The sequence below is a fragment of the Alphaproteobacteria bacterium genome (assembly GCA_016124955.1).
In the GTDB taxonomy this organism is placed as follows: Bacteria; Pseudomonadota; Alphaproteobacteria; order UBA9219; family RFNS01; genus RI-461.
In genome coordinates this window covers 56,011-109,539 of record WGMR01000009.1, presented here as the reverse complement: position 1 = coordinate 109,539, position 53,529 = coordinate 56,011, and the positions used below count along the sequence as shown (strand labels likewise).

General features: G+C 61.6%; 67 protein-coding genes (2 of these 67 cut by a window edge). 18 read left to right on the top strand and 49 right to left on the bottom strand.

What is annotated here, in order from left to right; all coding sequences use genetic code 11:
* The 4 genes in view from hemC to GC131_09245 are tightly spaced (at most 21 nt apart) and all read left to right on the top strand, a layout consistent with a single transcriptional unit that may run on beyond the window.
* Nucleotides 1–305, top strand: the 3' portion of a protein-coding gene (hemC, locus tag GC131_09260) for a hydroxymethylbilane synthase (GenBank protein ID MBI1274253.1). 649 nt of this gene lie to the left of the window's left edge; only the last 305 of its 954 coding nucleotides appear in the window; its start codon lies off the left edge, out of view; it ends in the stop codon at nucleotides 303–305.
* A complete protein-coding gene (locus tag GC131_09255; GenBank protein MBI1274252.1) occupies nucleotides 208–2,088 on the top strand; it encodes a hypothetical protein in 1,881 nt (626 codons plus the stop codon). Before hemC ends, GC131_09255 begins: the two co-directional genes overlap by 98 nt.
* A complete protein-coding gene (locus GC131_09250) occupies nucleotides 1,998–3,425 on the top strand; it encodes a heme biosynthesis protein HemY (GenBank protein MBI1274251.1) in 1,428 nt (475 codons plus the stop codon). The genes GC131_09255 and GC131_09250 overlap by 91 nt, the downstream gene beginning before the upstream one ends.
* Before the next feature lie 21 nt (nucleotides 3,426–3,446).
* Entirely contained in the window at nucleotides 3,447–4,037 is a 591-nt protein-coding gene (locus tag GC131_09245) for an HAD-IB family hydrolase (protein MBI1274250.1), read from the top strand.
* Nucleotides 4,038–4,088: 51 nt separating this feature from the next.
* On the opposite strand, the gene GC131_09240 is transcribed toward GC131_09245, so the two are convergent.
* The 3 genes from GC131_09240 to GC131_09230 form a co-directional block, all read right to left on the bottom strand.
* Nucleotides 4,089–4,811, bottom strand: coding sequence for a BAX inhibitor (BI)-1/YccA family protein (locus GC131_09240; GenBank protein ID MBI1274249.1), 723 nt, complete (start codon nucleotides 4,809–4,811; stop codon nucleotides 4,089–4,091).
* A 130-nt stretch (nucleotides 4,812–4,941) separates the two neighbouring features.
* Nucleotides 4,942–6,957: an EAL domain-containing protein gene (locus GC131_09235; GenBank protein ID MBI1274248.1), complete on the bottom strand. Its 2,016-nt coding sequence runs from the start codon at nucleotides 6,955–6,957 to the stop codon at nucleotides 4,942–4,944.
* An 82-nt stretch (nucleotides 6,958–7,039) separates the two neighbouring features.
* Nucleotides 7,040–7,729, bottom strand: a complete 690-nt coding sequence (locus GC131_09230; GenBank protein ID MBI1274247.1) for a helix-turn-helix domain-containing protein — start codon at nucleotides 7,727–7,729, stop codon at nucleotides 7,040–7,042.
* Between the two features lie 216 nt (nucleotides 7,730–7,945).
* Between GC131_09230 and GC131_09225 the strand changes: the two genes are divergently transcribed.
* A complete protein-coding gene (locus GC131_09225) occupies nucleotides 7,946–8,146 on the top strand; it encodes a hypothetical protein (protein MBI1274246.1) in 201 nt (66 codons plus the stop codon).
* 22 nt (nucleotides 8,147–8,168) lie between these two features.
* On the opposite strand, the gene GC131_09220 is transcribed toward GC131_09225, so the two are convergent.
* The 3 genes from GC131_09220 to GC131_09210 are packed head-to-tail and all read right to left on the bottom strand — an operon-like array spanning nucleotide 8,169 to nucleotide 10,032.
* Nucleotides 8,169–8,702: an aspartate 1-decarboxylase gene (locus tag GC131_09220; GenBank protein ID MBI1274245.1), complete on the bottom strand. Its 534-nt coding sequence runs from the start codon at nucleotides 8,700–8,702 to the stop codon at nucleotides 8,169–8,171.
* Nucleotides 8,702–9,376 carry a GNAT family N-acetyltransferase gene (locus GC131_09215; protein ID MBI1274244.1) on the bottom strand — a complete coding sequence of 225 codons (675 nt, stop codon included), beginning with the start codon at nucleotides 9,374–9,376 and terminating at the stop codon, nucleotides 8,702–8,704. The genes GC131_09220 and GC131_09215 overlap by 1 nt, the downstream gene beginning before the upstream one ends.
* On the bottom strand, nucleotides 9,373–10,032 hold the full coding sequence (locus tag GC131_09210; GenBank protein MBI1274243.1) for a helix-turn-helix domain-containing protein: 660 nt from the start codon (nucleotides 10,030–10,032) through the stop codon (nucleotides 9,373–9,375). The genes GC131_09215 and GC131_09210 overlap by 4 nt, the downstream gene beginning before the upstream one ends.
* Nucleotides 10,033–10,346: 314 nt before the next feature.
* Between GC131_09210 and GC131_09205 the strand changes: the two genes are divergently transcribed.
* Genes GC131_09205 through GC131_09195 form a run of 3 tightly spaced genes read left to right on the top strand, consistent with a single transcriptional unit; the run spans nucleotide 10,347 to nucleotide 11,160 of the window.
* Entirely contained in the window at nucleotides 10,347–10,535 is a 189-nt protein-coding gene (locus GC131_09205) for a hypothetical protein (protein MBI1274242.1), read from the top strand.
* A gap of 45 nt (nucleotides 10,536–10,580) precedes the next feature.
* The gene (locus GC131_09200) at nucleotides 10,581–10,772 is read left to right on the top strand and encodes a hypothetical protein (protein ID MBI1274241.1); all 192 of its coding nucleotides are present in this window, start codon (nucleotides 10,581–10,583) and stop codon (nucleotides 10,770–10,772) included.
* A 19-nt stretch (nucleotides 10,773–10,791) separates the two neighbouring features.
* The gene (locus GC131_09195; GenBank protein ID MBI1274240.1) at nucleotides 10,792–11,160 is read left to right on the top strand and encodes a hypothetical protein; all 369 of its coding nucleotides are present in this window, start codon (nucleotides 10,792–10,794) and stop codon (nucleotides 11,158–11,160) included.
* A gap of 66 nt (nucleotides 11,161–11,226) precedes the next feature.
* Here the strand turns inward: GC131_09195 and GC131_09190 are convergent, their stop codons facing one another.
* From GC131_09190 to motA, 4 genes are all read right to left on the bottom strand, one after another.
* Complete coding sequence (locus tag GC131_09190) at nucleotides 11,227–12,606, bottom strand: 2-octaprenyl-6-methoxyphenyl hydroxylase (protein ID MBI1274239.1); 1,380 nt, start codon at nucleotides 12,604–12,606, stop codon at nucleotides 11,227–11,229.
* On the bottom strand, nucleotides 12,485–13,231 hold the full coding sequence (locus GC131_09185; GenBank protein MBI1274238.1) for an arginyltransferase: 747 nt from the start codon (nucleotides 13,229–13,231) through the stop codon (nucleotides 12,485–12,487). Before GC131_09185 ends, GC131_09190 begins: the two co-directional genes overlap by 122 nt.
* Before the next feature lie 126 nt (nucleotides 13,232–13,357).
* Nucleotides 13,358–14,407 (bottom strand): OmpA family protein, encoded by a 1,050-nt coding sequence (locus GC131_09180; GenBank protein MBI1274237.1) that lies wholly within the window; start codon nucleotides 14,405–14,407, stop codon nucleotides 13,358–13,360.
* Between the two features lie 20 nt (nucleotides 14,408–14,427).
* Nucleotides 14,428–15,297: a flagellar motor stator protein MotA gene (gene motA / locus GC131_09175; protein MBI1274236.1), complete on the bottom strand. Its 870-nt coding sequence runs from the start codon at nucleotides 15,295–15,297 to the stop codon at nucleotides 14,428–14,430.
* Nucleotides 15,298–15,541: 244 nt separating this feature from the next.
* Between motA and GC131_09170 the strand changes: the two genes are divergently transcribed.
* Nucleotides 15,542–16,027 (top strand): flavin reductase, encoded by a 486-nt coding sequence (locus GC131_09170; protein ID MBI1274235.1) that lies wholly within the window; start codon nucleotides 15,542–15,544, stop codon nucleotides 16,025–16,027.
* Here GC131_09170 and GC131_09165 read toward each other — a convergent pair.
* On the bottom strand, nucleotides 16,024–16,911 hold the full coding sequence (locus tag GC131_09165) for an EamA family transporter (GenBank protein ID MBI1274234.1): 888 nt from the start codon (nucleotides 16,909–16,911) through the stop codon (nucleotides 16,024–16,026). The two genes, GC131_09170 and GC131_09165, sit on opposite strands and share 4 nt — an antisense overlap.
* 7 nt (nucleotides 16,912–16,918) lie before the next feature.
* Nucleotides 16,919–19,474, bottom strand: a complete 2,556-nt coding sequence (locus GC131_09160) for a penicillin acylase family protein (protein ID MBI1274233.1) — start codon at nucleotides 19,472–19,474, stop codon at nucleotides 16,919–16,921.
* Nucleotides 19,475–19,598: 124 nt separating this feature from the next.
* On the opposite strand from GC131_09160, the gene GC131_09155 reads away from it, so the two are divergent.
* A complete protein-coding gene (locus GC131_09155) occupies nucleotides 19,599–20,444 on the top strand; it encodes an alpha/beta fold hydrolase (protein MBI1274232.1) in 846 nt (281 codons plus the stop codon).
* Here the strand turns inward: GC131_09155 and GC131_09150 are convergent.
* Nucleotides 20,419–21,702: a hypothetical protein gene (locus tag GC131_09150; protein ID MBI1274231.1), complete on the bottom strand. Its 1,284-nt coding sequence runs from the start codon at nucleotides 21,700–21,702 to the stop codon at nucleotides 20,419–20,421. The two genes, GC131_09155 and GC131_09150, sit on opposite strands and share 26 nt — an antisense overlap.
* Before the next feature lie 30 nt (nucleotides 21,703–21,732).
* Between GC131_09150 and GC131_09145 the strand changes: the two genes are divergently transcribed.
* The gene (locus GC131_09145) at nucleotides 21,733–22,998 is read left to right on the top strand and encodes a glycosyltransferase (protein MBI1274230.1); all 1,266 of its coding nucleotides are present in this window, start codon (nucleotides 21,733–21,735) and stop codon (nucleotides 22,996–22,998) included.
* Entirely contained in the window at nucleotides 22,998–23,765 is a 768-nt protein-coding gene (locus GC131_09140; protein MBI1274229.1) for a hypothetical protein, read from the top strand. Before GC131_09145 ends, GC131_09140 begins: the two co-directional genes overlap by 1 nt.
* Before the next feature lie 3 nt (nucleotides 23,766–23,768).
* Here GC131_09140 and GC131_09135 read toward each other — a convergent pair whose 3' ends face one another.
* The 3 genes from GC131_09135 to GC131_09125 form a co-directional block, all read right to left on the bottom strand.
* Nucleotides 23,769–24,743, bottom strand: coding sequence for a flippase-like domain-containing protein (locus GC131_09135; protein ID MBI1274228.1), 975 nt, complete (start codon nucleotides 24,741–24,743; stop codon nucleotides 23,769–23,771).
* Nucleotides 24,743–25,561, bottom strand: coding sequence for a histidinol phosphate phosphatase (locus GC131_09130; protein MBI1274227.1), 819 nt, complete (start codon nucleotides 25,559–25,561; stop codon nucleotides 24,743–24,745). Before GC131_09130 ends, GC131_09135 begins: the two co-directional genes overlap by 1 nt.
* A gap of 102 nt (nucleotides 25,562–25,663) precedes the next feature.
* On the bottom strand, nucleotides 25,664–26,203 hold the full coding sequence (locus GC131_09125) for a c-type cytochrome (GenBank protein MBI1274226.1): 540 nt from the start codon (nucleotides 26,201–26,203) through the stop codon (nucleotides 25,664–25,666).
* Nucleotides 26,204–26,407: 204 nt separating this feature from the next.
* Here GC131_09125 and GC131_09120 point away from each other — a divergent pair, with 204 nt between their 5' ends.
* On the top strand, nucleotides 26,408–27,262 hold the full coding sequence (locus GC131_09120) for a prephenate dehydratase (protein ID MBI1274225.1): 855 nt from the start codon (nucleotides 26,408–26,410) through the stop codon (nucleotides 27,260–27,262).
* A gap of 4 nt (nucleotides 27,263–27,266) precedes the next feature.
* On the opposite strand, the gene GC131_09115 is transcribed toward GC131_09120, so the two are convergent.
* The 13 genes from GC131_09115 to GC131_09055 form a co-directional block, all read right to left on the bottom strand.
* Entirely contained in the window at nucleotides 27,267–27,689 is a 423-nt protein-coding gene (locus GC131_09115) for a hypothetical protein (protein ID MBI1274224.1), read from the bottom strand.
* Nucleotides 27,686–28,174, bottom strand: a complete 489-nt coding sequence (locus GC131_09110; GenBank protein MBI1274223.1) for a glycoside hydrolase family protein — start codon at nucleotides 28,172–28,174, stop codon at nucleotides 27,686–27,688. The genes GC131_09115 and GC131_09110 overlap by 4 nt, the downstream gene beginning before the upstream one ends.
* Nucleotides 28,174–28,488, bottom strand: a complete 315-nt coding sequence (locus GC131_09105; GenBank protein MBI1274222.1) for a hypothetical protein — start codon at nucleotides 28,486–28,488, stop codon at nucleotides 28,174–28,176. Before GC131_09105 ends, GC131_09110 begins: the two co-directional genes overlap by 1 nt.
* Entirely contained in the window at nucleotides 28,485–29,078 is a 594-nt protein-coding gene (locus GC131_09100; GenBank protein ID MBI1274221.1) for a DUF2793 domain-containing protein, read from the bottom strand. Before GC131_09100 ends, GC131_09105 begins: the two co-directional genes overlap by 4 nt.
* 106 nt (nucleotides 29,079–29,184) lie before the next feature.
* Nucleotides 29,185–29,436, bottom strand: a complete 252-nt coding sequence (locus tag GC131_09095; GenBank protein MBI1274220.1) for a hypothetical protein — start codon at nucleotides 29,434–29,436, stop codon at nucleotides 29,185–29,187.
* A 311-nt stretch (nucleotides 29,437–29,747) separates the two neighbouring features.
* Nucleotides 29,748–29,975 carry a hypothetical protein gene (locus GC131_09090; GenBank protein ID MBI1274219.1) on the bottom strand — a complete coding sequence of 76 codons (228 nt, stop codon included), beginning with the start codon at nucleotides 29,973–29,975 and terminating at the stop codon, nucleotides 29,748–29,750.
* Nucleotides 29,972–33,397 (bottom strand): hypothetical protein, encoded by a 3,426-nt coding sequence (locus tag GC131_09085; protein MBI1274218.1) that lies wholly within the window; start codon nucleotides 33,395–33,397, stop codon nucleotides 29,972–29,974. Before GC131_09085 ends, GC131_09090 begins: the two co-directional genes overlap by 4 nt.
* A gap of 79 nt (nucleotides 33,398–33,476) precedes the next feature.
* Complete coding sequence (locus GC131_09080) at nucleotides 33,477–33,716, bottom strand: hypothetical protein (protein ID MBI1274217.1); 240 nt, start codon at nucleotides 33,714–33,716, stop codon at nucleotides 33,477–33,479.
* Nucleotides 33,713–34,117, bottom strand: a complete 405-nt coding sequence (locus GC131_09075; protein ID MBI1274216.1) for a hypothetical protein — start codon at nucleotides 34,115–34,117, stop codon at nucleotides 33,713–33,715. The genes GC131_09080 and GC131_09075 overlap by 4 nt, the downstream gene beginning before the upstream one ends.
* Nucleotides 34,114–34,359 (bottom strand): hypothetical protein, encoded by a 246-nt coding sequence (locus tag GC131_09070; GenBank protein ID MBI1274215.1) that lies wholly within the window; start codon nucleotides 34,357–34,359, stop codon nucleotides 34,114–34,116. Before GC131_09070 ends, GC131_09075 begins: the two co-directional genes overlap by 4 nt.
* Nucleotides 34,337–34,768 (bottom strand): peptidase P60, encoded by a 432-nt coding sequence (locus GC131_09065; GenBank protein MBI1274214.1) that lies wholly within the window; start codon nucleotides 34,766–34,768, stop codon nucleotides 34,337–34,339. The genes GC131_09070 and GC131_09065 overlap by 23 nt, the downstream gene beginning before the upstream one ends.
* Nucleotides 34,769–34,771: 3 nt before the next feature.
* On the bottom strand, nucleotides 34,772–35,620 hold the full coding sequence (locus GC131_09060; GenBank protein ID MBI1274213.1) for a DUF2163 domain-containing protein: 849 nt from the start codon (nucleotides 35,618–35,620) through the stop codon (nucleotides 34,772–34,774).
* Between the two features lie 77 nt (nucleotides 35,621–35,697).
* Nucleotides 35,698–35,901: a hypothetical protein gene (locus tag GC131_09055; GenBank protein MBI1274212.1), complete on the bottom strand. Its 204-nt coding sequence runs from the start codon at nucleotides 35,899–35,901 to the stop codon at nucleotides 35,698–35,700.
* 57 nt (nucleotides 35,902–35,958) lie between these two features.
* On the opposite strand from GC131_09055, the gene GC131_09050 reads away from it, so the two are divergent.
* Nucleotides 35,959–36,576, top strand: a complete 618-nt coding sequence (locus tag GC131_09050; protein ID MBI1274211.1) for a hypothetical protein — start codon at nucleotides 35,959–35,961, stop codon at nucleotides 36,574–36,576.
* Here the strand turns inward: GC131_09050 and GC131_09045 are convergent.
* From GC131_09045 to GC131_08970, 16 genes are all read right to left on the bottom strand, one after another.
* On the bottom strand, nucleotides 36,537–37,163 hold the full coding sequence (locus tag GC131_09045) for a TIGR02217 family protein (protein MBI1274210.1): 627 nt from the start codon (nucleotides 37,161–37,163) through the stop codon (nucleotides 36,537–36,539). The genes GC131_09050 and GC131_09045 overlap by 40 nt on opposite strands.
* 322 nt (nucleotides 37,164–37,485) lie before the next feature.
* A complete protein-coding gene (locus GC131_09040; protein ID MBI1274209.1) occupies nucleotides 37,486–37,719 on the bottom strand; it encodes a hypothetical protein in 234 nt (77 codons plus the stop codon).
* Nucleotides 37,720–37,724: 5 nt separating this feature from the next.
* Nucleotides 37,725–37,937, bottom strand: coding sequence for a hypothetical protein (locus tag GC131_09035; GenBank protein ID MBI1274208.1), 213 nt, complete (start codon nucleotides 37,935–37,937; stop codon nucleotides 37,725–37,727).
* Between the two features lie 2 nt (nucleotides 37,938–37,939).
* On the bottom strand, nucleotides 37,940–38,305 hold the full coding sequence (locus GC131_09030; protein ID MBI1274207.1) for a hypothetical protein: 366 nt from the start codon (nucleotides 38,303–38,305) through the stop codon (nucleotides 37,940–37,942).
* On the bottom strand, nucleotides 38,305–38,715 hold the full coding sequence (locus GC131_09025) for a DUF3168 domain-containing protein (protein ID MBI1274206.1): 411 nt from the start codon (nucleotides 38,713–38,715) through the stop codon (nucleotides 38,305–38,307). The genes GC131_09030 and GC131_09025 overlap by 1 nt, the downstream gene beginning before the upstream one ends.
* Before the next feature lie 48 nt (nucleotides 38,716–38,763).
* Nucleotides 38,764–39,204, bottom strand: coding sequence for a phage head closure protein (locus tag GC131_09020; protein ID MBI1274205.1), 441 nt, complete (start codon nucleotides 39,202–39,204; stop codon nucleotides 38,764–38,766).
* Nucleotides 39,081–39,719, bottom strand: a complete 639-nt coding sequence (locus GC131_09015) for a hypothetical protein (protein ID MBI1274204.1) — start codon at nucleotides 39,717–39,719, stop codon at nucleotides 39,081–39,083. Before GC131_09015 ends, GC131_09020 begins: the two co-directional genes overlap by 124 nt.
* Before the next feature lie 24 nt (nucleotides 39,720–39,743).
* Nucleotides 39,744–41,183 (bottom strand): hypothetical protein, encoded by a 1,440-nt coding sequence (locus GC131_09010; protein ID MBI1274203.1) that lies wholly within the window; start codon nucleotides 41,181–41,183, stop codon nucleotides 39,744–39,746.
* Nucleotides 41,180–42,316 (bottom strand): hypothetical protein, encoded by a 1,137-nt coding sequence (locus tag GC131_09005; protein MBI1274202.1) that lies wholly within the window; start codon nucleotides 42,314–42,316, stop codon nucleotides 41,180–41,182. The genes GC131_09010 and GC131_09005 overlap by 4 nt, the downstream gene beginning before the upstream one ends.
* Before the next feature lie 13 nt (nucleotides 42,317–42,329).
* Nucleotides 42,330–42,689 carry a hypothetical protein gene (locus tag GC131_09000; GenBank protein ID MBI1274201.1) on the bottom strand — a complete coding sequence of 120 codons (360 nt, stop codon included), beginning with the start codon at nucleotides 42,687–42,689 and terminating at the stop codon, nucleotides 42,330–42,332.
* Between the two features lie 84 nt (nucleotides 42,690–42,773).
* Nucleotides 42,774–43,169: a hypothetical protein gene (locus GC131_08995; protein MBI1274200.1), complete on the bottom strand. Its 396-nt coding sequence runs from the start codon at nucleotides 43,167–43,169 to the stop codon at nucleotides 42,774–42,776.
* Between the two features lie 30 nt (nucleotides 43,170–43,199).
* Nucleotides 43,200–44,423, bottom strand: coding sequence for a phage major capsid protein (locus GC131_08990; GenBank protein MBI1274199.1), 1,224 nt, complete (start codon nucleotides 44,421–44,423; stop codon nucleotides 43,200–43,202).
* Nucleotides 44,420–45,037 (bottom strand): HK97 family phage prohead protease, encoded by a 618-nt coding sequence (locus tag GC131_08985; protein ID MBI1274198.1) that lies wholly within the window; start codon nucleotides 45,035–45,037, stop codon nucleotides 44,420–44,422. Before GC131_08985 ends, GC131_08990 begins: the two co-directional genes overlap by 4 nt.
* Nucleotides 45,037–46,266 (bottom strand): phage portal protein, encoded by a 1,230-nt coding sequence (locus tag GC131_08980; protein MBI1274197.1) that lies wholly within the window; start codon nucleotides 46,264–46,266, stop codon nucleotides 45,037–45,039. Before GC131_08980 ends, GC131_08985 begins: the two co-directional genes overlap by 1 nt.
* A gap of 21 nt (nucleotides 46,267–46,287) precedes the next feature.
* Nucleotides 46,288–47,505, bottom strand: coding sequence for an ATP-binding protein (locus GC131_08975; GenBank protein MBI1274196.1), 1,218 nt, complete (start codon nucleotides 47,503–47,505; stop codon nucleotides 46,288–46,290).
* A complete protein-coding gene (locus GC131_08970) occupies nucleotides 47,450–47,884 on the bottom strand; it encodes a hypothetical protein (protein MBI1274195.1) in 435 nt (144 codons plus the stop codon). The genes GC131_08975 and GC131_08970 overlap by 56 nt, the downstream gene beginning before the upstream one ends.
* Before the next feature lie 17 nt (nucleotides 47,885–47,901).
* Between GC131_08970 and GC131_08965 the strand changes: the two genes are divergently transcribed.
* Together GC131_08965 and GC131_08960 are read left to right on the top strand one after the other, a co-directional pair.
* A complete protein-coding gene (locus GC131_08965; GenBank protein MBI1274194.1) occupies nucleotides 47,902–48,186 on the top strand; it encodes a hypothetical protein in 285 nt (94 codons plus the stop codon).
* A gap of 323 nt (nucleotides 48,187–48,509) precedes the next feature.
* On the top strand, nucleotides 48,510–48,731 hold the full coding sequence (locus GC131_08960) for a hypothetical protein (protein ID MBI1274193.1): 222 nt from the start codon (nucleotides 48,510–48,512) through the stop codon (nucleotides 48,729–48,731).
* On the opposite strand, the gene GC131_08955 is transcribed toward GC131_08960, so the two are convergent.
* A complete protein-coding gene (locus GC131_08955) occupies nucleotides 48,732–49,238 on the bottom strand; it encodes a hypothetical protein (GenBank protein MBI1274192.1) in 507 nt (168 codons plus the stop codon). It lies immediately after the preceding gene.
* A 91-nt stretch (nucleotides 49,239–49,329) separates the two neighbouring features.
* Here GC131_08955 and GC131_08950 point away from each other — a divergent pair, with 91 nt between their 5' ends.
* Nucleotides 49,330–50,043: a helix-turn-helix domain-containing protein gene (locus tag GC131_08950; GenBank protein ID MBI1274191.1), complete on the top strand. Its 714-nt coding sequence runs from the start codon at nucleotides 49,330–49,332 to the stop codon at nucleotides 50,041–50,043.
* A gap of 12 nt (nucleotides 50,044–50,055) precedes the next feature.
* On the opposite strand, the gene GC131_08945 is transcribed toward GC131_08950, so the two are convergent.
* The 3 genes from GC131_08945 to nth form a co-directional block, all read right to left on the bottom strand.
* A complete protein-coding gene (locus GC131_08945) occupies nucleotides 50,056–51,303 on the bottom strand; it encodes a CCA tRNA nucleotidyltransferase (GenBank protein ID MBI1274190.1) in 1,248 nt (415 codons plus the stop codon).
* Between the two features lie 62 nt (nucleotides 51,304–51,365).
* Nucleotides 51,366–52,364, bottom strand: a complete 999-nt coding sequence (locus tag GC131_08940) for an adenosine kinase (protein ID MBI1274189.1) — start codon at nucleotides 52,362–52,364, stop codon at nucleotides 51,366–51,368.
* Between the two features lie 16 nt (nucleotides 52,365–52,380).
* Nucleotides 52,381–53,010 (bottom strand): endonuclease III, encoded by a 630-nt coding sequence (nth, locus tag GC131_08935; GenBank protein MBI1274188.1) that lies wholly within the window; start codon nucleotides 53,008–53,010, stop codon nucleotides 52,381–52,383.
* 336 nt (nucleotides 53,011–53,346) lie between these two features.
* Here nth and GC131_08930 point away from each other — a divergent pair, with 336 nt between their 5' ends.
* On the top strand, nucleotides 53,347–53,529 hold the 5' portion of the coding sequence (locus GC131_08930) for a methylated-DNA--[protein]-cysteine S-methyltransferase (protein MBI1274187.1). The gene runs 351 nt beyond the window's last position; only the first 183 of its 534 coding nucleotides appear in the window; it begins with the start codon at nucleotides 53,347–53,349; its stop codon lies beyond the right edge, outside the window.

Sequence of the window (53,529 nt, the reverse complement as noted above, 5' to 3'; positions counted from 1 at the left end):
GCAAGGACGAACGCTGCAACACCTATACGCAGGCCATCAACGATCCGCGCAGCTGGGCGCCCGTTACCGCCGAACGCGGCTTTCTGCGCGCGCTGGACGGGTCCTGCTCCACGCCGATAGGGGCGCATGCCCGCTGGATCGACGATGCTACGCTGCGGCTGGACGGACTTGTGGCGCGCCCGGACGGCAGCGACCTGATGCGCGTCGATGCCACCGGCCCCGCCGCCGATGCCGCCCGTATGGGCGAAGCTTTGGGCAAAAGCCTGCGCGCCAAACTACCCTCTGGCTTCTTCAAAGCAGCCTAATATACTGCTGCCCATGCCGACGATTCTGGTTGTCCGTGCCCGGGAAGATGCCGATGCGCTTGCGCTGCGCCTTGGCAAGGAGGGCTATAACTGCATCACCGATCCGCTGCTGATCATCGAGGCCAGCAGGTTTTCGCGCCCCGATATGACGGGGCTGCAAGCCGCCATCGTCACAAGCGCCCATACCGCACAGATTTTGCACGAACAGCAAGTGCCGGGGCAGCTGCAGGCATTGCCCTTCTATGCGGTGGGCGATAAAACCGCCGCGTCGCTCGAAGGGCTTGGCATCGATCGCATCATCAATGCGGGCGGGGATGGCGCGGCGCTGGCCGGGCTTATCGCCGCCGAACGCAACCCCGGCAAGGGCGCCTTGCTCCACATCGTCGGCGATCATACCGCCGCCGAACCGGCGGCAGGGCTGCAGACGGCGGGCTTCACGGTCCGGGCATGGGAAGTTTACCGCGCCAAAGTGGCGGAAGAGCTGAACGCGAAAACGCGAAAGCTGCTGAAGCAGGGCAAGATCGATGCCGTGCTGCTTTATTCGCCCCGAAGCGCCGGCGTCTTTGCCGATTTGATCGGTCGTGCTAGCCTTGAAGATGCTTGCCGGTCCATGCTGGCGGTCACTTTATCGCCCGCCGTAAGCAAGGCTGCAGGCGCGGTGCCGTGGCGGGAAATCGTTGCCGCCGCGCATCCGGATACCGAAAGCCTGTTGACCGCACTGAAGAATGCTTGTCCTGCCGCTGCCAAACCCGCAGCCGGAAAATCCAGCTCCGGCACAGCCGCCGCCGAACGGAAAAACGAGGAACGCGTGACCCAGCCAGAAAAGCCCGCCGCGCCGCCCGCAACGCCGCCACGCAAGCAAGCCACGCGCAGCGGGGGCGCTTTCATCGCATTTCTTGCTTTGCTGATCGCGCTGGCCGCGCTGACCCAGCCTTTGTGGATGCCGCTGCTTCCCGCAGGCCTGCTCCGTATCACTGGGCTGGGCGACGAACGGGGTGCGGAAGACAGCGAGGCAATGCAGCGCATCGTCGAAAAGAACGAAGCATTGGCGGCACGCATGGATGATCTTGAACGCCAGCTTACGGCCGCAGCCAAAGAAACAAACGAGCAGGATGGTGATGCCGAACTGGCCGCGCTGCGCGCCACCATTGCCGCGCTTGAGGCCGGTTTGCAAAAAGTTGCGGCAACGGCATCGCAAGGCGGGGAAACCGGCACGCGCGCCGTCACCATCGCTTATCTGCGGCTGCGCGAAGCGGCGGCAATGGCCGCGCCCTTTACAGCCGCGCTCGAAAGTTTTTGCGCCGCCGCCGGAAAGGATACGGACGCCATCGCCGCCGATTGCGAAAAGCTGGGCGATGCCGCGGCTTCGGGTGCCGCGACGCTGCCGATGTTACAAACCCGCCTTACGGCGCTGGCGGCTTCCGCGCTAACCTCGGCGCGGCAGGAACGCGCCGCCAGCTGGTGGGAGCGTATCGGCGCAGGGCTGCAGGCGCTGGTTTCCGTGCGCAAGCTCGGCGAGGGCGGCGAAGGGGATGAACGCACGCTCTATGATATGCAGGCCGCGCTGCAGCGCGGCGATATTGCGGGCGCGCTGCATCTGGCAAAAACCTTGCCCGAAACGGCGCAAAAAGATATCGCGCCGTGGCTGGCGGACGCGCAAGCGCGGCTTTTGATCGATGAAAAGATCAATACATTAGGCGATATGCTGGGCGGCGCGGCGACGCTGGCGGCCACATCGCCCGCCGCGGAAGAAACGCCCGCGGCAGAAGGCCCGGCGCCGTGAGAAGACTTATATGGTTTACCCTGCAACTTGCCGCGCTGGTGGCGCTGGCGGTTTGGCTGGCAGCGCGGCCGGGTGACGTCACCATTGTTTGGCTTGGCTACGAGATTAAAACATCGGCCGCCCTTTTGGCCTCTGGTGCTTTCCTGCTGCTGGCTGCATGCCTTTTTATCTACCGCTTGCTGCGCTATCTCAGCCCCGCCCGCTGGAAAATGCGCGGCGATCTGCACAAACTGGAGCGCGGCCACGCAAAGCTGACCGAAGGGCTGGTCGCGGTAGCATCGGGCGACGCCGCCGAAGCCGGGCGCAAGGCCATCGCGGTGCGCAAGCTGCTCGGAAACGGCACGGCGGCAAAGCTTTTGCAGGCGCAGGCGGCACAGCTGGCGGGCGATACGCATGCGGCGGAAGAGCTGTTCGAAGAACTGGCACGCGATCCGCAAGGCGCGGTGCTTGGCTTTCGCGGCCTGATCACGGCGGCGCTCCGTGCCGGCAAGTGGGATGAGGCCGATGCGCTGGCGCGCAGACTTGAGCGCATCAGGCCCGAAACGCCCTGGCTGCAGATGGTGAAGCTCGAGCTCGCGGCGCGGCGCGGCGAGTGGATCGGCGCGGGCGAGGCGCTGAAGCAAGCCATGCTCAACCGCTCCCTGCCGCGCGATGAAGCACGGCAGCGGCAAGCGGCGCTGCTGACCGCCGAGGCGCAGGAACTAACACGCAAGGGCGCGCACGAAGCGGCGCTGCAAGCGGCAGAAAAGGCGGCGCATATGCGGCCTCGCTGGTTGCCTGCGGTGATCGAGCTTGCGAGGGCGCAAATCGAAGGCGGGCACGAGCGGGCCGCGCGCCACACGATCGAGCGCGGCTGGCGCGAAACCCCGCACCCGGCACTGGCCCGTCTGTATAAACAATTGCAGGATAACGGCGATGCGCTCGGGCGCCTGAAAAAATTCGAAAACCTCGCCCGCCACAACATCGCGCACAGCGAAAGCCGGATTGCTTGCGCCGAAGCCGCTATCGGGGCGCGGCTGTGGGGTGAAGCGCGGCGGCATTTGCTCGCGCTCACAAGCGCCGCGGTCGGCGACAGGCGCGCTTTCCGCCTGATGGCCGTTATTGAACAGGAAGAACACCGCGATCATGCCGCGGCGGCCCGCTGGCTTACGCGCGCCGCCGAAGCGCCCGTGGAGGCGCAGTGGCTTTGCACCGCATGCGGCGGCGCTTCCGTGCAATGGCAGGCGAGCTGCGCCCATTGCGGGGATTTCGCGACGCTTGAATGGCGCGCACCGGGGCAAAGCCGCTATGCGGGCGGCGGAAAGCCGCAAAAACTGACGACGACGGGCCAGGCCTGATTTCGGTGCAGGGATACGCGCATGAAGGATAAGACGAAAAAGACCATCGCCATATTCGATTGCGACCATACAATCGTGAAGGGCGACAGTTTTGTGCCGTTCCTGGCCTTCGCCTGCGGCTGGCCGCGCACGACCGGCGCGCTGACCGACACGCTGCTTGCCTGCCTGTTTACGCGGCCCGCCAACGCGCGCGATTTTATCAAACAGCGCCTGCTCGACCGCCTGCTTAAGGGGCGCAAACTCGCCGCACTCGATGCCGCGCTTGTGAAAATCCGGTCTTGGCGCAGGCTGCGCCCGGCCATGGTCGATAAAATGTACGAACATAAGGCGGCGGGGCATCATATCGTGGTGGCCAGCGGCGCGCTGACGCTCTATATGCCCGCCCTGCTCGATGAATTGCCATATGATGCAGTGATCGCCACCGATTTGCTGATCGAACGCGGCACGGTTTCATCGACCATGACGGCAGGCAATTGCGTGCGGGAAGGCAAGGCGGCGCGCGTGCGCGCCTATATGGAGCAAAACGGGCCGTTCGCGGAAAGCTACGGTTACGGCAACGCGCCGCACGATCTGCCGATGCTGGAGCTGGTCAAGCACAAAACGGTGGTATGAAAAAACCCCGCCGGGTCGCGGCGGGGTTTTCATTCGCGCATAAAACGTTTCCTAGCGCTGGCTTCCCATCAGCGACAGCAAAAACTGGAACGCGTTGATGAAGTTGAGATAGAGGCCGAGCGCACCCATCACCGCCATTTTCTGGTTGGCTTCGACGCCCCAGCTTTCGGCATAGGTCTGCTTGATGCGCTGCACGTCGAACGCCGTCAGGCCGGTAAAGACCAGCACGCCGACCACCGAAATCACCCATTGCAGCATGCTCGATGCCGCGCCGGTGAAGATCGCAAGGCCCATATTCACCAGCATGGCAATGAATACGCCCATGACGCCCATGATCATGATAGCGCCAAAGCCGGAAAGATCGCGCTTGGTCGTATAGCCCCACAGGCTCATGGCCGCAAAGGTCGCGGCCGTGATGAAGAAGGCGCGGGCGATGCTTTCCTGCGTAAACACCATGAACACGGCACCCATGGAAAGGCCCATCAGGCCGCAGAAGATCCAGAACAGGGTTTGCGCGCGCGCAACCGAGATGCTGCGGATCTTGTAGTTGAGATAGAAAATGAAGCCGAGCGGCGCGAGCATGACAACCCAGGCCAGCGGCGTGCCGAAAATCAGCGCGCCGAGCGGGGTGTTGGCGACGATCCAGGCAAGCGCGCCGGAAAGCGCGACGCCGCCGCCCATATAATTGAACACGCTCTGCATATGCGCGCGCAGGCCCGCATCAAACGCGGCGCGGTCGGCGGGGGCGGCAACAAAGGTGCGGTTAAAGGCCATTGAATTCCTCCGGGGAAGCTGTTTACCGATACAAACTACCGTATGATATGGGCGGAATGAGGGCCGGTTTCAAGGAAAACCGGACAAAAATCGGCAAACATCTGATTTTGCTGCGTCTTCCGGCGCGTTTTTATGCCTTTAACGCGCCGGGCTTTATCGCACCCGCCGTCGTGCCGGCCACGAGCTTTTCCGCGTCCTCGGCAAACAACGGCTTGTGGAAATAATAACCCTGCCCCATGTCGCATTTCAAATGGCGCAGCGCGATCAGATCCTGCTCGGTCTCGATGCCTTCGGCGATCACCTTTTTGCCGAGGATGCGGCCGATTTCGGTGATGATCCGCACCAGCTCGCGATTCTCGGGCGCTTTATGCATGCTCATGATGAAGCTGCGGTCGATCTTGATATCGTCCACCGGCAATTTTTGCAGATAGCTGAGCGAGGAATAGCCGGTTCCGAAATCGTCGATCGCCAGCGTGCAGCCGAGCGCCTTGATGCTTTCCATCTGCGCCAGCGCGGCTTCGGCGTTTTCCATCAGGCCGCTTTCCGTGATCTCGAACTTGATCCAGGCGGGGTTGATGCGCGACATCTCGATCACGTTGCTGGCCGCGCGGATCAGGCCCGGATATGTAAACTGGGTAGCCGAAAGGTTCACGCTGATGAACAGCGGGTGCAGATTGGCCGGGCGCATGCGCTGCCACTTCATCAGATTGCGGCAGGATTCGGAAAACACATAGTTCCAGAGCGGCACGATCAGCCCGGTATCTTCGGCGATGGCGATGAATTTGTCGGGCGGGATCCAGCCGCGCTCCGGGTGGTTCCAGCGCGCCAGCGTCTCGAACCCGCGCAATTGCAGGGTTTCGAGATCGAGAATCGGCTGGAACGCGCAATGCATCTGGGTGGTATCGAAATAGATCGCACGGCGCAAATCGCTTTCCACGCGCGCGCGCTCCTCAAGCCGCTGGCGCATGGTGATGTCGTACAGCACAACTTCATCCATGTTCTTTGTCGTCACCGAATGCGCGGCAATCTCGGCGTCGCGCAGCATGCCGCCGTAATCGGCGTCTTCCGCGCCCATCGCCTCCGCATCCGCCACCGCGACCCCGATCGAAGCGATCAGATGCACCTCGCGGTCAGCGATGCGGTAGGGCTTGGCCAGCGCGGACTGGATCGTGTAGGCGATCGTCATCGCCTCGGCCGGGCGTTTCACCGGCGCCATCACGGCAAACGCGCTGCCGGAAAGACGCACGGGCAATTGTTCTTCCGTCAGGGCTTCGCGCAGCCGCGCGGTGATCGCGAGCGTCAGCTCCTCGCCCATATCCTGGCTAAGCGCGCTGCGCATGATGGTGGCGCGCGGAAATTTGATATGGATCAGCGAAGGACGGCTGGTGCCGGATTGCAAAACTTCGCGCAAGCGGCGCAGCAGCAGCGCGCGGTTGGCAAACCCGGTTTGCGAATCGTAGTAGGCGACGCGCTCGAGCTGCTGTTGCTGCATCTTGCGCGTGGAAATATCGTGCAGCATGGCAACGAAACCATCAAGCTCGCCTTCGCGCCGCAAGGTAGGCTGCAGACTGATCTCGGCCCAGTATTCATTGCCGTCGCGGTTGCATGCGAGCACTTCGTGCTTGATATTGCTGCCGGTTTCCACCGCTTCGCGCAACAGCGCCACCGTTTTCTGCTCGCCGCGCGGGCAGTTCAGCATGCCGATAAGGTCGCGGCCGCGCGCTTCGGCAATCTGATAGCCGGTGGCCTGCGCGAAGGCGGCGTTGATCCATTCCACCTTGCCATCCTTGCCGGTGATGGCGACCATCACCGTGCTGTTGGCGGCCACGAGCGCGTTGCGCTGCAGCTTCATCAGCTGGTCGGACGAAAGTTCCTCGCTGCGCTGGCGGCGGCTGGCCTGGTGCCACAAAAGGAAGCTCGCGAGCACGGAAGCGAGCGCGGTCACGAGCGTCAAGGTAAACTGGCGGTTGAACAGCCCGTCAAGCTCGGGCTGCACGCTTGAAAGCATGGGCAAAAGGTTGGCGCTCTGGCGCCCGAGATAAAGGTTGAGGATCAGCAGCAAGGGAATCGCCGCCATCAGAAAAATGGCGAGCGCCTTGATGGCGAGCGGCATCAGCCGCGCAAAGCTGCGATCTGTTTCAGGCATAACAGTTCACCTTAACGCGGGCTTGCTGAATCCTATGTTAAGTTAAGGGTTTTTTAACCGACGCGGCGCACGACCGCCCTTTTTACGGGATTTTATTGCCTGATTCTGGCGGTGCATTGGGGGCCGGTGGAGGCTTGGCATTTTGCCAAGCCACCTCAAACGCCGAGCGATAGGCTTCGGCCAATGGCCCGGATTTATGCAGCACGACATAGGGGGATGGTTTGTGCTCGAACACGATTAGCGCAAAGCAGTTGCCGAAAGAATAAAAGGCCGTCGGCATGGCACTATGGCGCGGTTGCCACTTATATTTTGCATAACCATATCCTGAATGAAAATCGCTTTCGGTTGCTATCACACGAAATGATCGAAGTTGTCCCGTCTCTTTTAACTCTTTCATACGCAAGTAATGCTTTACCGGGTCTTTCCGGCACAACGCAAAACGCCATTCTTCTACGGCACTTATACACACATCTCCTCCAACTTGCTTAAGGTGCTCATAGAGGAAATCCGAAAAGTCATCAAAACGATCGACGCCTTCATACACCTCGATATTACTGGCCTGGAAACGCACACCGGAATTTTCAAGGAACTCGACGCCGCGGCTCTGGAACGCATGCGCGATAGCGGAAAGGCTGCGCGCTTGTGGCACAACGAGGCCTTGTTCGATCTTGCGCACGCCGTCTTTCGTCATGCCGGCGGCGGCGGCAAGGTCCGTCAGCGTCCAGTTCAGCAATGCGCGCGCCGCGCGGATCTGGTGCGGATCGGGCTTCATGGCGCGCACATCGGCGCATGGCGGAAAACGAAAACCGGTAACATCTTCCCGGAGCCCTTTTGGAAAAACCCTATAGGAATTATAAAATAACGTATGAACAGTATTTTTACTAGGAAAAAAGAGAATTTATTTGACGAAAGAATTTTCATGCCCTTATCGTTCTGGCACGGGCCGGTTGCGGCGGCCTCCTGAACACACCATTGAAGGAGACGGCAAATGACATACCCAGACCTGATCAAGAAATTCGGTGCGATGATGGCGTATGACATCATGCTCAGCGTCGAGAAAATGGCCGGGCTTCAGCTTGACCGCGCGCGGCAGGATAGGACCGAGGAATGGCGCTTCCAAAGCGCGCTCGAACGGCTCGATGAGATTGATGCAGCGAAGATGGCGATGGAGGGGAAGAAGGCGGGCTAAATGATTAAAATAGAAAAATGAGTTATATGGCTTCACGCTTTTGAAGAACCAACGCCGTTTCTTTCTTGAGAACATATGATTCTCCAAAGCGATTGTTCTCTGGCATACCCAACCCTTCAAACGATGGAGTCAGATACTTTTTAATATCTACTATTCTATTCGTATTGCCTCCGCAGATTCCATTTTCTCCGTTAACCTGAACAGTTATGTGTTCACGCTGTGAGATTAAGCTCACAGGGACAGACTCATACGCCATGATAATTGCAAGATCGCCAGGGCTAAAATGATGTGCGGCCGCTCCATTTAAACATACAACGCCAGAATTTTCAGGACCTTCGATAACATAGGTCATAATACGTGCAGCATCCTTGCGGGTAATATTAACAACTTCGACTTTTGTATGAGGATAAATACGGGATGCCCGTAAAAGAGCGGGATCAACTGTTATCGAGCCAACATAATCAAGCTCAGCCTGCGTAACAACGCAACGGTGAATCTTGCCATAGCAAAATTCGCGCGTCGCCTCTCTGGTCTGTCTTTGCTTGGAGTAACTCATCAGGCGCTTTTTTTCTCGCGTGTCTTTATATTTTCTTGCGGGAAGTCATTTTCGAGAGACTCAATTGTCGACTCAAGATTGCTGATAACACGGCTGCAAAGATCGCCTTGTTGATTGGTCTCTACAGCCAAGTCCTTAATGAAGAAATGAGCATCCCCCACACTACCATCGGCCCATACTTCATTGTACTTTGTGCGCGAGTAAACAGCGCCGTTCTTTTTTCGTATTTTCAGCGAACGGGCATTTTCATCTCTTATAAAGACTTCTGCATATCTGTAGCCGTGACACTTAGTCCACCTTTCGACTTCTTTGTACGCAAACTTAGCAATGCCCTTCCCGCGATATTCGGGGTCGATCCAAGTGGAATCCCATTCTGCAACCAAACCCTCTTCCGGCTTCTGTGCAACAATCGCCATGATACCAACAAGATCACCTCCTGCAAAAATGCCTATTATGCAGTGTTCGCGTTTCTCCGTGCAATATTCCCGCCACTGCTCTTCGGTTACAAGTTGGCTGTCTCTGCGGTATGAGGCGCTAAAATATTTACCCTCACCTATATCCAAAACTCTTTTACGCAAGACACGGTAAGAATCGCTGTCATCTGCCGATAGGGGCCTTACATCAAGGTTTTCTTCTTGCACACATATTTCTGTGCTTAATGCTAGAGTCCTCATAACTGACCCACAGATGCAGGAGGTGCCATGGCAACATCCCAGGCAATATTGAACGCCTGCCTATAAGCCTCGGCCAGCGGCGCAGATTGAAGGACAACCACATAGGGCGGCGGATTATGAACAAACGAAATAAGTGCAAGACAATCACCAAAAGCATAGAACGCTGTGGGCGAAAGCGCCGGACCTGGTTGCCATTTATAGGTAGAAAATGTCGGAGTAAACTTACTCTTGTTCGCAAGGATACGAAACGACTCTACTGTTCCAGAATCGCAAAGCTCTTTCATGCGCCTATAGTGCAAGCTGGGATCCTTGCGGTATTTGCTAAGCAGATTTTCATCGACAACACTTAAACAGACTTCGCCACCATACTTATTGAGGTGTTCAAATAAAAAGCTATAGAACTCATCGAATTTTTCCGGTCCATCAAAAATGGTCACGCCTGTCGGCTTAAGCCTTACACCCTGATAATCTGTAAATTCTATGCCGCAAAGCGAGAAAGCACTGACGATCTTCTCAATCGTGGCACCGCGCGCCTGCACCGCCCCTTTTTCGATATTGAAAATGGTATCGCGCGAAAGGCCGGTCTTGGCGGCCAGGTCTTCGGCATCCCAATCGAGCAGCGCACGGGCGGCACGGATTTGTCGTCCATTAATCATTCATTTACCTTGATTGCCATGCGGGCGGGTGTTTTGCCTAACCAGTGGGAATTTCGATCCTTATAACAAGGATTATTAAATCCCCAAGATCAAAATGTAAATACCTTTATTTGGCATATACATATGTATTATTGATAATACATGCTTATAAAAGCGTACTATAATGAATTTTATTACGTTTGAATCAGGTTTTCTATTGCTTTCACCCCATCGAATCGGTATGTTCCTTTCATCGCGCCCCACCCTGGCAAACAAATGCCAATCAGTGTGGCGCTTTTGTTTTGGAAACGGTCCGGCATAACGGGGCATGTGATATGAGCTTTCATGATCTTGAGATGAAGTTCGGTTCGGCGGCGGCTTTTCATTTCCTGATGGAAATCGAAAAGGTGGCGCGCATCCAGTCATGGGCCATGAGCGCAATCGACCCCGAAACGCGCCTCGCGAACGCCGTGCGCGCGCAGGATGCGATGGCCTCTTCCGCCGCCGCCCTGCTCGCGGCCTGATCAACCTTTTTGTGAACGCAAGCGAACGGAACAGCCCGGGAGCCAATGATGCACTACACCGACCTTGTGCAACGCTATGGCGCCGATGGCGCTTATGACATGCTTCTGATTATTGAAAAGCTGGCGCGGCTGCAAAGCGGCATGGACGCCACGATGGGCGAGGACGAGCGGCTGCAGCAGGCGCTCGATCGGTTGAACCAGTCTGTCGGCAAGGCAGCACGGACGCAAACGGCGTAAACGAAACAAGGAAACGGGCATGGATTTCCGCTTTTCACACATGATGCAAACGGCCCGCACGCAGGGCGGCGAAAACGACGCGCCATATACCGGCTGGGGCTGCTCCCGCATCGCGGAAGAGCTGGGCATAACCGGCATCGAAATTCCGGCGCGCGGCGCGCTTGTGCGCGGCATCGCCTTCGATATCCGCAGCCATGCCGTGAACGAACACGAACTTCTCAGCCTTGAAGCCTTGCTCAACTGGGCCGCCGCCACGCGCAAAAAAGACGGCGCGGCGCTGCGCCGCACGTTTGCGCATGTTTTCGGCGTGGCCGATGTTTCCGCGCTGCCCGCGGCGCGCTATGAAGAAGCGGTGCGCTATCTCGTCGATGGCCCGGTGATCCAGTAAGCCAGCATACGCGGCAAAAGGTTTCCCCTGCGCCTCCGCCCGCTGCAACGGGCCGGGGCGCTTTTTTTATGCGCGCTTCTTTGCCGGTTTTTTTGTATGCAGCCCCATCGCCTGCCGCATGAAAAAATGTTTGGCGCGTGGCATGCGTTCGACCGCACCAAGCCCGGCGGCGCGCAACAACCCGAGCCCCGGCAGGCTGTTCGAAAACAGGCGGTCGAGCGCGTCCGTCGTCACCGTCATCGCCGTATTATCGGCCCGGCGCGCGCGTTCGTAGCGGCGCAGCAATTCCGGGCTTCCGGGATCGAGCCCGAGCACGATCGCTTCCCCCACAAGCGCGGCAAGGCTGGCGATATCGCGCATCGAAAGGTTGAAGCCCTGCCCGGCGATGGGGTGAATGGCATGCGCCGCTTCCCCCGCCAGCGCCATGCGCGGCGCGGTATAGCGCTTTGCATGCATAAGCCCGAGCGGGTAACAGAAACGCGGCCCCGCCAGCGCGATCGCGCCAAGCATGCCGCTTGTATGCGCCCCAAGATGCGCGAGGAAGCCGGCGGCCGGCATATCCATCAGCACCTTCGCGGTTTCGCGCCGCTCGGTCCACACGATGGAGCTGCGATGGCGCAGCGCCTTGCCCGCGCTGGCGTGCACAGCCTGTTTTGCGGGCAAATCCGTCATCGGCAAGATCGCAAGCGGCCCGCCGGGCATAAAATGTTCGACCGCCACATTGCCGTGCGGCCGTTCATGCGCAAGCGTGCAAACCACGGCGGCTTGCCAGTATTCCCATTCCCGCGCCGCAATACCCGCGCGGCGGCGGCTTGGGGATGCGCGCCCGTCGGCCGCGACCGCAAGCCGGGCCGCAATCGTTTTTCCGCCAGCAAGCTGCAAAACGGCAGCATGCGCCCCCGCTTCCATACCCAGAACATCGGCGGGCGCCAGCATTGTGACATGCGGCATCCCGCGCAGGCGCTGCAAAAGCGCGGCGCGGAAATCGTGGTTCTCGATAATCCAGCCGAACGGCCGCCCGCGGCTTGCATCCGCTACATCCCGCGCGCGGAAGGTCAGCGTGTTCGGCCCATGATTATCGGCCACGCGAATATCCTCGATGGGGCAGGCGGCGCGCACATGCGCCCACACGCCCGCGTCTTCCAGAACATTTTGCGCGGCGGAAGCGATCGCGGTGGTGCGGCCATCCGCCTTCGCATGCAGGTATTTTTCCGGCGGGTCGCGGTCGATCAGGCAAAGGGTGGCGCCGGCGGCACCAAGCGCAGCCGCAAGGCTGAGCCCGGCCGGGCCGCCGCCGATGATTGCAACATCATACGCGCCGCGTTTATTGTTCATGGGTTTCAGGCAGCCAGTCCCACCCGTGCGGCCCGAGCGCCTGCAACGGACGGAAACGTGCCTTGTAGGCCATTTTGCGCGAACGCGCGATCCAGTAACCGAGATAAACATAAGGCAGGTTCGCATACTCCGCTTCGTGCACCAGCATCATGATCAGCATCACGCCAAGGCTGCGTTTCGCTTCGGCCGGGTCGAAGAAGCTGTAGATCGCGGAATAGCCGTCGCCGATCGTATCGGCCAGCACGGCGCCCGCCAGCGCGCCGCCGGGCGTACGCAGCTGGAATATTTTCGTGCCCGTCTGCCCTTCGCGCACCATCGCGTTGAAATCGGCAAAGCTCATGCGCGCCATGTCGCTGTCGGCGTGGCGCGATTGCTGATAGGCGGTGAAAAGCGCGAACTGTTCCTGCGTGACGTCTGTTCCCGTTATCTCGAGCGTCAGATCCGCGTTACGGCGCTGCGTGCGGCGCAGGCTTTGCGATGGCGCAAACTGGCGGACGGGGATGCGCACGGGCACGCAGGCGCTGCATTGCGGGCAAGCGGGGCGGTACACAATATCGTGGCTGCGGCGGAACCCGGCGCGGGTCAGGCCGGAATTGGTTTGCGCATCGCGCGCGCCGTCGCCCGAAAGGCGGGTGAACAGCTTGCGTTCGACCTGTTCGGGCAGATAGGGGCAAGGCAACGGCCCGGAAAGATAGAATTGCAGGTTACGGCTCAGGCCGGGCGGGATGATGGACATGGAGCGGGCGGACCACGCTGAAAATGGCTTGCGAAGGCCCTAGTTTCGGGCTTCCCGCCGTGCGGGACAAGTGCAAATTATTTCCATGGCGGAACAGGCGGTTACCGGCCGCTCTGCGATAGACGGTTATTGCGGGATGATCGAAGGCGCGACATCCAGCCCTGGCGCGGGGCTTTTATCTTTCTTCAATGCGCCGCTGTCCGTCACATTCAGGTTCTGCCGCAACAGCACGATGGAAATGCGCCGGTTCATCGACGCGAGCGGGTTGGCGGGATCGAGCGGATCCCGGTCCGCCATGCCGACGACGCGCGCCACGCGTTCGTTGGCGACGCCCGCGTTCACAAGCGCGGCGCGGCTGACATTCGCACGCTCGGTCGAAAGCGACCAGTTATCGCGCCGCGATGCAACCGGAAAGGGTTTGCCGTCGGTATGGCCGGAAACCGATATCCGGTTCGGCAACCGCGCCAGAACCTTGCCGACAAGATGCAGCAAATCGCGGCTTTTCTGGTACGGGTTCGCACCGCCCGAAGGGAACATCGAATAATTATCCTTATCGACGATTTGAATGCGCAAGCCTTCAGGCGTGTTATCGATCACCAGCTGTTCGGCCAGGTCGCTCAGTTCGGGGCTCTGCCGGATCGCGTCGCGCAGCGCTTCGGTTGCCTGACCGAACAGGGCCGCTTCCTCGGCTTCGCGCTTGGCAATCGCCGCCGCAATCGCTTGCTCGGGCGTTTTTCCGCCCGCTTCGCCGTCGCCGCCCGCCGCACCGGCGGCGGCGCCCGTACCATCGGCCTTGCCTTCGGCGCCGCCATCACTCTTGCGCGGCGTTTCATCCTCGCCATGTTCGCCCTTGCCGGTGGTCGGGATCGTGCGTTCCTCGACCGTTGGCGGCGAATTCATATGCTGCATGGCGCCATCCATCGTGATGGTGAGGCCGCCCATGACGCCGCCCGCACCCGATTCGGATTTCGATATGCTGGCGGGCGCAAAATAATCGGCGATACCCTTGCGCTCGATATCGGTTGTGACGTTCAGCAACCAGAGCAGAAGAAAGAACGCCATCATCGCCGTCACGAAATCGGCATAGGCCACTTTCCAGGCGCCGCCATGATGGCCTCCGCCCGCCTTCTTGCGCTTTTTGCGGATGATGATTGCTGGCTGGTCGTTAGCGGCCATAAGATTCTCCCGCTACGGTTCTAGCCCGGGGCAGGAAGCTGCCCCGTGGCCTCTTCAACCTCGGTGAATGTCGGGCGCACCTCGTTCAGAAGCGCCTTGCGCGCATATTCGATCGAAATCGAAGGCGCGTAGCCGTTCAGATGGCCAAGCAGGCCGATCTTCATGCACTGAAAATACTTGCCGTTTTCATCGAACTTCATCTGCAGGATGTTGGCGATCGGGCCGAAGAAGCCGTACGCCATCCACACACCAAGGAATGTACCGACCAGCGCGCCACCGATCAATCGGCCCAGCACTTCCGGCGGCTCGGTGATCGCGCCCATGGTTTTAATAACGCCGAGCACGGCGGCGACAATGCCCACGGCCGGCAAGCCGTCGGCGATCAGCTGTACCGAGTGCGAAATTTCATGGTCTTCGGTGTGATGCACTTCCATTTCTTCGTCCATCAGCGCTTCAAGCTCGTACGGTTTGTCGGCACCAAGCGTCACGAGACGCAGATAGTCGCAAAAGAAATCAACCGCATGATGATCCGAAAGGAAGCGCGGAAACTGCTGGAAGATCGCGCTGTCGTACGGGTTTTCAACGTGCGATTCCAGCGCCAGCAGGCCCTTGGTTTTTGCCAGTTTGAACACCTGGTACATCATGCACAGCAATTCGACATACGCACCCTTGTCATATTTCGATTTTGCCACCAGCATGCCGAGCGATTTTATGAGCCGCTTCAGCGTCACGCCGCGGTTGGCGATCAGGGTCGCGGCGAAGGCAACGCCGCCGATGATGATGAATTCGAACGGCGCCGAGCGCGCGATCACTTCCAGATGCCCGCCCATCAGGACGAAGCCGCCGAAGGTGCACAGATTAACGAGAACGAAGCCGACGATAAAAAGCATGGAAAGACCCGCGGCGTTGACAGGTTTGGGGTGAAAAAACAGGGAAAACCAGCGTTCAATATGGCCTTAACAGGGTTAAAGAGGCTTTAACGCCCTTCCGGGCGTGCGCGCGGGCAAAAAGCGCGGCTGGCCGCCATATTTTATAAACAAGCCGTTAAAACAGGGCCGGGCGCGACGCGGACACGGCCACAAAACGCCGCTTTTCCTTGCCGCCGGGGACGGGAAACGGCATATATCTAACCCCATGATCAACCAACGTCTTTTTCGCGATGTGTTGGGCGCGTTCGCCACCGGCGTCACGGTCGTGACCGCACGCAAGGCAAACGGCGCGCCCGTCGGCGTCACCATCAATTCCTTCAGCTCGGTCGCGCTGACGCCGCCGCTGGTGCTGTTCTGTCTCGCGCAGGATGCGCGCTGCTACGAAGCTTTCGCCGATGCGCATTATTTCGCCGTCAACATCCTTTCGGACCGGCAACAAAAACTTTCGCGCCATTTTGCAGGCACGGGCAGCAAGCAATGGGGCAAGGTCGCGTATGATCAGGGCGATCAGGGTTGCCCCTTGTTGCGCGGCGCGCTGGGCTGGATCGTGTGCAGGAAGAAAAAAATCCTCGCCGGCGGGGATCACGGCATCTTCCTCGGTCAAGTGACCGATCTGCAAATGGCGCCCGGCAAAGCCTTGCCTGCGCCGCTTTTGTATTATCGCGGGCAATACAGGCGCATAAAAAACTAGACCGGCGGCAGAGCGGGTTTTTTATCAACCAGAAACAGCGCGCCGATCAAAAGCGCGGCGCCCAGCAATTGCAGCCCGCCCAGGGTTTCACCCAGCACGGCCCAGGCGGTCATAAGCGTCACCAACGGTTCGAACTTCATGATGATGCTGAACCGCAGCGCGCCAAGCAGCTTGATCCCGGTGACAATCCCGATCATGCCGGCAAAACAAATAGCCGCAAGCGTCAGCAGCATGGCCCAGCCGGCCGCATCCACAGGCCAGTGCATGCCGATGACAAGCCCGAGCCCGAACACCATGGGCGCGGCCGCCAGCGCCATGAAGGCCGCAAGGCTAAGCGGGTGATGGCTTTCCATCACCCGGGCCGATACAAAAAAATTGGCGGCGCAGGCGCAGGCCGCGCCGAAAGCCAGCAAAACGCCGGGCCAGCTTATATCCCCGGGGGACCGGCCAACGACCAGCGCCACCCCGGCAAACCCGGTCAACAAACAAAGTAACAAAACCGGGCTGAATTCCCCCCGGTTGAATAGATAAGTCAGCGCCGCGATGAGCATCGGGTAGGTGAAAACGATCACCACAGCCAGCGACGCCTCGATCATCGTCAGTGCCGCCATGTAAAAGGTGATGACAAGAAAGGATGTGAGGCCCAGCGGCAGAAAGGTTTTAAGAAAATCCGCCCGGGCGGGCAAAACCGGATACCCCCGGCGCCACAACAGAAACGCGGTGCCGATATAAATGGCAACAACGCGGGCAAGGTTTACGCTGGTAACATCGCCGCCATGCTGGTAAATCAGCGCCGCGAGGATAGGGTGAACGCCGAAACACGTTGCCGCGATCAGCGTCAGCGCTACGCCCTTTCCGAAATCATCAAGCGCAAAAAACTTCACAAGCCGCCTATTCGGGAACGAACGTCATCACACCGGCATTGTCGCGCTGCAATTCTTCGCGCGTCTGGCCGAGCGTGACGGAACGGCCCGCCTGCCACGGTTCCAGGAAGTTATCGTAGTAGGGCGAGAACGGATGGCTCGCCTGCCCGGTCGCAATCATAAAGCGGGATTTAGCCGGGTCGCCAAGGTCATAGACCGCGCGATACCCCGCGCCATGGTCGCGGATCAGCGGGTGGCGGCTGTCGCCAAAGCCGTAATTGCCGCCCCGATCGACCGTATAGAAACCCCCGCCGCTGCTAAAACCGAGTCCGAAGAACGTGTTGAAGCCGGGCAAATGACCGAGCACGCGGTTTTCCATGGCTGCGATATGTTCGCTGCCCCAGCGCCATGTGCCGATATCCGGGCTGTAGCGATGCGTCAGCTCGTCGAGCGTTTCAAGGAAGGCACGCTCCACCACATGGTTGCAATCGGTCGCATCGCGTTTTTCCCATGTGCGGCAAAAACCATCCGGTTTTTCCAGAATGCCTTTCACCACTTCGGCATTGAGCGGCCCCCTGGCTTCCATCACCTCATCGAGCTGCCCGGCCAGCAAGCGTAAATTCATCTGCCGCAACCACCATTCGAAAATCAGCGGTTCGGGGCGGTTCTTGTCCATCGTGAAATCCCACGCACGTAAAAGATCGAGCGCCGTCTTTTCCTGCATCGTGGTGGGCACGAGCCGCAAAAGGAAGGGCATCAGATCCCGCGCGGCGGTCGAAACCGTGTCAGCCTGTATTGTTGCGAAATCGTTGACCGAGAATTTATCCTTCGCCTTCAGAAGTTCGGCGATACGCTGCGCGCGGTAATAGGCGGCGTAATCGGTGCCGAGCCAATACGGGTAGCCCCTGTCCACCACCGCGTTGTTGGCGTTCAAAATCGTGCCGCCCGGCGGGTTATAGACCTGCGGCAAGTAATTGAACGGCACGAAACCGATCCAGTCGCCATCGGTTGTGGTCCCGTCGGCCGGGAAACGGCCATCGCCGTTTTTGCGCACGGGGATATAGCCGCCGTTGATAAAGCCGATATTGCCCTCGCGGTCGGCATAGACCATGTTTTGCGTCGGCGTTTCGTAGATCGCGAGCGCATCGAGGAACTGCTGCCAGTTGCGCGCCTGATTGATGCGCAAAAGCGCCTCGGACGAACGGTCGTGCTCGCCAAGGCCCGTGAAGGCCAGCGAGACCACCTGCCCGGCGCCCAGCATATCATCGTTCAATTCGTCCACGATATCGGAAAGCACGGGGCCGTGGCGGGTGCTGCGCACGCGCAAGGTCACGTCATCTTGGCCCTTCACGCCGATGATTTCTTCGCGCACTTCGAACTTGCGCGAACCTTCGGGCGCGATGTAGCTGCCCGGGTCAGCGGGATCGATGGTTTCGATATAAAGATCCTGCGTATCGCTGTTGGTGGTGGTGAAGCCCCATGCGATAAAGCCGTTCTGCCCGAGCAGCACGACAGGAAGCCCCGGCACGGTCGCGCCCGTCAGGGTTTCTTCCGGCGTCGTGATGCGCGCAAGATACCAAAGGATCGGGGTTTCGAGATCGAGATGCGGGTCGTTCGCCAGCAGCGGCTTGCCGGTTACGCTGCGCGCGCCGGAAACCACCCATTCGTTCGATGCGCCCGGCGCGCCGGCGGGCAGCGCGCCAGCCATGCCCGCGAGCACAGGCAACGCCTTGCGCCACAATTGCTTGCGCGCATCGGTATGGTCTTCATCCGCCGGAACGGGCGCTTCAGGAGCAGGCGCGGCATCCGGGGCATTTTCCGGCGTTTCGGGCGCCGGTTCGACCGGCAATATCTTTTTTTCCGCAGGCGTGATGACCAGAGGGGGGAATTCCGGGCGCGTCGTCACCGGCGCGGCTTCAGGCGCGGGCGGGAACAACCGTTCAAGCTTGTCGTGGTCGTAGCGCGCAGCGAGGCGGCCCCGATAGGCTTCAAGCCGGTAGTTGGCGCTCAGCCGCCACGCCATCAGCTTGCCCCACACAAGCGTATCGGCAGGCTTCCAGGCTTCCGGGCTGAACCCGAGCAGCGTGAATTCCAGCGGCAGCGAACCCTTATGCGTATCGAGCCATGCGTTCACGCCATCCGTATAGGCATCAAGGATATCGCGCGCATCGCCCGCCAGCGCGCCGTAACTGCTTTGCGCAAGCGCATAGATGCCGAGCGTGCGAAACAGCTTGTCATAAGGCAGCGCGTCCGCGCCCACGACCTCGCTCAACCGCCCCGCGCCCGCGCGGCGCTGCATTTCCATTTGAAACAGGCGGTCTTGCGCATGCACATAGCCAAGCGCCCGCGCCGCATCGGTGCGTGAAGCGGAAAAAATATGCGGAATGCCGTTCCGGTCGCGCAGCACTTCGGTTTCGGCCCCAAGCCCCGCAAACTTGACCGTGCCCGTGTATGAAGGCATTTGCCCGCGCCAAAGCAAAAGCGCGGCGGCGGCCGCGATCAAAACAAAACCGATCCCGAAAAGAAACAGGCGGCGCGCCCAGCGAACGATAACGGCAATAGCGGGCGCGGCGGCTGTATTCATGATGTCCCTGCTGGCGGGCGGTTTTGTTTGCGGGCGGCTTTGTTTTTTGCAAGTGTTTGATTTACTGTTATTTTAGCATCTTCCCGCTACGATACAACCCGCTATACGCTATGGAAACCCCGCGATGGAACCTTCTTTCGTACCCTGCCTAAGCCCCGCCGGGCCGCACAAGGTCGCTTACTATGTGTGGGGCCGGGCCGATGCGCCGCGCACTGTCATTTGCGTGCATGGCCTGACCCGCAACGCGCAGGATTTTAACAAGCTTGCGCTCGCGCTCAGCGAAAGCGGCGCGGCGCGCGTTGTCGGCATAGACGTTGTTGGGCGCGGACGTAGCGATTGGCTGGCCGACCCCGTGCATTATTCATACCCGCAATATCTGGCCGACATGGGCGCGATCATCGCGCATCTTGGCGTAAGCGAGGTTGACTGGGTCGGTACGTCCATGGGCGGAATCATCGGCTTCCTGCTCGCGGCGCATCCGAAAACGCCGGTGCGGCGGCTTGTGCTGAACGATGTCGGGCCCTTCATCCCGGCCGAAGCGCTGGCGCGCATCGCTTCCTATACCGGGCTCGATCTTTCCTTCAGCAGCAAGGCGGCGGTCGAAGCCTATTTCCGCAAAACCTACGAGCTTAGCGGGCCGATGACGGACGATGATTTCGCGCACATCACCGCGTACGGCACGCGCACGATGCCGGACGGAAGCTTCAAGCTTTGCTACGATCCGAAGGTCGCGTCGAACTTCGCCGATATAAAAACCGATGTGGATTTGTGGGATTTCTATGACCGCGTGCAAGCGCCCACATTGCTGTTGCACGGCGAATTGTCCGACGTTCTGTCCGCACAAACCGCGCAAGAAATGACCGCGCGCGGGCCGAAGGCCGAGCTGGTCGAAATACCCGGTATCGGCCACATTCCGACACTGACGGACGCGCACCAGATCGGGGTTATTCGCCGTTTTCTCGGTCTTTAGGCATTTCCCCCGGCGGGCCGAACGTGCCGATCAGGCCTGTTTCACACACCCCGTCGCCCAGCAATATGGCGTTGCCGCACGCGGAACCGAGCAGCGCGGCGGCATCCCACCCCGCGCCCTCGATCACATGCAACCGCTGCAGGCTGCGCGCCACCGGGCCGTAAATGGTTTGCAGGTAGGAAAAATAATTGCGGGCACGGGCGGCGATATCGTCGCCCTGCAACCGCGCGGCGCAGCTGCGGTCGATCACCGTGGCGGATGGCAGCGGCGCGGCGGGCGCGATGTAATGCACGCGCCGCGTGGGGTAGCGCAGCCGCACCTGGCTCGCGCCCTGCTGGCGCATGTAATCGTTCAGCCGCTCCATGCCGAAGGGGTAATGGTCATAGCCGGGGCAAATGGTAAGTTCGGGCCGCGTGAAGCCGACGCTTTCCGGCGCGGTTGCCTGTTTCCCGGCGCTTTCCTTCGCATCCGTCTGTTCCTTCGGGCGCACACCGGTCATGTACAGATAATGCGGGGCGCCCGCGACAAGAAAGCGCGTTTCCACCATTACGCTTTCAAGCAGATCGGGGGCGCGGCTGGCGGCGGCATAGGTTTGCACGAACACCGCGCCATCGGCAAAGCCTGCGATCGTGGCTTGCTGCAGATCGGGAAAAAAATCTTTTTCGGCCAGATAGGCCAACAGAATATCGAGCGCGGTAAACGAGCTAACCGGGCGCGTGCCCGTCTTGCTGGCGCTATCGTCACCCAAAAGCCAGCCGTCGGCCTGCCAATAGGCGATGGATTTTCCGCCGTCCGGCAGATGCGCGGCAAAACGCATGATATCGCTCGCGGACAAAAATTGCGGCGCCAGCAAAATCGTATCGCCGCGCTCGCCCGCCGCCGCGCCCGCATAAGTCAGCGCGCGGGCATAGGCCGTGCTGGCGTCGCGCAAAATGCCGTGCACCATGATCACGGCGCGCTTGACCCCAGGGTGCGGGCGGCCAAGCGGCAGGTTGCTGTAAAGCGGCAGCAAAAGCGGGGCGGCCGCATCATCAAGCCCCAGCGGGAAGACGGGCATGAATTGGGGCGCGACCGCATCGACCGGCGCATCGGGCGAGGCCGCGGCGGGGGCGGGGGCGGGGTCCGCCGGGGCGGTATCTTGCGCATGGGCCGGATTTTGGGCAAAAACAGCGGGCGCCGCGGCCAGAATGGCCGCAAGCGCGCTATATAATACTATGGATTGCAGGGATGGCATGGCGGGCGCGATAATACCGCACAAGCCAGGCACCGCAAAATACCGGATGAAGCCATGCTGAAAGTCGCCGCGCTGATTGATCTTGTTCGCTCCCCCGGCTCGGGCGGGCACGTCAAGGGCTGGGAGCGCGTGGCGGCGGCGGCGGCCCGGGCCGCGCTGCCGCTCGATCTCACGGTTTATTTTTCCGGGGCCGAAAAAACCGAAGAGCTTTCGCAAAACGTGCGCATCCGCCAGTTGCCGCAAATCTTCAGCACCGCGAAACTCAAATTCCTGCCCTATATCCCCGATCACACCGATCTCGCGCCCTACCATCCGGCGCTGGCGCGCGAACTCGAAGACCGCGATGTTATTCACACCACCGATGCGTTCTTTGCCTTCGCCCGCACGGCCGAACGCGTGGCGGCGCGGCGCGGCGTGCCGCTGACCCATTCCTTCCATACCGATCAGCCTGCCTATGCCCGCATTTTTATGGCCAAGGCGATCGAGGGAATTCTGGGGCGCGGCGCGCTTTCGCGTATGGTGATCGAAGGCTGGCGGCTGCCCGCGCGCAAACAGGCGGCGATGCAAAGGCGTTTCGCCCGGCATTTACGTCTTTGCAGCCATGCGCTGGCCTCGCGGCCTATTGATCTTGCCAGCGGCGCGGAAATTCTGGGGCAAAGCCGCATCCATAAACTGCGGCTGGGAATCGATAAAACCGTTTTCAACCCGCAGCGGCGCGACCGCGCGGCGACCGAGGCGCGCTTCGGCGTGCGCCCGGGCCATGTCATTGTCGTGTTCGTCGGCCGCATGGATGAGGGCAAGAACATCTATACGCTGATCGACGCGGTCGAACGCTGCGTCGCCGGCGGCTTGCCGCTGCACCTTGTCACCGCAGGCGTCGGCCCTGCTGAAGCGGAAGTGCGCCGCCGCCTGCCGCATAACGCCACCGTGGCCGGCTTCCTGCCGCCCGCCGAACTTGCCGCGCTCTATGCAAGCGCCGATCTGCTTGCGCACCCGTCGGAGGTCGAGATCCGCAGCATGGCGACGATCGAGGCGCTTTCCTGCGGTCTGCCCGCGCTTGTGGCGGAAGCGAACGGCGTCGCGCAAATGTTTCCGCCTTCGCCCGCGCTGCGCGCCATTGCGGGCGGCGCCGATGCCTGGGCCGCCGCCTTGCGCGAACTTGCAACCCTTATGCAGGGCGAAGGCGCGCAAGATTTGCGCCGGGCCACCGAAACCTGCGCGCAGGGCATGATCGTCGGCTGGGATACCGTGCTGCGGGAAGATTTTTACCCCCTCTGGCAGCTGGCGGCGGGCACGGCGCAAACCAAGCGTGCCGCGTGATGTTCGGCAAACGCATCCTTATGCTCGCGCCGCACCCGGATGACGAAGTGGTGGCATGCGCCGCCGCGATCGCGCGTGCCCGCGCGGCGGGGGCGGAGGTTTTCATCTATTTCCTGACCACGGGCGTGATCGCGCGCGAAATACTGTGGCCGTGGCAACGACACCGCCACGATTTCTTCGTGCGTGCGCGGCGGCTTGAAGCGGAAAAGGCCGCGCTGGCGCTGGGCGCAAAAATCGTCGGCGGAGCAGCGCGGCCGACGCGCAGCCTGCGCTTTTATTTGCATGATATGGTGAACGAGGTGAAGTGGCACGCCGCCAAATACGATATCGATCAGCTTTGGGTGCTGGCCTACGAAGGCGGACATCCGGATCACGATGCCGCCAGCGGCGCTGCCAGCGTGCTGAACAAGGATATACCGGTGCTGGAATTCGCGGCCTACAATTATTGTGGCGGCCGCGCTTGCGCACAAACATTTCCGCAAGCGGGTGTAAACGATACCGTCATCGCGCTTACGCCCGAGGAACAGAGCCGCAAGCGAAAATTGTTGCGGCTCTATGCTTCGGAACAAAAAAACCTGGGTTATGTCGGCGTAGAACGCGAAAGCTTCCGGCCCCTGCCTGCCCATGATTACGGCAAGCCGCCGCATACGGGAACATTATGGTATGCGCGCTTTCACTGGGTGCCGCTGCGCCACCCGCGTATCGACCGCACGACAAGCACCAATGTTTCGCAGGCGATCGCGGCTTTCCGTCACACCGTTTTCTAGTTTCTAGGCGGTCTTTTTCCGCAAAAGCCAGTGGCCTTCCTTGATCTGCCACGCGATCAGGCCGGGCACATAGATAATGATATCACGGCAGCGGCGCATCAACGCCAGAGCCAGCGCAACTTCGGGCGAAAGCCCGAGCAAACCGCCGAAGAAAAAGAACGCCCCTTCCTGCGCGCCCAGCGCGGCGGGCACCGCAAAAGCGAGGCTGCTGGCGGCCTGGATCATGGCTTCGATGATCAGGCAATCGAGCACCGAAAGCGGGTGGCCAAGGAACCAGAGCGCGAGCCATATGTTGCCCGCGCCGGACATCCAGGAAAGCAAAATCCAGAAACCGCTTTCGAAAACGCGGCCGCGGCGGCGATACATGGCGCGGATCGCGCGGTCGAAACGCGCGCCGGTGCCGGCGAATTCCTTAAGCCGGTCGCCGCCGAACCATTTGACCATCTTGGCGAACAGGCCGAAAAACCCGGCGCGCTGCACCGCCACCAGCGCGGCAACAACCGGCGCCGCCACCGCCACGCCCGCCAGCAATTGCAGCATGATATCGGTGCCGGGGTCGTGCCAGGCCAGCAACAGGATGCCCGTAAGCGAAAACATCAAGACCGTGATCACCGAAACCGTGGTATCGACCACGACGCTGGCCACCGCCGTCGCTTTGGAAATGCCGTGCTTGATCATCACCCGCGCCGCCAGCACCTCGCCGCCGATGCGCGCCACGGGCAAAAGGTTGTTCATGGAAACGCGCAGCCACAGCACAAGCCACATGAACCCGAGCCCCGGCCGTCCGCGCCCCGGCATCAAAACCTGCCAGCCGCGCGCGGCGATGATAAGCGGGAAAATATGATACAGGCTGGCCCACACGATGCCCCAGCCCGCGGCGCCGAAGGCCTCCAACACGTCATCGGCCCCGTGCCACGCAACAAGGCCGATCGCGGCCGCAAGGCCGAGCAGGGCGAGGATGATCCCGGCACGCAGCATCAGCGCGCCGTGTCCCGTTCGGCAGCGTGCAACAATTCAACCGCGCCCGCATGCAAGGCGCGGTCGCCGGATGCAAGCACGCAGGCGGATCCCGAAACGGCCGAATCGCGGTTGAGCGCCCTGCCCTGCCAATCGGTCATGATACCGCCGGCGGCATCGACGATCGGCGCAAGCGCCGCGTAATCATGCAATTTCAAATCGGCTTCCGCCACAAGGTCGATATGGCCGGAAGCCAGCAAGCCATAGGCATAGCAATCGCCGCCGTAAAGCGTGTCGCGCGTCTTTGCCGAAAGCGCCTTGAAGGCGCGCCATTCGCCGGGCGAAAACATATCGGGCGTTGTGGTGTTGAGATAGGCGTGGCCCAGCGAAGCGCAGGCGCGGGCGCGGGCGGGCTTGCCGTTCAGCTGCGCGGGGCGTCCGATGCCGCCTTCCCAGCGTTCGTTCATGATTGGCTGATCGAGCACCCCGTAAACCGGCGCGGCCTGATGCATCAGCCCGATCAGCGTGCCAAACAGCGGCTTGCCGGCGGTAAAAGCGCGCGTGCCGTCAACCGGGTCCAGCGTCCAGACCCATTCTGCGTCCATATTTTCCGCGCCGTGCTCCTCGCCCCACACGCCATCGCCCGGGCGCGCGGTGCGCAAAATATCGCGCATCGCACTTTCGGCTTCGCGGTCGGCCAGCGTGACGGGGGAACTGTCGGATTTGAAATCGATACCGGGCAGCGCGCGGAAATAGGGGCGGATAACGGCGCCCGCGGCATCGGCCAGCCGCGCGGCAAGGGCGGGGAATTCATCCGGAATTTCGAACACAAGAGGCATATGCGCAGCTTTACGGGGGTTAAGGCTGCGCCACGATAGAGGAAAGCCGTGCATGATGAAAGCCGCTAAAAACGCGGATCCGCACAGGGTCCGGGCGTGATTTTACGGCAGGGAAGCCGGGCTGTCGGCCAATGTGCGCAGATAGGCGATCAAATTCGCGCGGTCCTGCGTCTTTTTGATGCCGGCGAAGGCCATCTTGGTGCCGGGAACATAGGCCTTCGGGTTATAGAGAAACTCGTTCAGCTCGTCATAGGTCCAGACCTTATCATGCATGCCCATCATGCCATCGGAATAACTGAACCCTTCCATATGGCCGTGCTTGTTCATCACAATGCCGTAAAGGTTCGGCCCCACCTTGTTGGGCCCGCCCTTGGTGAAATCGTGGCAGGCAGCGCAGGCGCGCGAAACTTTCTGCCCCGCCGCAACATCGGCCGAAGCCAGCAGCGCGGCAATCGGTTCCGGCCCGGCGGGCGCGGCGGCAACGGCGGTGCCGGTTTCTTCGCCCACGCCTTCCACAACATAGGCTTTCTCGCCGCCCTCGTGCGGATGCACGACAACATGCGCGACAAAACCCGCAAGGCAGGCGACCAGCGCCGCGAGAAGGATGGCGCCCATAATCTTGTTCAGCTCGAAACCCGACATGCGAAAATACGCCCCCGGCAATTCTGGGAAAAACGGTGCAGGAACGTATGTTTAGGCAGGTTTTACGCGGGCGGCAAGGCCCCGGCTGCAACAGTTGCCTAAAATCGCGCGGCCTGCCAGTTTCCTTGGCGAAACGACCCGTAACCATGCATATATATAGGCGTGGACTTAAAGGCGGGCGAAAACAGGACAGGTAAGGTTCGGATGGCTTCAGACAACGGTAAAACCATAGCGTTTCAGGGGGCGGAGGGCGCCTATTCCGATCTCGCCTGCCGCACGGTGCACCCGGATTATACCACCATGCCCTGCCTGTCGTTCGATGATGTATTCGCAGCCGTCACCGAAGGCCGCGCGACCCTGGGCATGATCGCGATCGAAAATTCGATCGCCGGGCGGGTCGCCGACGTGCACCACCTGCTGCCGCACGGGCAACTGCATGTGGTGGGGGAACATTATCAGCCCGTGGTCCACCATTTGCTGGCGCTGCCGGGCACGAAGCTAGGCGATATAAAAACCGCGCACAGCCATGTGCACGCGCTGGCGCAGTGCCGGAAGTTTTTGCGCAAGCACAACATCAGGCCGGTGATCAAGGGCGATACCGCGGGCGCGGCTTCCGTGCTGACCGACATGAACGATAAATCGGCATCCGTGATCGCATCGGAACTGGCGGGGAAAATCTACGGGCTCGAAAGCCTCGCGGCCGATATCGCGGACGAGCGCGGCAATACCACGCGCTTTTTCATCATATCGCGCGAAGCAAAAACGCCGCCGCCGGGCAACGGGCCGGTTATCACATCCATCATTTTCCGCGTGCGCAGCGTGCCCGCCGCGCTCTATAAGGCGCTTGGCGGCTTCGCCAGCAACGGCATCAACATCACCAAGCTGGAAAGCTATCTGATCGACGGGCGCTTTACGGCCGCGCAATTCTATATCGATTTCGAAGGCCACCCGGAAGACAAGCCGGTCAGGCTGGCGCTGGAAGAGCTCGGGTTTTTTGCCAGCGAGATCAGGTTGCTTGGCGTCTATCCCGCGCACAAGTTCCGCAGCGAACATCCGTAAGCGTCTATTTCCCCGCCCGCCATTTATCAATGCTGCGCGCGCCGGTGTAGCCCAGATACCCGACGGCAAAAAGGCTGTACAGCTCGCCCGGAATAGCCTTCAAAAGCCGGTTCAGGTTTTCCGAAGCCTGGAACACCTCGCCCGGATACCAAATGCCGACGATGGCGCCGAACACGCACATCAATATCATGATATAAATGACATAAAGAAAGGTGGGGCGCGCGCGGCTGGTCCACGGGTCGGCGCTGTTCGCCTCGGCAAGGATGGCGGAAAGCGAAGCCTGCATTTCCTCCAGCGCCTGCCGGTTTTCTTCCCGCAAAAGCGCGGCCTTGGCCGCTTCACGCGCGACCGGGTCGGGGATCAGGCGGTCAAACAGCCGGGCCAGCGCCGTAACGCCCAGCCCGATCGCGTTATCGATGCCGATCATGCCCGGTCCTGCGTATTCCACAACATCGCTTCGGCCCGCCGCCGCCGCGCCAGCCCGCCCATCGCCTCGCCGCGCGCATGCACCCAGCGCGATAGCTGCGCCGGCACCTGTTCGTACCAGCCCCGGTTTAAAAGCCGCAAAAGCTTGGAGCCGATGAAGTTCGTGATGCCGACGTTAAAGGTGAAGCTTACAAGCGCGGCGAACTGGTTGTCGGTCAGCGGCACCAGAACATGCCGCGCCACCGCATGTTCGTACACGCGCAAATCGGCATCGAGCAGCGCATCGGCCTGATCGCGCGTGATCTTCATGCCCGCGCGCGCGCTTCTGGTGTGGCCGTAGCCCACGGTAAAAATCCCGCCCGGACAAAGATAGGCTTCAAGCCGCAGCCCTTCGAATTCCCTGATCAGGGCAATCCCGGCTTCATTCGCGCGCCGCGGAAAAATTTCGGCGGCATGGGTACCGGAAGCAGCGAATGTGCCGTCCATCATCGCCGCCCGAGGTTTTTTTCGATGCGCTGCAAGGTTTCCTGCACCGCGCCCACGCGCTCCTCGATCCGGGCGAGGCGAACGCCGGAAAGCTCCTGCCCGGCGGCGGCCTTTTCCAGCTGGATATCGAGCCGGCCGAGATGCGTATCCTGAAAATCATTGAGCTGCGCCTGCGCACTGGCCCACCACACGGCGGTAAAGGTTTGCAAAATAATGGCGAGGATCAGCGCCAAGGGAACGCGCCTGTCAAGGTGCCAGCCGCCGCGCACCGCCTGATCGAACGATTTCATCTTCGTCTTTATGCCGCTTTTCATTGCTTGATGACCCGCACTTTCCATGCGCCGGAAGCGAGATCGATCGCGCCGCCGGTTTCGTTCTGTATGCGAATGCGCACCGTATCGGCGGCCGAAACATAGGCGGTGCAGGTAATGCCCTGCAGGTCATAGGGCGCGGCCGCGAACGCAAAATCGCCGAAGGCGGCGCCCGTCACGGTGATGGCGGCGGAAGTTTCCCCCGCGCCGTCCGCGAGGTTGGCCGGGTCCCACGTGGCCGCGCCTTCAAGGAACGGCGTCGCGAGGTTGCCCCAGCCGCTGCCGGTGTAATAAGCCAGCCTGCCTTCGTCGCGCAGCCATGCGCGCCAGCCGGCCGAAGGCGTTTTGATGCGCCAGCCGGAATAATAACCCGCGAGCGCGCCCGCACTGCCGCTCCATGCGCCGCTGGGCGAAGGGCCGATCACATAGCAATCGCCTTGCGCGGGCGAACCCGGCGGCGCATTCAGATCGCGGTCATGCGCGGAAGCCTGCGCAGTGAAATCGAGGTCGTTCAACGCATCGTTGTGCGTCACTTCCTTCTGCACCTGCGAAGCCACCAGATAGGGCATCGCGATAGTGGGTGTGTTGGCCATGTCTGCCTCCTTCTGCAACAAAAAAAGCCGCGCCGGCGAAGGCCGGTGCGGCGGGGATGGGGTGTTCCGCGGGTTAAGAGCGGCTGTTATTCACAAATACAGACGGCTATAAAACAGACAAAATCTTTTCAGCGACGCTGGCGGCAACAGCTCGTCTTGCCTTGCCGATCTTTGCACCCAGTATGGTATATTCAAGGCTTCCAAGATAAGCCTCCGGTTCCGTTTGGCTCCACTTTTTTTGTAGAATCACGGCAACATAAGAATCGTATTCGTCGTCGTCCGGTTGTATTGGAATACCGGCCGGGTTCCACTCAACGTTCAGAATACGGCGAACGGCTTTTGCCTTTTCTTCCTGCATCACGGAGATCCCTTCCTCACCATTACTACCTGTCTGGTCGTATTGCCAACAACAACCGTAACATTGTTTATTTTATCATAATAAGTCGTTGCATTGTTGAAAGATCGTCTCGCCGCGCCCTGCTTGATAGCATTTGTGACCACTGATGGCGGAATACCCCCTCGCTTCCATTTGACCAAGAGCATGGGAAGAATATCTTTGTTTGCCTATTGTATAATAAGGTTTACCGGCAGCACGGCTGAAGACAAAACCCAGAATTGTTCTAACCCTGTCATTTATCAACAACAGCTCCCAGGGCGCAATGGCGGGATCTAGGGGCAGTCATCAACATAAATATCAAGCAACGAATTTTCTGCGCCCGGCCCGTTAACATCAACTATTGCTTCTCCATCAGTCCATTGCCCGCCGCCGGGGTTGCCCGCGGGCACGCGCGGCTGCGCTTCCCAATCCGGGTTGTATTTTGCGGCCAGCGCCGTCCGCGCTTCGCGCAATAGCGGCGTAAAGCGCAGCATCATCCTGCGCATAGCATGCATGCTCACAGCGCCGCCTCCGCCGTCTGCCCGCGGCCGAAACGGTTGCTGCGCTGGCTTGCGCGCACGGTGAAGCTGGCGGGCACGGCCGTGCCCCAGTCCGCCGTTTGCTCGGCCGCGCTATAGATCTTCGCCGACGTGCCGGAAACGCTGAAGGCGCGCTTCACGTCCGTACCGTCCATGATCTCGATATCGTAAAGCTCCTCCGCCTCGTCCAGCGGCACGTCAATTTCATCTACCCATGCGGCATTGAGCCGCGCGCGGCGCTTCCAGGTGATGGTCAAATCGCCGCCGGGGCCGTCTGCGCGCGTGCCCGCCAGATGCGCGGGCGCAAAAGGTTCGATCGTGCGCAAACCATAGGTAAAGGCGGTATCCTGCACGTCGCCGAGGCTTTGCCCGGTCGAAAGCGCGCGGAACTGGTATGTCCGTCCGCGATCGGAAAGCTGCGCGGGCAAAAACTGTGTGCTGTTCTGCTGCAAAAGCACGAAACGTTCGCCCGCCGTGTGCGATGCCGAAGCCCAGCCGGTCGCACGCCTGCCGCGCAAAAGGTTCGTCAGCGTATAAAGCCCCGGCCCCGCCAGCGTCGCGGTCTGGAACTGTATTATCTCGTCGCCCAAAAGCGCGGCATTGCCGCCGTCGAGCAACGCGGTTTCGCTGCAGCTCGAAAGCGTGCCCTGAAAAAGCTGCACGGTCACGCTTCCGGCCCGGTCCATATAATGTGCGGGCGCGTCCGCCAGAACATCCGCCGCCGCGCCGGCCGCCGCCGACAGCGGAAAGCCGGAAATCGCGGCAAAATCCACGCCGCCCGTGCCCGTGTCGGGCGCACGCCACAGCGCGCCGCCCGGCCAGCCGGCGGCGCCGGAAATCGCGGCATACATTCCCGGCTGATCGTCATTGTCGGTCAACAGGGGCAAATCCATCAGGAAAGCGTAGGAAGGCACAGCCGCCACATCGCGCCGCTGCGCCGCCTCGCCGCCTTCGGCCACCGCCGCGCTGGCATAGGCGTCCGCGCTCACGAGCAAACCTTCGGCTTCCACCATGCCGCCGCGCTGGCGCACAAGCGTAAGCCGCGCGGTGCGCCCGCCCACGCTCACCACATCGCCGGGCTCGAGCGTCAAATATTTCCGCGTGGCGCGGAACTTCACCATGTCGCGCTCCGCCCATGCGGCAAAAAGCGTGGTTTCCGCCACCTGCTTGGCCGCTGCGGCATCGCACACGACCGGCAGCGCCAGTTTTTTCACGGCCTGCGCCGCGCCGGTGATGCGCCTGGCGCGCTGGCTGCCGATTTCATAGGCGCGTGCCGGGTCGATATGATCGACAGTAACCTCGGCCGGTAAATCAAGCTCCTGCCGCCGCACCTGTTCCAGCGCGGGCGGGGGTTCGTCGTCGTCTTCGGCGGCGCGCAGCTCGCTGTCCGGCACGGTTTCACCCGCCGTCCCGCCGCGCAAATCCGCGCGCAGGCTGGCGCCGCTTTCCACCAGATCGAACGGGCGGTAGCTGCGCAGCGGTTCGATCGCATCGCGCGCCGTCAGCGGCCCGGGTAAAACATATCCCGCAAGCGTTTCATCCGCCAGCGCGTCGGTATCGTAATCGGCCGCGTCATAGCCGGCGCGGTCAAGAATTGCATCCACCACATTCTGCAAGGTGTCGCCGCCGCCCGAGCGCGTGATGAGCCCGAGCGCGGAGGTCATGTCGGTTGAATAGGCGCCGTCTTGCAACGCCAAGCGATTATGGTCGATCCGCACGCAAAGGTGGGAATCGACCGCCGCCTCATAGCCGCCGACAATCTCGCCTTCCGATGAAAGCAGCGTAAAGCCGCTATCGCCGATGGTGGCTTCAAGGATGCGATAATTGCTTTCCGTGGCAAAACGCACGATCAGCAGAAGCCGCGACGGGCCCAACAATTCCGGCGTACAGTTTTCAGCCCCGGTGGGGTAGCCGAGCGAAGTCCAGCCGCGCGTGATCGTGGCGCCCGCGGCGTCGGCGCGAAACGAAAGCACGCGCGCATCGAATGTAAGGCTGAACGTCAGCAGCGTCTCTCCGCCACCGAGATCGAGCAAACTGGTTTGCGCCGCGCTGCCCGAAGGCACGCTCGCGCTTAGCGTATAGGGCGCACCCGCAGCCACCGCATTGCCCGCCAGCCTGATATGGCAAAGATAAAGCGCAGTCGGGCTGAAGCTGCTATTGCCGGTCATGAACAGCAAGCCGTCCTGCGCCGGGATGAACTGCGCATGCCCGACGGTCGGGCGCGAAGTATCGGAACCTGCGCCCCAAACCGGGCTGAACCCGAGGTCAATGATCCCCAACCCCGCGCGCATAAAAAGCCGCACGCCGCGCACGCCGCCGGAAACCTCGCTTAAAACGAAATGCAGCGGCCCGATCCAGGCGATCTGGCGCAGCGCGCCGGTCAACGTAACGGCGACGGGCGCGCCGAAAATACGCAGCGCGCTGTCATAAATCATCACATTGCCGGTGCCGTCGTCATTCAGCGCGAGGATCGCGGCATAGCGCCCGTCCGGCGCCATGCCCCAGCTATGGTCATACAACTCGGCCGAACTTGCGAAGGCGTCCGAAGATGTGCGCGCCGCAAGGGCCGGCGCGGTGCCGGTCACGTCATATTCCACAACCTGGTACTGACAGCTCGCGCCCGGGTTGACATACCCGCCCACGATCAGCCGCGTGGTGCGCGTGCTGTCGCCCGCGATGCGCAGCGGCGGGTTGCCCTGATGCGAATGCAGCGAAATGACCGAGGTTGAAAGTGCCGGCGCAGCCTCGCCGTCCCACACGGGCGCGGGGTCGGCGGCGCTCGCCAGCACTTCGAAGGTCAGATTGGGGATGCGGTTGCCGAAATCGGCCAGCTGCAGGCCTTCGAAAACGATATAGGCGATCCCGCGATAGCCCGGTACATTGCCCGCGCCCAGTGCGGCTTCCATCACCGCATCGGGCGTCTGCGCCGCCGTGCCGGTATAAATGCCCGCACTGGCCGCCAGCCCCGCCTTCCAGCCGCCGCCGTCATAAACAAGTTTGCCGTCGGCCCACACGGCGGTGATTTCCTGCACCGGCCCGGCGCAAACCGCCACCGCGCAATTCACGCTGTAGCTGTAACGCACGGTGGTGACGGAAGATGAAGCGCCGAAGCCGCCCTTGCCGCCGCCCGATTGCTCCTCGTGCCGCGCCTCGATCAGGTCGGAAGACCAGATCACGTTGCCCGCGACGCGCACGCGCCCCCACGCAAGCGGGATGCCCGCGCCGTAGCGCGAATCCTGCACTTTCAGATTTTCAAGCCGCGGCCCTTCGATGCGCGGGCCGGAAAAGCCGAAAATCTGCCGGTCGATGACCGAGCCCAAAGCTCCGCCCGCGAGCGCGAACAAGGATCCGCCGATGCCGGGCGCAAGCGCATTGCCGGCGGTGCTGAGAAGGATGGATGCCATGGTTATGCCCGGGTTTTTACAAAATCGGGAAATTTATGCAGTCACGCCGCGACAAAAAAGCGCAGGGGGGGGATATTATTTATTCAACCTTCTTCCAAGCGCTCTTGGGAATACTGAAATCTTCAAAAGCCTGTTCTATGGCTATCTCAAGTGTGTCTTGCATATAATCATGGGCATCCCCTCCGTTTTCCCATACATAAAGATAATAACCGAATTGATCGGGCACATTTTTGGTTAGGCTGGTCAATAGCTGGCGCTCTATCTCGCACCGCGCAACTTTTTCATGGCCCTTAATGTCAGCAACCCATTTCATTTTCACTCTTCCCCTTTGAAAGGATATCTCTGTTCTCTGCCAGCTGGCCTCCATTTGCCATTTGGCCGTTGCTTCAATACGTGAAAATGCGGTTCTTTATGAGGATAGTGATTATTTATATCAAACCTGATTTGCCTGTCACGTTTTATGATCACCAGATCACCGGAAAAGTTTCGGAACATCTTGTCCGGCCTCCCACCCAAATATTTCTCTAGGGCGTCAATGGCGCGTAACAGCTTACGGTTCGTGATGTGGGCCCTACCCGCCGCGATGAGTGCGCGGCCAACAATTACAGCTTCCGGGGTCACCAAAGCCGTCAGCGCCGCTTCAAGCGGGTACACAGGCGTGATCGCATCCGGGTACGGGTTTGTTTCTTCCGGCGCGCTGCCTTCCGGCACATAATTCACCGGGCAAGCCCGCCGCCGTCGGTCCATTGCCCGTCGCCGGGGTTGCCCCCGGGCACGCGCGGCTGCGCTTCCCAATCCGGGTTGTATTTCGCGGCGCGCGCCGTGTAGGCCACAATATCCTGCACAAGTTCCGGCACGGCGCCGCAACAGCGATCATAGGCGGCGGCCAGTCGCGCCGCCTTGGCAGCGATATCGCGGCGCAGCGCGGCCAGCTCGCCTTCAAACTTCCCGGTTTCCGTCATGCAAACTCCAAACCCCCAGCAGCCGGCTGCGCCAGGCGGGCGAAAGCGTAACCTCGACCACCTTCCCGGCCGGGGCATAGGCGTGCAGCATGCCGCCCGGCCCGGTCGCCAGCGCCACATGCTGCGGCTGGCTATCGAAACGGAACAATAAAATATCCCCCGCTTGCGCGTTTTTGTCCGCGCGCGGCGCAAAGCCGTGGCTTTCCAGCGCGGCGACAAGCCCGCGCCCGTCCGGCCTGCGGCCGTAATTGGTGCGGTCGCGCACATCCTTGCCCGCGGCGCGCAGCGCGACCACGACAAGCCCGATGCAATCAAGCCCGGCGCCCGGCGCCCGGCCCTGATGATGAAAGGGCGTGCCGGCGCATGCGCGCGCGGCCGCAATCACGCGCGCGGCGAAATTGTCTTCCATGTTTTATTTACTGTCCGGGTACTGCAAAAGCCGGTCGATGCCCGGCAGATGCGGGAAGCCGCCGAAGTTCGCAACGTTACTGAATTTGGCCGAACAGGTCGCGAGCCGCTTGTCGCAGCCGGGATACACACTATAAGTATCGCCCGCCTGCACGCCGTGCGGCATGGGCAGCCAGAGCGTGAATTGCCGCGCCGCGCCGTCCCACGCCTTCACCTCCATCGCAAGCCCTGTATTGGCGCCGCCGGTCCATGTCAGCTTGCCATAGGCAAATGTTTCGTCAGCCTCGCTGCGCCCGCTGTCCGTAAATACGGCGTCGCCGGTCACGCCCGTCACGGTGCCGTTCACTGTTATGGCCCCTGTATCCACGCCGCATTGCGCGTCGCCAAGATCATGGCGGCATTCCGGCGTCACGTAATCGCCGATCTCCCGCTGCAGCAAATCATGCAGACCGCGCAGCTCCGCCACATATTGCCCGCCCGAAAGCGTGACCTCGCCAAGCCAGCCGCGGCGCAGCTGCACCGCGCCGTCGGCGGGCGCGGCCCAGTTGCACACATATATATCCACCCGCGCATGGTCATAAAGCCCGGCCTTGATATCTTCGCCATTGATCGCGGCGCTATCGAGCATGCCCGCGATATCGAGGTTGCCCGAAGCCAGCCCGGCGCGGCTTTCGATTGCGCTCGGCGAAAGCGCGCCGTCGGCAAGGTATGTAACGCCGCCGAGCGCGATATCGCGGTCGTGCGTCGTGAACGCTTTCACCGCGCCGTCGCGGCGCGTGACCTTCACGAGCGTGGCAAGCGTTGTCAGCTCGCCGTTCAGATGATCCTGCAGCGGCGCGGGGATGGTTTTCATGGGACAGCCGGTGTGTGGAAAACAAAAAAGGGCCGCAAAACGGCCCGTCAAATCATTCAAAATATTACGGCCGCCCCTTACTCCACTTTCCTCCAAGCATCCAGCGGCACCTGAAAAAGATCTCGGGCACGACGGGCAGCGGATTCAAAGGTATCCTGCAATTCGTCTGTGATGCCTTTGTCGTTTTCCCAAACGTAAAGATAATATCCCGCTAACTCATCATACTCAATTTCACAGCGCACGGTCTTACCGGGTAATTTTATATCTGCCAGCCACTTCATGGCTTACTCCTTCTTGAAGGGATACCAGTGTTTTCTCCCAGCGGGCACCCAATCTGTTTGCTTTCCATTCTTTATCATTTTTTCAATGTGAAAATGGGGTTCTTTGTGTGGAAAGGTTTTATTTATATCAAACCTTATCTTTTTGTCGCCCCTTATAATAAATATATCCCCGGCCTTGTTCCGCCGAGCCATACCCGAACCACCCAAAAATTTCTCTATCGCGTCAATGGCGCGCAGAAGCTTCCGGTCGGCGGCGGGCCGGGCAAGCGGCTGCAGAAAAATCCGCGCAATCTGCAGCGCCCTGCCGGCAGGCAGCGCGGAAAGGATAAGCACGGCATCCCCGTCCGGAATCAGCGGCGTGATCGCATCCGGGTAGGGGTTTGCTTCTCCCGGCCTTCCCGCGCCCCCCGCCGCCGTCGGTCCATTGCCCGCCGCCGGGGCTGCCCGCGGGCGCGCCTCCCAATTCGGGTTGTACTTCATCAACGCTTCGCGCGAAGCGGTGGCCTCCACCAGCGCGCGCAGATGCGGAGAAATAAAGCTCTTCTTCAGATATACCGCGAACGCCAGCGCGTGTGCGCGCCGGTGCAGCGCCGCGAGCCAGTCATCCGGCCCCGGCATGTTCACGCCACCCCTGTTCACACCCTGATCTCCACGATCGGGATCGCGCTGTTGTAGCTGATGAAATCTTCGGCCGTGAGCGAAAGCACGTCGGTATCGAAGCGCGCGGGCACATCGAACAGAAAACCCGCGGTCACCGCATGCCCCGCCGTTGGCGCGGCAGCAAAGGTAACGATGCCGGTCGTGATATCAACCGACCAGCCGCTCGCGGCCTGCGTGCCGTTCGTGCCCGCGCTCACGCTGCCGCTTACGGGCTTGCGTATCCGGCGCGTATGCGTGACCGTGCCGCTTGCGTAGTTCTTTACAAGCTGGAATTGCGTTGCCGTGCCGTCGCCGGTGCCGATGGTCTGGTCGCTCCAGGCGCTCGTGTCCGTGCCGTCCGTTGCCGATGAAAAATCGCTCCAGTCCTTCAGCCGGAAGCCGCGCGCGCGCCCGGCGCGGGCATGAAAGAACCCGAGCAGCGCGGCAGCATCGACCCCGGTGCGCAGCCCCGTGCGCGCGTCATAGCGGCGGCGCGCCTGCGACCAGTTCTGGTTGCGGCGCTCATAGCCGCCGTCGATCACGATAACTTCGGTCGAAAAGCCGGGCCCGCCGGCCGAGCCGAAACCCACGCGCAACGGCATCTGCACTTCATCGAAGGACATGTCTGTTTTCCGGATTTTGCTGGTTTATTGAAACGATAAATGAAATCGCGCATCGCGCGGTGCAGCCGGTGCAGCCGGTGCAGACACCCTGCTCACTTGCAAAATTTCCTTAGTAACCTCATCCCGCGGCAACGAAGCGCAGAAAGGCGCCGGCCATGCGGGTGAGAGAGTAACTTCAACCACCTTCCCGGCCGGTGCATGCGCTTGGCAGTGCAGCAGCGCGGAGATGGTTTTCATGGGATAACCGGTGTATGGCAAACAAAAAAGGGTCGCAAGACGGCCCGCCAATTCATTCAAGCAATAAATTATTTATGTGCGCTCCTCACTCCACTTTCTTCCAGGCATCCAGCGGCACGCCAAAATTTTCGAAAGCCTGAGCCATCGCTATTTCAGGTGTGTCTTGGAGATAGTCATGGGCATCGCCTTCATTTTCCCAAACATAAAGATAGTAGCCAAATTGATCGGACACATTCGAGGTTAAGCTGGTTAACAGCTGACGCTCTATCTCGCATCGCGCTATTTTTCCAGACCGTTTAATGTCAGCAACCCACTTCATCTCTGCTATTCCTCTTTAAAGGGATACCTTGCTTCTTTGCCGGATGGCTTCCACTTACCGTCAGGATTTCGGAACATCTTGTCCGGCCTCCCGCCCAGATACTTCTCAATCGCGTCTATGGCGCGCAGAAGCTTGGGGTCGGTGACTGTATGACGCGAACGCCCGCGTGTGTGCGCGTCTGCGCGCCGGTGCAGCAGGGTCAGTCTTTCGTCGATCATATTTACAGCCACCGGAAAGATTGCTGCAACGAACGGTAAAGGTTACCGATTACCTGCCCCTGCGCCAGCCAGTTTTGCCCGCGCGGCAGGCCAAGCAACCCGCCGAGCACGGTTTCCGCCGCCCCGGTAAAGGGCCGGGCGCTGTTGCCGCGCGCCACGCCTTGGCTGACCCCGCCACCGAGCGCGCCGTCGAAAATCTGGCGGCTGACATTGCGCAAAACCTGCTGCGTCAGTTGCCGCTCGAGCCGCGCCGCAACGGCTTCAAGGCTGTCCGCCTCCGCGCCGCTGCGGCTGCGCGGCAAATAGCGGCGGCCGGAACGCGGCGCGCGGTAGCTGCGCACAAAGCTGCGGAAATTCACGTTTGCCATCAGGTTTGTTCCGTGATCACGCGATAGCGCGCAAGCCCGTGGTATGTCATGCCGTCGTCGTCGATCAGCAGCGAAGCGCTTTCAAACCGGCATGAAACGAAGCTCGCGCCGCTTACGCTCAGCGAAGCGTTGTGCAGCGCGCCGTAAAGCGCCTGCAAAATATCCTTGATCTCTTTCCTGCCGCGATAACGCGACCAGGCATGCAGCAATATCACCTGCGTCATGCCGGTCAGGTTCTTGCTATCGTAAATTTCGGCGTCGGTATCGCCGAGCGTCAGGAAGGGAAAGGTCGCTTCGGGCGGCACATGATCGTAGATGCGCGCGGGATCACCGAGCGCGCCCTGCACCGTGCCGTCGGCCGCGAGCAAATCATAGACCGCATCCTGCACCGCAAACATGGCGTCGCTCATGCCGCTCTCCCAATCGCCGCGCTCATCTTATTATCCCAATCGCTGCGCTCATGTGCTGCCCCCTTCTTCCACGAACAGTTGCGTGAAACGCTTGCGCGCGTCGGCATTAATCGCGGCGCGGATATTGAACAAACGCCCGTCATGGCTCACGCGCATGCGGTGCGTAATATCGCTGCGGTAGCGGATCGTCATGCGGTGCGTAACGCGGCTTTCCGGCCGGTCGGCGATATAAACTTCACGGCCGCGCAACGGCTCGACCTCGGCCCACAAGGTGGCCACGTCCTGCCAGCCGAGCTGATAGCCGCCCGCGCCATCCCCCGTTTGCGTTTCCTGCTGCAACGTGATGCGCGCGCGCATGGCCCCGATCACAGCCGCCCCCGCAAAATACGATACGGACCGAGCAACGCCTGCACCGTCAGCGGCGCGGGTGCGATCCTGCCGCCCGCCTCGCCTCTGTGTTCGTACCAGTGCGCCACCAATTGCCGGCATGCGGTACGCACGGCTTCGGGCACGTTGGCGGCGGCCGCGCCATACCCGGCCACATATTCTATGCTGATGCCGCCGGTCTCCCGTACCGGCTGCGGCCAGGTGGCCGCGTTGCGCAGCGCAATGCGCCCGGGCTGGCTTGCGGTGTCGGCAAAATAATTCGCGGCGTCCCATACCGTGGCATCGTCGTTATCGTCATATGTTTTTACGGTGCTGATCGATATCAGCGGCGCGCGCGGCAGGCTGATCGCGCGCGCAGCCGTAAGGCCGCTTGCAGGCCCGTCACGCACGCCATCCCACCATTGTTCGTTCATGCCGGGCCAGCAATCGAGCCACAAACGCCATGTCTGGCTGATCAGCGCGCGCCCGGTATGTTCTTCGGCCCATTGCCGGGCGGCGGCAATCAGCGCGGTGATAAAACTGTCGTCGGCGGTTGCTTCAACGCGCAAATGGGTCTTGGCCTCGGCCAGCGTCACGGGTTCGCTGGCAGGCGCTGTTACAAGTTCAAGCGATGGCATTGTTTCTTTCCTTTGTCTCGGCGTTCAGGCTGCAAGATCCGGCAAATCGTTCCACCAGGGTGCTTTGACCGGCCGCAAGACTGCTTCGCGCACGGCTTGCGACACGCGGGCGGGGCTGATCGCGGCGGCGCAGGCTGCCGCGCCGGTCGCATCGTCCTGCGGGCACCATTCATGCCCGTAATGCAAACGGTGGCAGGGGTAGCACGCCACATCCGGCGTAATAGCGATCGCATTCACCCAGTCATCCGTCAGGTTCGCGGGCGAAGAATGCGAAAGCATGGCGATCTTGGGCACATCTTCCATACACACCGCATGCATCACCCCGGTTTCCGGGCCGACCACGGCGCGCGCATGGTGCGCCAGCGCCATCACCGCGCGCACGGAATGCGTGCCGGCCATATCGATCACGCGCGCGGCATCGCCATGATAGGCGCGGGCGGCTGCGATAATTTCATCCGCCTGCCGGCGCGCCGCGCTGTCGCCGGAAAGCACGATCGTCAGGTTCGTCTTCGCCAGCAACTGGCAAATCGCCTGCGGCGCATGCGGCCACCATTTATGCACGGCAGAACCGCGCAGGCACCAAAGCACGAAATCGCCCAGCTTTTGCGCCTGCGCCGCCGCCTGCCGCACTTCTGCATTGCTTGGGTAAAAGCGCACGCGAAAGGGCGGCGGGGCGCCCGCCACGGCATGGGTTTGCGCCAGATAGCTGCGGCCGCACAGCGCGCGGCGCTGCGCATCGCTCCACCAGTAATCGCCCCGTCCGGGGTGTTTCAGAAGCTCGCCTTCCACTGAATGCGTAAGATTGATAAAGCGGTCGAAGCGGCCCTCGTGCGCCTGCCAGTAAAGCGGCAGCTCGGCATCGCTCACTTGTCCGTCCTGCAAAAGTATCAGCTCGTCGATATGCGGGTCGTGGCGCAGCGCGGTGCAGCCGGGCGCCTTGCTGATAAAACTGATATGCCAGCCTTCCGCCTTCAGCGCGGGCAGAACCGAAGCCGCCATCAGCGCATCCCCGAGCGCGCCGGTGCGCGCGACCAGAACGTGCCGTGCCGCCGTGCGCCATGGCGCACGGCGTTGCGCACCGTCGCCGGTTTTTTCGAACGCCGCGAAGATATGACCGTCAATCAGGTCCGCTTCGCGCAAACACCAGCCGGCCATATCATCGAACGCATGTTCGATGTCTTCGCGGGTGATGCGCGCAAATTCTGGGGCAAGCGCAAGAAACCTGCAATCCGGCACCCAAAGCACGAGCGTACCGCCGTCGCGAATCGCTTCCCACCATTGCCGCAAAAGCGCGCGCCAATCGGCGGCTTCGCACAAAATTTCCCCGGCGAAAATGAACTGCGCGCCGAATTGCCGTTCTTCCACCGGCGCGGACGCTTCGGCCACCAGCCCGGCGCCATGCATATAGCGCAGCCCGAGATACCAGCCTTTCGGCTTTTCGTGCTGCGCAGCGCGCGGGCTCATAGCGTGATCGCCTGCATTTCGGCGTCGGTCAGCCGCCGGCTGTAATAGGCCAGCCGCCGCACGCAGCCATTGAAATACACGCCGCCCGGCGCGGGGCCGAGCCGCAGCGTGGTCATCCCGCTTGCGGGCACGCTGCCCGATGTGTCGGCGACGGCGCTGCCGCCGTTGAACACTTGCGAAAAATCGTCCGCCTTGTAGGCGTAAGCGACCTTGCCTGCGGTTTCGTCGTTCCAGCTCGCGCCGTCAACGCAGTTGCCCTGCACGCCGCCGCCGGAAAGCGTCAATCCGCGCGCCTGCCGCGCCTGGTTGCGGGTGATGCAATGCCGGTTGTTGGCCGAATTATCGTCGATCTGCCATGCAACATAGCCGGAAGCAGAACTGTTGACGCCTTGCGGCGCCACCGCTTCGCTCCACAGCGTGCCTTCGGCATGGTTGTACCAGCTGCCAAGCGTAAGCGTCGCGCTTTCCACATTGCGGGTACGGTCGGTTATGTCAGTGTTGATGATGGGGGACGAAGGGTACGGCCCGTCTTCGACCTGTGCCTGATCGATAATAACGCTGTCGCCCGATGTCTGGATGCGAAGCCCGAAATTTGGGTTCGCGAGCGTCTGCGCGATCGCGGCGCGCTTCCATTGCGTGGCCGACAGCCCGGTCACGGATGTCCAGCTCCCGCCCCCATCAAGCGTGATATCGATCCCGCCCGTGCCGGTACCGCGCTTGATATACATGCTGCCGGCGCGCAGCGCCGATGAAACCGTGCGGCTCTGCAAAATCTGGGCGTTGTCGGCGCTCGCCGTCACCGTGAAAGCGCTGCTTGCCACGCCGTCAAGGCCGGTGGCGTTGGCGGCGGCGCTGCAATTGGTTTTGACCCACAGCGCGTTCGAAAAATCGCGCGTGTAGTAAAGCCTTTGCGTACGCTCTTCTTCCAGCATCGCGCCAAGCACCTGCGCGGTGTTGGGGTCGTGGTTGATGCGCGCGGTATTGGTGCCCATTTCTTCGAGCTGCCCGCTTGCGTTAAAGCGCCAGCCGAGCGAAGAGCGGCTGAAGCTTAGCGCGGCCGGGAACGCGCCCTGAAACGAAAGCTGGAAGGCGGGTTTGATCCCCCGTCTGCGCATGAGCGGCAAGAATGTCATCACGCCGGGCCGCCTAGATCGAACGCAGAACGAAATTGACGGTGCGGTCGGCTGCCTGGTTGACCGGCGTGCCCGAAGTGCCGCTACGCAAGCGCAGATATTGCAGCGAAGCGAAATCGACCGGGTCGATCAGGATGAAACGCGCAGCCGCGGCGGTAATGTTATATTCGGTGCCCTGTTTGTCATAAACATTGTTCCAGGTGATGCCGTAATCGTGGCTGGACTGGAAGGTCAGGTTGGCGGCGGTCCAGCTTGCGGGCATGACGATGCCGAACAGGCGCAGGCCGCCGAGATTGAGATCGGACGTGATCGATTGCCCGCTGGCGATCGTCACCGGCAGGTTATCGAGCAGATTAACGACAGTGGTACGCATGATACCCCCTTGCAATGTTGGAAAATAAAAAGGGGGAAGGGGCACATAGGCCCCTTCCCCCGCCATCCGCGGCTGGCTTGCCCTTTAGGCAAGCGGCGCATTGTGCGGATGGCCGCGCGCGATGTTGACGGACGAAAGCGCGCCCGAAGTGCCGCTCGTCACCGTCATCAGGGCGCGCACATAGCGCCGCTCCCCGATATAGCCGACGCGTTGCACCGTGTTGCTGCCTCCCGTGCCGCTGACGGCGCTGAAGGTTCCGCTGATGTCGGCAGTGCCGACCGCCGAAAAACTGGTGCCGTCCACCGAATGTTCCAGCGAAGGGGTGTGGGTGCCGTCGGTCCATACGCCGAAGCTGACCACCACCATCGCGCTGCCATAGCCGCGCAGATCAATGGCGCTGCCGGTGCCGGTCGCGCTGCGCGCGGCGGGCACGAGGCTTTGCGCCACGTCCACGTTGTTTGCAAGATCACGTGTTGCCATTGTCTTTTTCTCCTTTGTCTTTCCTGGGTTTTATGTTGCCGAGAAGCGAAGCAGCTTGATCGCCTCGAAGTTGGTGACATCGCCGCCTACACGCTTCGAGCAGCGGAACTTCACGAACGGCGCCGCCGTGTACGGATCGCGTAAGATGCGCACGCCGATACGGTCAACGATCGTGTAGCCGTCCCCGAAATTGCCGAAAGCGAGCGAAAGGCTGCCCGCCGCCAGCGTCGGCATGTCTTCGGCAAGGTGGATCGGGAAACCCAGCAGCGTGGCGGGTTGCCCGGCCTGCAGGCCCGGCTGCCATATATAGGCGCTGGTGGTGTTTTCCTTGAACTTGCGGATCGCTTCCGAAACCGCGCGCGGCATCAGCCATGCGGCCTTGGGCTGGTAGCCGGCCTTCAGCTTGTGCATCAGCTCGATCAGCTTGTCGGCTGGGTTGCTGGCGGGAAAAGCGCCGTCGGCCGTGGTGTTCACATGCTCAAGCACGCCCCACGAACGGGTGGCGTCGCCGGTCGCGGCCGTGGTGTAGCTTGTGAAGCCGCGCGGCTGCGTCACGCCATCGCCGGTCACAAAGGCCGCGTTCTCGCGCCGCGCGAAGCGGTCGGCGACCTTGCCGATCATCCACTCCTCGATATTGATGACCGCGTCGTCCAGAAGCTTCTGGGTCGCGCGCGGCTGCGCGTGCAGCTCGAACACCGGGATGCGTATGCGCCCGATGCTGCCCTGATCGGTATCGCTGCGGGTCGCGAGTTCGGAAACCCAGCTGGCTTCGGCCTCGTTGGTATCGCGCAGCATTTCGACCGCGTCCGATGAAACGCTCATCACGGTCGCGAGCTGGCGCATCGGCGTGGTGTCGAACTGGCGCGTGACGATCCGCTCGGAAAGTTCTGCCGGTACGCTATAGCCGCCCTCGGGGTCGGTCAGCACCGAAGCCTTGCTTTGCAGCGCGGCAAGGTCCTGATCGTGGCCCTTGGTCACGTAGCGCAGAAAAGCCTGTTTGTATTCGCTTTCCTCGCGCGGCTGCGGCAGCGCGGTTGCGCCGGCGGGGCGGCGCATCGCCGTTTTCATCTGGCTGATGTCGGTCTGCAGCGTGGTGATGGTGCCATCGAGCCGGCGCAGCTTGTCGTCGTACAAAACGTCGGTGCTGCCCTTGCTTTCCAGCGCGCTCAGGCGCCGGTCGTTGGTATCCTTGTACTCCTCGAACGCGCGACCGAGCGTCTCGGCCGCCGTTTGTACGTCATTCATATCGATCATACTTTCTTTCCTTCCTTGTTGCCGGAGCCGCGCGGCGCGGTTTTTCCGTCCGCCGCCGTCCCGAGTGTGCGGGCGGCACGGTTCAGCCGCGCAGCAGCCGCCCGCATGGCGCCGCTGGCGTTTTTCGGACCGGCGATCGGCGCTTTCACATGGTGAATGCGCGCCGCGTCGTTGGCCGGAAAGGTAACCAGTGAAATTTCGAACAGATCGATGTCGGTCAAAAGCCTGCCGGGGCGGCCCGCCTTGGCGGCAGGCGCCACGCGGCTTTCAACCACGCGGTAGCCGATCGAAAGCCCGGTCACGGCCCCGAGCTTCAAAAGCTCGTACGCCTCCATTCCCTTTTGCGTGCGCAGCGCGAGCCGGCCCTGCACCGCAAGGCCGTTTTCGTCTTCGCGCAAATCCTGCCAGATGCCCACGGGCTGGCCCGGGTCGTGCATCCACAGCAAGGCGGGCATGCGCCCCTGTTGCCGCCAGCGCTGCAGCGTGCGCACGAAAGCGCCCGCCGCCACGGTTTCGTTATGGTCGTCGCGCATGCCAAACACGCTGGCGTAGCCGGTAAAAATCCCGCTGCCGCTAATATCCTTGATCGCAAGCGTTCGCGTCAGATGTTCCATTATGGGTTTCCTTTCTTTTTCCTGGGCGGCGCATCTTCAAGCCGGTCGCCGCCGGGCAGAGGCGCATAGCCGACCGCATGGCGTTTTTCGTTGACGGTCAGGAAACTCACGCCCTGCAACTTGTCCCACAGCGTGTCGCGGCGCAGCGTCAGCGCAGCGATCTCGTCGCGGTCGATCGCAAGCCGCAACCCGTCCCCGAACATGGGTGCAAGCCAGTGGTTAAGCGCGCCGACCAGCCGCTCCGCCAGCGGCAGAACGGTTTCCTCGTACAAAGCCAGCCGCGCTTCCTGCATGTTGGCGTAGGATTGCGCGTCGGGGATGCCGACAAGCTGCGCCGGCACGCCGAACGCGAGCGCAATATCGCGCGCCGCCGCATCGCGCCCCGCAAGCCAGTCCATATCCACGGGCGAAAGCGACATCGTCTGCCATTCCAGCCCGCCTTCAAGGATCAAGGGCCGCCCGGCGTTGCGCGCGCTCTGGTAATGTTCGTTCAATTCTTCCTTCAAGCGCCGTACCTGCTCGTCGCTCAGGGTCGCGGGCCCTTCGCGCGGTGCGAACACCAGCGCGCCCGAAGGCCGCGCGGCGTTATTCAGCATGGCCTGGTTCCATGCGCTGGCGGCATTGTGCTGGTCCACCGCCATCAGCGCAGCTTCGAGCGGCGCCATGCCGTACCAGTCGTCGAGCGGGTGAAAGGATTTCAGATGCAGAATGTTGCTCGCCCCCGTCAGCGGGTCGGCAGGCCAGCGCGCGGTGCGTTCGCCCACGCTGTATTCGTACGCGAGCGGTAAACCCGCAGCGCCGGGCACCACGCGCATGCGATCGGGCCGCAGCACATAAAGCTCCTGCGGCGGCGCATCGTCGCCCGGCTGTACGGCCTCGACATAGGCGTTACCGGCCAGCAAAATATGCGCGACCATGTTTTCGCGCAGAACCGTGCCGTCCTGCCCCGGGTTCGGGTGCGTCAAAAGCCGCAGCAAAGGGTGGCGGTCCATCTCTTCCCCCGCCGCGCCGTACAGCAAAAACGGGATCGCGCCGACGGCGTGCGAAAGCAGTGAAACGCAACGATACGCCACGACGTTTTTGCGGAAGCCTTCGTCCGAAAGCGCGTCATAGCGGCGCGGGGTCCAGCGCGGGCGGCCGATGCTGCTCCATGCCACGACGGGTCCGGCGGCGCTGGTTTTGGCCGCCTCCGCCTGCACGATCTTCCCGATCCATTCGCGTATCGCCATTTGTTTGTTCCCGTCCTGTTGTCAAATCATCCGCACACGCGGCGGCGCGGCGTTGTGCGCCGCAAGTTCCGTCAACGCCCACACAAGCGCGTCCACCCGGTCGGGCGAGCCGCCCGAATCCTCTCCGCCATAGCGCATCTGCGTCATCTGCAATTCCAGCGCCGGCAACGCGGCGGCGTGCCGTACGCATCCGCGTTCGTACAAGGCGGCGATGGGCAGCGCGCGCTCGACCTTGCCGCGCAACGCATGCACGGCCTTGAAACGCGCGCCTCCCTGGCGGCTGCGCAAAAGCTGTTCGACCAGCGCGCCGCCCGCATTCACCTCCGCCACGATCAAATCGGCGTTCAGCGCGCGATACAGTTCCAGCGCCGCATCGGCCCAAATCTCGGGGCGCGCGCGGCGGCTGGCATCAGCCAGCACATAGAAAAATCCGTCCGCGCCCAGCCCGGCGGCGACAATCCCGGTTTCGTCGCTGTCCGGCCCATGGCTCATGGCCGGGTCGATCGCGACCACGGTGCGCACCAGCGCGGGCGCGGCATCGACGCGCAGCGCATCAAGCTGCGCACGCTGCCACATGCTTTCGCTATCGTCGGCCAGCAACTCCGCCATCAGTTCCTGCCGGCCCAAGCGCGTGCCGGCATAACGTTCCGTCAACTGCGCCAGCACGTCGGGCGGCAGATTGGCGGCGTTGTCATAGGTCGTACCGTGCGTAAGCGTCACATCGAGGCCGCGCGCGGCGCGCTGCATCAGGCTTGTAACCCAGGGGCGCGCGCGCGGCGTGGTCGTGATTACGGCGCGCGGCGCATCCCCGAGCCGAAGCCCGAACAAAAGCTGGTCGAACGCCTCCCCGCTGTTCCATGCCGCAAATTCATCGCACCAGGCATAATGATGTTGCGGACCGCGCAGCCGCTCCGGCTGGTCGGCCGAAAACAGGCGCGCGCGGCTGCCGTTAAAAAAATACAACTCTCCGCTGCTGCGGTTCCATTGCGCTACGCAGCCGGGAGGCAAAATCGTCAGCAAACCGCTCGGCCCCTCGACACATGTGTCGCGCGCGTCGGCATAGGTCGGCGCCACAACGGCGCAGCGTGCGCCGTCATGCCACAACGCGCGGGCAGCCAGCCATTGCGCGCCCGCCAGGGTTTTGCCCCAGCCCCGGCCCGCGCTGATATACCAAAGGCGCGCGTCACCCGCCGGTTGAAGCTGGTTTGGCCGGGCCCTGCTTATCCACGCCAGCCGCATCAGCGTCGCGTGCAGCCTTGGCAGCGGCAAGCTCGTCAAGCAGTCGCGATATTGCCGCGATAACGTCAAGCCGCTCCTGCCCGTCTGCGCCTGCGGCGCTTTGTCCGTCTTGTCTGCCCTGATCGTCTTGTTCGCCGGCCATGTTGCCGCCTTCCTTCCAGCTGCGGTCCAGCAGCACCTTGGCCGCCGCGATCCGCGCGCTATCGCTGTCGCTGCTTGTCATCAGCTCGATCAATGTCGCGATCGGCAGGCCGGGGTCGATCCCGGCATGCGTGCGAATCGCTGTTTTGCCCTTTGCGCGCGACGCTTTCTTGCGCGGCCGCGCGGCATGTTTGCGCCTGAGCCGTTGCAGGCCCTGCGTTGTGCTGTCTCCGGCCATGATGTTTACGTTTGAGAATGCGCGAAAAACGCATGAAAAAACCGCCTGACAAGCATCAGGCGGCTGGTATGACCTTCAAAACCGTTGCAACGAGCGAACCCGGAAATTTCTTTTTTTGTTTTTTCGTTTTCCCGGCCGATTCCGTCTTTGCGCGCACGGCCTCTGCCACAGTCAATAGCCGAACGGCGCATAAAGGTCAAGGAAATTTTTGCGCGGTCGCATCTTTTTACGCCGTACCCGCGCGCGCGTGCATGAATTTCCTGCGCAAAATGCGCGTAAAGTTTTTTTCTATCACGATGTGACAGGGCCGCATGGCGGCAATCGTCAAGCCCGCGCCGAACGTGACGAAGAGCGGGAACAATCCCGTACGGCAAACCAGGATGCGTCGCCCACGACATCGATAAAAACAAAAGCATTCGGTGAAAATACGAGCCCGCGCAGCCCTCGGCTATCCGGGTTCATATCGTATTTCTTTCCGGCGACAACAGATATCATGGTAAACGGTTTCTTACGGGGGCAGGAAATTCAAGGGCATGCAGGCCTGTTGGCGCGGCTTAACATTTTCTTAGCTTCGCAGTCGCACAATGGATCCATAACGCATTTGCCATGAAGAGGGGAGATCATCATGCCTGATGTCACGTCTGCCACGAGCGCGCAAATCCGCACGCCGCCGCCCGCGCGCGAAGTTGAGCGCCGCGAGCCGGTGCGCAACAATGACCGCGACCAGCGCCGCGAAGCCTTGCAAGCCGAAGCGCAACGCGAAGTGCAAAACGAGCGCGCCGTGGAAAAAGAAATACGGGCGGAAGATAATAACCGCCGCGGCGCCCGGGTTGACGTGCTGGTCTAGCTAGCTCCGCAATCCATACCATTTCAGCAATCTTTCAAGGCCGCGCAATAGTGCGGGCAGCTGGTGCGCGCATGGCGCGCGGTCATGGCAACATACGGTGACTATCGTATCGCTATCGATGATGCCGATGGCCCGAACCGCATGCCGCCAGCGGCGGTAGGCCGCTTCCTCCGCCTCGTTTCGTTCATAGCCGCCATCATGGCCGTTGTTGATGCTGCGCGCCGGGTTGTAGCAGCCGATCTGCCGCGCTTCGAGCCGTGCGCCCAGATAATCGGCCCGCAGCCTCAGCCCGGCCTCGCACTGCTCGTCGGTAATCAGGCACGAAAGCGCCAGCCGGTCGAGGATGTTTTCTTCAAGCGCCCGCGCCGCCAGCACGCCCGCATGTTCGGTATATTCAAACGCGCGCCCGCTATGCTGCCAGCGCTCGGCCGGGCCATGGTCGGCCCCGTTCGCGCCGCCGCGCAGCCGGTGCTTGCCGCGCCTTACGATATGCCGCTTGCCCGCCATCCCTGTTCCTCCTTTTAAAATAAACGCCGCCTGAAACGCGCCCCTCCCTGAATCAACCTTCCCCGGAAGGCGGACCGGGACTGTATCCAATATGGATACTATTTGCAAGAACCGTATTCATTTTGTACACATGAGGCCCATGAGCCAGCTTAACCGAATCAAGGAATTCCGCCGCGCCCGCGGCCTGACCATGCAGCAGCTGGCCGATGCCGCAGGCACAAGCAAGGGCCAGATTGACAAGCTCGAAAAAGGCGCCCGCCGCCTCACGGTCGATTGGATGGTGCGGCTTTCAAAACCGCTGGAATGCGATCCGCGCGCGCTGATGCCGGCGCGGGCGGGCGAACAGCCGGCCAAATCATGGCATACCGCCGCCGTGTTTCCGGGCGCCGTGGTGGCGCAGGGCGGCAAGGAAGCGCGGCAAAATCTTTTGCAGGTGCGGGCGCTTGCACATAAAAGCCGCAACGCGGCGCAGCTGCATTTCAGCGGCGAAGCGGTCGATTTCGTGCCGCGCCCCGCCTTTCTCGGCCACGCGCAGGGCGCTTATGCGCTGTATATGACGGGCACGGCCATGATCCCCATGTTCCGCCCCGGCCAGTTGTTGTTCGTCAACCCGCACAAGCTTCCCGCGGCCGGGCAGGGCGTCGTGCTGGTAATGAAAAACAAAGCCGTGCGCATCCACGAATATGTCGGCGAAAAGGGTGCGTTGATCGAAGTGCGCTCGTGGCACCCGGGCGTGTGCAAATTCAAGGTGCAGCGCGCCGATATTGCCGAAATGCATTGCGTTGTGGGCCTGAGCGAAGGCTAGCGCGGCAAAGCGCTAGATCAGCGCCTGCAGCTTCGCGAGGCAATCGTCGCGCGCGGGCGCGAAATCATCTTCCGCCCACCAGGCCTCGACCTGCTGCAAAAGCGCGCCCACGCGCGGCCCGGGCTTGATCCCGCGCGCCAGAACATCTTCCCCGCCGAGCGGAAAAACGGGCGGCTGCCATGTGCGCAGCAATTGCAGCGCGGGCCCGATATCGCCCATCATGCCATCGGCGCCCGCAAGCGAAATCCAGAAGCGGCAGGCGCGCTCGCCGTGGCGGTAACGCAGCGCGCGCAGCGCGCGATCATCCAGGCCTTCAAGCGCGGGCGCGCGGGCAAGCACCAGCAACTGTTCGGTTTCGTCGTGCGAAAAGCGCAGACGCGCCGCGATCTGCCGTGCCGTCTCCACGCCCGCAGGCAGCAACGCGGCCATGCGCGGCATCAGATCCGGCACGCCGTGGCGACGCTGCACCTCGGCAAGCCGTGCCAACCGTTCCGCGCCCTCAGCTTCGGGCAAAACCTTTTGCAAAATATCCTGCGCGATCATGGCTGCAAGAACGGGCGCTGGCCGCGGCGCGGCCAGAAGCTTGCGCAATTCCTGCCACACCCGCTCGGCCGAAAGCGCGCGCAGGCTTTCGGCCAGCGCGGCGCAGGCAGCAAGCGCCCCGGCATCCATCGCGCCGCGCCCTTCGTCCGGCCCGTACCAGGCATGAAAGCGGAAAAAGCGCAAAATGCGCAAATGATCCTCGGCGATACGCGCGGCCGGGTCGCCGATAAAACGTATGCGCTGTGCGCGCAGATCGTCGGCGCCGCCGCAATAATCGTATAGTTTGCCGCCGCTATCGACATAGAGCGCATTGATGGTGAAATCGCGCCGCTGCGCGTCCACCTCCCAATTCGTCGTATAGGTCACGTTGGCGCGCCTGCCATCGGTGCGTATATCGGCGCGCAGGCTGGTGATCTCGAACGCGCGCTCTCCGCCCTTTTGCGCGGTCACCGCCGTAATCGTGCCGTATTCGAAGCCGGTACGCACCGTTTTGATGCCGGCATTCTGTAAAATGTTTTCGCATTTTTCCGGCGGCACATTGATGGCGCAATCAATTTCATGCACCGGCGCGCCAAGCAAAGTGTTGCGCACCGCGCCGCCGACAACGCGCAGCTCTGCCCCCGCCGCCTGCGCGGCATCGAACAGCTGGCGCAGCGCGGGCGCGGCCATCCAGGGATGGTCGGCGGTATTGAGCCTTGCGGGCGGGCGGCTTGTCATGGCGCGATCATACCAGCGGCGCGGGGCGTCGCACAATCGCGCTTGCGGGCATGCGGCGGGCGCTAGGCGCTTTCGGCCAGCTTCTGTTCCACCAGCCGCTTCAGGTTGGTTTGCGGGCGCGGGCCGACATGGCCGATCACCTCCGCCGCCGCGATGGCGCCGATACGGCCGCAAACCGCAAGCGGCAACTTGCGGCCAAGCCCGTGCAGGAACCCGGCCGCGAACAGGTCGCCCGCGCCCGTGGTATCGACAACCTTGGGGCAGGAAGCGGCTGCAACCTCGGCGGTTTCATCGCCCGCCGCGATCACGGCGCCCTTTTCGCTGCGCGTGCCGACAACCATCGCGCATTGCGTCCGCGCCGCCGCCAGGCCTTCTTCGAAGCTGCTGACCTGATAAAGCGATTTCAGCTCGTTTTCATTGGCGAACAGGATATCCGTGCCTTCCTTCACCAATGCGAGGAAAGCATCGCGGTGGCGATCGACGCAGAAAGTATCGGAAAGCGTCAGCGCCATTTTCTTCCCGGCGCTGCGTGCGAGCCGCGCGGCTTCGCGGAAAGCTTCCTGCGCCGGGCGCTTGTCGAACAGATAGCCTTCAAGATAGGTGATGTCCGAAGCGCGGATCAAATCGGGCTGCAGATCGATCACGCCGAACTCGACGCAAGCGCCAAGATAGGTGTTCATGCTGCGCTGCGCGTCCGGGGTCACGAAGATAAGGCTGCGTGCGGTGGCGGGGCCTTCCTGCGCCGGCGGGGTCGAGAAATGCACGCCGATCGCGCGCATGTCATGGCTGAAGATCGCACCGAGCTGGTCGTCGCGCACCTTGCCGATGAAGCTGGCGGCGGAACCGAGCGAAGCGAGGCCGGCGGCGGTGTTGCCCGCGCTGCCGCCCGAAGATTCGACCGCCGTGCCCATCTTGGCATACAGGCTTTCGGCACGGTCGGCGTCGATCAGCATCATCGCGCCCTTGGCGATCTTTTCGCGCTCAAGGAACACATCTTCCGCGGTCGATATCACATCCACAATGGCGTTGCCGATGGCGCAAACGTCGTATTTCTCGGTCATTTTATCCTCACGCGGTTCAGGTTTTGAGTTTATATGCACACAAATCGCGCACAATGCAATCGGGGCATGCGGGCTTTCTGGCCTTGCACACATAGCGCCCGTGCAAAATCAGCCAGTGATGGGCATGCGGCTTCCAGCGCGCGGGCACGGCCCGCAGCAACTTTTGCTCGACCGCTTCCGGTGTTTTGCCCGGCGCGATCCCGGTGCGGTTGGCCACCCGGAACACATGGGTATCGACCGCGATGGTCGGTTCGCCGAAAGCACAGTTCAAAACCACGTTCGCGGTCTTGCGGCCGACGCCGGGAAGTTCCTGCAAGGCTTCGCGCGGGCGCGGTACCTCGCCGCCGTGATGTTCGTGCAATATTTTCGAAAGCGCGATGATGTTCTTCGCCTTGGCGTTGAACAGGCCGATGGTCTTGATGTATTTTTTTAAACCCGCCTCGCCGAGCCGCAACATTTTTTCCGGGCTGTCCGCAACCTTGAACAGCGTACGCGTCGCCTTGTTCACGCCCACATCGGTCGCTTGCGCCGAAAGCACGACCGCGACCAGCAGCGTGAAGGTGTTCACGTATTCAAGCTCGGTCTTCGGCGCGGGTTTTTGCGCCGCGAGGCGCGCAAAAAATTCGTTAATGGCGGCCGGTTTCATTGGCATTTTTTTGTCATTCCCCGGCTTTTACAACGCCTTCAGATGCTTGGCGGGCGTCCTTTGATGTATGCTTGCGGATGCATCACGCAAGTTTCTGATCGTGCTTTCCATTTGGCCCCGACTCATAATAATATAACCCAATAACGCAATCATCTTGTGCGCTTTTTTGCAGCCGGAATGAAGGGATATGATATGATGAAGTCGATGGCAGCTCCGCAGGTTGTCAATTGTCCGACGGGATTAGAAATCACTGTCGCGCAAAAGCCACCGCGCCTGGTGCGGTGGAGCTGCCATCCCTTAGCATTCCCGGTTTTGCCGGAGAAGGCAGCCGCAGGAATGCTCATCGGGCTGGACGAAGCCGAAAGGCTTCTCCGGCTCGATTTCGTTTTACCCGGGAAAAACACGCAAACCGCCTTCCGCGAAGCGCTTGAGGCGCGGCTCGGGCATTGGCGCAAGGCCTACGGGGCCGCCACCGAATTTGCGGAACAAACCGGCGCGCAAGCGGCGGGGGCGGGCGCG

Coding starts and splice junctions, on each gene's coding strand:
- GC131_09060 (MBI1274213.1), bottom strand. CDS start 35,620: ATGAAAACCATCCCCGCGCCGCTGCAGGATCATCTGAACGGCGAGCTG.
- GC131_09220 (MBI1274245.1), bottom strand. CDS start 8,702: ATGAGTTACTCCAAGCAAAGACAGACCAGAGAGGCGACGCGCGAATTT.
- GC131_09155 (MBI1274232.1), top strand. CDS start 19,599: ATGGAACCTTCTTTCGTACCCTGCCTAAGCCCCGCCGGGCCGCACAAG.
- GC131_09000 (MBI1274201.1), bottom strand. CDS start 42,689: ATGCGTACCACTGTCGTTAATCTGCTCGATAACCTGCCGGTGACGATC.
- GC131_08960 (MBI1274193.1), top strand. CDS start 48,510: ATGCCTGATGTCACGTCTGCCACGAGCGCGCAAATCCGCACGCCGCCG.
- GC131_08975 (MBI1274196.1), bottom strand. CDS start 47,505: ATGCGGCTGGCGTGGATAAGCAGGGCCCGGCCAAACCAGCTTCAACCG.
- GC131_08970 (MBI1274195.1), bottom strand. CDS start 47,884: ATGGCCGGAGACAGCACAACGCAGGGCCTGCAACGGCTCAGGCGCAAA.
- GC131_09005 (MBI1274202.1), bottom strand. CDS start 42,316: ATGACATTCTTGCCGCTCATGCGCAGACGGGGGATCAAACCCGCCTTC.
- GC131_09035 (MBI1274208.1), bottom strand. CDS start 37,937: ATGATCGACGAAAGACTGACCCTGCTGCACCGGCGCGCAGACGCGCAC.
- GC131_09130 (MBI1274227.1), bottom strand. CDS start 25,561: ATGCCTCTTGTGTTCGAAATTCCGGATGAATTCCCCGCCCTTGCCGCG.
- GC131_09210 (MBI1274243.1), bottom strand. CDS start 10,032: ATGATTAATGGACGACAAATCCGTGCCGCCCGTGCGCTGCTCGATTGG.
- GC131_08965 (MBI1274194.1), top strand. CDS start 47,902: ATGCGCGAAAAACGCATGAAAAAACCGCCTGACAAGCATCAGGCGGCT.
- GC131_09195 (MBI1274240.1), top strand. CDS start 10,792: ATGGATTTCCGCTTTTCACACATGATGCAAACGGCCCGCACGCAGGGC.
- GC131_09045 (MBI1274210.1), bottom strand. CDS start 37,163: ATGTCCTTCGATGAAGTGCAGATGCCGTTGCGCGTGGGTTTCGGCTCG.
- GC131_09055 (MBI1274212.1), bottom strand. CDS start 35,901: ATGAAGTGGCTGGCAGATATAAAATTACCCGGTAAGACCGTGCGCTGT.
- motA (MBI1274236.1), bottom strand. CDS start 15,297: ATGCTTTTTATCGTCGGCTTCGTTCTCGTTAATCTGTGCACCTTCGGC.
- GC131_09110 (MBI1274223.1), bottom strand. CDS start 28,174: ATGGACGGCACATTCGCTGCTTCCGGTACCCATGCCGCCGAAATTTTT.
- GC131_09200 (MBI1274241.1), top strand. CDS start 10,581: ATGATGCACTACACCGACCTTGTGCAACGCTATGGCGCCGATGGCGCT.
- GC131_09205 (MBI1274242.1), top strand. CDS start 10,347: ATGAGCTTTCATGATCTTGAGATGAAGTTCGGTTCGGCGGCGGCTTTT.
- GC131_09125 (MBI1274226.1), bottom strand. CDS start 26,203: ATGTCGGGTTTCGAGCTGAACAAGATTATGGGCGCCATCCTTCTCGCG.
- GC131_09120 (MBI1274225.1), top strand. CDS start 26,408: ATGGCTTCAGACAACGGTAAAACCATAGCGTTTCAGGGGGCGGAGGGC.
- GC131_09030 (MBI1274207.1), bottom strand. CDS start 38,305: ATGGCAAACGTGAATTTCCGCAGCTTTGTGCGCAGCTACCGCGCGCCG.
- GC131_08985 (MBI1274198.1), bottom strand. CDS start 45,037: ATGGAACATCTGACGCGAACGCTTGCGATCAAGGATATTAGCGGCAGC.
- GC131_09245 (MBI1274250.1), top strand. CDS start 3,447: ATGAAGGATAAGACGAAAAAGACCATCGCCATATTCGATTGCGACCAT.
- GC131_09145 (MBI1274230.1), top strand. CDS start 21,733: ATGCTGAAAGTCGCCGCGCTGATTGATCTTGTTCGCTCCCCCGGCTCG.
- nth (MBI1274188.1), bottom strand. CDS start 53,010: ATGAAACCGGCCGCCATTAACGAATTTTTTGCGCGCCTCGCGGCGCAA.
- GC131_09135 (MBI1274228.1), bottom strand. CDS start 24,743: ATGCTGCGTGCCGGGATCATCCTCGCCCTGCTCGGCCTTGCGGCCGCG.
- GC131_09040 (MBI1274209.1), bottom strand. CDS start 37,719: ATGAAGTGGGTTGCTGACATTAAACGGTCTGGAAAAATAGCGCGATGC.
- GC131_08955 (MBI1274192.1), bottom strand. CDS start 49,238: ATGGCGGGCAAGCGGCATATCGTAAGGCGCGGCAAGCACCGGCTGCGC.
- GC131_09025 (MBI1274206.1), bottom strand. CDS start 38,715: ATGAGCGACGCCATGTTTGCGGTGCAGGATGCGGTCTATGATTTGCTC.
- GC131_09160 (MBI1274233.1), bottom strand. CDS start 19,474: ATGAATACAGCCGCCGCGCCCGCTATTGCCGTTATCGTTCGCTGGGCG.
- GC131_09170 (MBI1274235.1), top strand. CDS start 15,542: ATGATCAACCAACGTCTTTTTCGCGATGTGTTGGGCGCGTTCGCCACC.
- GC131_09065 (MBI1274214.1), bottom strand. CDS start 34,768: ATGGAAGACAATTTCGCCGCGCGCGTGATTGCGGCCGCGCGCGCATGC.
- GC131_09225 (MBI1274246.1), top strand. CDS start 7,946: ATGACATACCCAGACCTGATCAAGAAATTCGGTGCGATGATGGCGTAT.
- GC131_09230 (MBI1274247.1), bottom strand. CDS start 7,729: ATGAAGCCCGATCCGCACCAGATCCGCGCGGCGCGCGCATTGCTGAAC.
- GC131_09140 (MBI1274229.1), top strand. CDS start 22,998: ATGTTCGGCAAACGCATCCTTATGCTCGCGCCGCACCCGGATGACGAA.
- GC131_09015 (MBI1274204.1), bottom strand. CDS start 39,719: ATGCCATCGCTTGAACTTGTAACAGCGCCTGCCAGCGAACCCGTGACG.
- GC131_08980 (MBI1274197.1), bottom strand. CDS start 46,266: ATGGCGATACGCGAATGGATCGGGAAGATCGTGCAGGCGGAGGCGGCC.
- GC131_09105 (MBI1274222.1), bottom strand. CDS start 28,488: ATGAAAAGCGGCATAAAGACGAAGATGAAATCGTTCGATCAGGCGGTG.
- GC131_09100 (MBI1274221.1), bottom strand. CDS start 29,078: ATGGCCAACACACCCACTATCGCGATGCCCTATCTGGTGGCTTCGCAG.
- GC131_08995 (MBI1274200.1), bottom strand. CDS start 43,169: ATGGCAACACGTGATCTTGCAAACAACGTGGACGTGGCGCAAAGCCTC.
- GC131_09240 (MBI1274249.1), bottom strand. CDS start 4,811: ATGGCCTTTAACCGCACCTTTGTTGCCGCCCCCGCCGACCGCGCCGCG.
- GC131_09115 (MBI1274224.1), bottom strand. CDS start 27,689: ATGATCGGCATCGATAACGCGATCGGGCTGGGCGTTACGGCGCTGGCC.
- GC131_09235 (MBI1274248.1), bottom strand. CDS start 6,957: ATGCCTGAAACAGATCGCAGCTTTGCGCGGCTGATGCCGCTCGCCATC.
- GC131_09180 (MBI1274237.1), bottom strand. CDS start 14,407: ATGGCCGCTAACGACCAGCCAGCAATCATCATCCGCAAAAAGCGCAAG.
- GC131_08945 (MBI1274190.1), bottom strand. CDS start 51,303: ATGACAAGCCGCCCGCCCGCAAGGCTCAATACCGCCGACCATCCCTGG.
- GC131_08990 (MBI1274199.1), bottom strand. CDS start 44,423: ATGATCGATATGAATGACGTACAAACGGCGGCCGAGACGCTCGGTCGC.
- GC131_09255 (MBI1274252.1), top strand. CDS start 208: ATGCCACCGGCCCCGCCGCCGATGCCGCCCGTATGGGCGAAGCTTTGG.
- GC131_09070 (MBI1274215.1), bottom strand. CDS start 34,359: ATGACGGAAACCGGGAAGTTTGAAGGCGAGCTGGCCGCGCTGCGCCGC.
- GC131_09010 (MBI1274203.1), bottom strand. CDS start 41,183: ATGAGCCCGCGCGCTGCGCAGCACGAAAAGCCGAAAGGCTGGTATCTC.
- GC131_09095 (MBI1274220.1), bottom strand. CDS start 29,436: ATGCAGGAAGAAAAGGCAAAAGCCGTTCGCCGTATTCTGAACGTTGAG.
- GC131_09085 (MBI1274218.1), bottom strand. CDS start 33,397: ATGGCATCCATCCTTCTCAGCACCGCCGGCAATGCGCTTGCGCCCGGC.
- GC131_09185 (MBI1274238.1), bottom strand. CDS start 13,231: ATGTCCATCATCCCGCCCGGCCTGAGCCGTAACCTGCAATTCTATCTT.
- GC131_08940 (MBI1274189.1), bottom strand. CDS start 52,364: ATGACCGAGAAATACGACGTTTGCGCCATCGGCAACGCCATTGTGGAT.
- GC131_09020 (MBI1274205.1), bottom strand. CDS start 39,204: ATGCCGGCAATTGGTGGCGCACTGGTACGAACACAGAGGCGAGGCGGG.
- GC131_09190 (MBI1274239.1), bottom strand. CDS start 12,606: ATGTTTATCTCGGTTACTGGATCGCGCGTTCGCGCAAAATGGCCTACA.
- GC131_09215 (MBI1274244.1), bottom strand. CDS start 9,376: ATGAGGACTCTAGCATTAAGCACAGAAATATGTGTGCAAGAAGAAAAC.
- GC131_08950 (MBI1274191.1), top strand. CDS start 49,330: ATGGATACTATTTGCAAGAACCGTATTCATTTTGTACACATGAGGCCC.